General features: G+C 64.5%; 56 protein-coding genes, 1 tRNA gene, 1 pseudogene and 1 riboswitch (1 of these 59 cut by a window edge). Of the genes and pseudogenes, 25 read left to right on the top strand and 33 right to left on the bottom strand.

Annotated elements, in window-relative coordinates:
* The 19 genes from FJ424_RS17215 to FJ424_RS17125 all read right to left on the bottom strand — a co-directional run.
* Nucleotides 1-1,309, bottom strand: partial view of a ribonuclease J gene (locus FJ424_RS17215; protein WP_140653618.1) — the 5' portion only. Its footprint begins 362 nt before the window's first position; 1,309 of the gene's 1,671 nt are visible here — the first part of the coding sequence; its start codon is at nt 1,307-1,309; its stop codon lies beyond the left edge, outside the window.
* A gap of 96 nt (nt 1,310-1,405) precedes the next feature.
* Nucleotides 1,406-2,227: a biotin--[acetyl-CoA-carboxylase] ligase gene (locus tag FJ424_RS17210; protein ID WP_140653619.1), complete on the bottom strand. Its 822-nt coding sequence runs from the start codon at nt 2,225-2,227 to the stop codon at nt 1,406-1,408.
* Nucleotides 2,228-2,231: 4 nt separating this feature from the next.
* A complete protein-coding gene (nuoN, locus tag FJ424_RS17205) occupies nt 2,232-3,668 on the bottom strand; it encodes an NADH-quinone oxidoreductase subunit NuoN (protein WP_140653621.1) in 1,437 nt (478 codons plus the stop codon).
* Between the two features lie 14 nt (nt 3,669-3,682).
* A complete protein-coding gene (locus FJ424_RS17200) occupies nt 3,683-5,188 on the bottom strand; it encodes an NADH-quinone oxidoreductase subunit M (protein WP_140653623.1) in 1,506 nt (501 codons plus the stop codon).
* On the bottom strand, nt 5,188-7,161 hold the full coding sequence (nuoL, locus tag FJ424_RS17195) for an NADH-quinone oxidoreductase subunit L (protein WP_140653625.1): 1,974 nt from the start codon (nt 7,159-7,161) through the stop codon (nt 5,188-5,190). The genes FJ424_RS17200 and nuoL overlap by 1 nt, the downstream gene beginning before the upstream one ends.
* 11 nt (nt 7,162-7,172) lie before the next feature.
* Complete coding sequence (gene nuoK, locus FJ424_RS17190; protein WP_027168992.1) at nt 7,173-7,481, bottom strand: NADH-quinone oxidoreductase subunit NuoK; 309 nt, start codon at nt 7,479-7,481, stop codon at nt 7,173-7,175.
* A gap of 1 nt (nt 7,482) precedes the next feature.
* Nucleotides 7,483-8,103: an NADH-quinone oxidoreductase subunit J gene (locus tag FJ424_RS17185; protein ID WP_041007645.1), complete on the bottom strand. Its 621-nt coding sequence runs from the start codon at nt 8,101-8,103 to the stop codon at nt 7,483-7,485.
* A gap of 127 nt (nt 8,104-8,230) precedes the next feature.
* On the bottom strand, nt 8,231-8,722 hold the full coding sequence (gene nuoI / locus FJ424_RS17180; RefSeq protein WP_042643165.1) for an NADH-quinone oxidoreductase subunit NuoI: 492 nt from the start codon (nt 8,720-8,722) through the stop codon (nt 8,231-8,233).
* On the bottom strand, nt 8,719-8,976 hold the full coding sequence (locus FJ424_RS17175; RefSeq protein WP_140653627.1) for a hypothetical protein: 258 nt from the start codon (nt 8,974-8,976) through the stop codon (nt 8,719-8,721). Before FJ424_RS17175 ends, nuoI begins: the two co-directional genes overlap by 4 nt.
* Nucleotides 8,976-10,019: an NADH-quinone oxidoreductase subunit NuoH gene (nuoH, locus tag FJ424_RS17170; RefSeq protein WP_140653628.1), complete on the bottom strand. Its 1,044-nt coding sequence runs from the start codon at nt 10,017-10,019 to the stop codon at nt 8,976-8,978. Before nuoH ends, FJ424_RS17175 begins: the two co-directional genes overlap by 1 nt.
* Before the next feature lie 2 nt (nt 10,020-10,021).
* Nucleotides 10,022-12,103 carry an NADH-quinone oxidoreductase subunit NuoG gene (gene nuoG / locus FJ424_RS17165; protein WP_140653630.1) on the bottom strand — a complete coding sequence of 694 codons (2,082 nt, stop codon included), beginning with the start codon at nt 12,101-12,103 and terminating at the stop codon, nt 10,022-10,024.
* Between the two features lie 73 nt (nt 12,104-12,176).
* A complete protein-coding gene (locus FJ424_RS17160; RefSeq protein ID WP_140653632.1) occupies nt 12,177-12,857 on the bottom strand; it encodes an NADH-ubiquinone dehydrogenase in 681 nt (226 codons plus the stop codon).
* 75 nt (nt 12,858-12,932) lie between these two features.
* Nucleotides 12,933-14,237 (bottom strand): NADH-quinone oxidoreductase subunit NuoF, encoded by a 1,305-nt coding sequence (nuoF, locus tag FJ424_RS17155; protein WP_140653634.1) that lies wholly within the window; start codon nt 14,235-14,237, stop codon nt 12,933-12,935.
* 10 nt (nt 14,238-14,247) lie between these two features.
* Nucleotides 14,248-15,552, bottom strand: coding sequence for an NADH-quinone oxidoreductase subunit E (locus FJ424_RS17150; protein WP_140653636.1), 1,305 nt, complete (start codon nt 15,550-15,552; stop codon nt 14,248-14,250).
* Nucleotides 15,553-16,743 carry an NADH-quinone oxidoreductase subunit D gene (locus tag FJ424_RS17145; protein ID WP_140653638.1) on the bottom strand — a complete coding sequence of 397 codons (1,191 nt, stop codon included), beginning with the start codon at nt 16,741-16,743 and terminating at the stop codon, nt 15,553-15,555. It abuts the gene before it with no gap.
* A gap of 66 nt (nt 16,744-16,809) precedes the next feature.
* Nucleotides 16,810-17,187, bottom strand: coding sequence for a four helix bundle protein (locus tag FJ424_RS17140; RefSeq protein ID WP_140653640.1), 378 nt, complete (start codon nt 17,185-17,187; stop codon nt 16,810-16,812).
* A 34-nt stretch (nt 17,188-17,221) separates the two neighbouring features.
* Nucleotides 17,222-17,824 (bottom strand): NADH-quinone oxidoreductase subunit C, encoded by a 603-nt coding sequence (locus FJ424_RS17135; RefSeq protein WP_095764859.1) that lies wholly within the window; start codon nt 17,822-17,824, stop codon nt 17,222-17,224.
* A 4-nt stretch (nt 17,825-17,828) separates the two neighbouring features.
* Nucleotides 17,829-18,410, bottom strand: a complete 582-nt coding sequence (locus FJ424_RS17130; RefSeq protein ID WP_015317338.1) for an NADH-quinone oxidoreductase subunit B — start codon at nt 18,408-18,410, stop codon at nt 17,829-17,831.
* Entirely contained in the window at nt 18,401-18,766 is a 366-nt protein-coding gene (locus FJ424_RS17125) for an NADH-quinone oxidoreductase subunit A (RefSeq protein ID WP_040982049.1), read from the bottom strand. Before FJ424_RS17125 ends, FJ424_RS17130 begins: the two co-directional genes overlap by 10 nt.
* Nucleotides 18,767-19,097: 331 nt before the next feature.
* On the opposite strand from FJ424_RS17125, the gene FJ424_RS17120 reads away from it, so the two are divergent.
* From FJ424_RS17120 to FJ424_RS17085, 8 genes are all read left to right on the top strand, one after another.
* A complete protein-coding gene (locus tag FJ424_RS17120) occupies nt 19,098-20,297 on the top strand; it encodes a winged helix-turn-helix domain-containing protein (RefSeq protein WP_140786366.1) in 1,200 nt (399 codons plus the stop codon).
* 29 nt (nt 20,298-20,326) lie between these two features.
* Nucleotides 20,327-20,528: riboswitch (cobalamin riboswitch) on the top strand.
* A 39-nt stretch (nt 20,529-20,567) separates the two neighbouring features.
* A complete protein-coding gene (locus FJ424_RS17115; RefSeq protein WP_140655296.1) occupies nt 20,568-20,999 on the top strand; it encodes a DUF1636 family protein in 432 nt (143 codons plus the stop codon).
* Complete coding sequence (gene cobW / locus FJ424_RS17110) at nt 20,996-22,033, top strand: cobalamin biosynthesis protein CobW (protein WP_140655277.1); 1,038 nt, start codon at nt 20,996-20,998, stop codon at nt 22,031-22,033. The genes FJ424_RS17115 and cobW overlap by 4 nt, the downstream gene beginning before the upstream one ends.
* An 18-nt stretch (nt 22,034-22,051) precedes the next feature.
* Nucleotides 22,052-25,795, top strand: coding sequence for a cobaltochelatase subunit CobN (locus FJ424_RS17105; protein ID WP_140655274.1), 3,744 nt, complete (start codon nt 22,052-22,054; stop codon nt 25,793-25,795).
* Nucleotides 25,792-27,264 carry a precorrin-3B synthase gene (gene cobG, locus FJ424_RS17100; protein WP_140655273.1) on the top strand — a complete coding sequence of 491 codons (1,473 nt, stop codon included), beginning with the start codon at nt 25,792-25,794 and terminating at the stop codon, nt 27,262-27,264. The genes FJ424_RS17105 and cobG overlap by 4 nt, the downstream gene beginning before the upstream one ends.
* A gap of 2 nt (nt 27,265-27,266) precedes the next feature.
* The gene (locus FJ424_RS17095) at nt 27,267-27,899 is read left to right on the top strand and encodes a precorrin-8X methylmutase (protein WP_140655270.1); all 633 of its coding nucleotides are present in this window, start codon (nt 27,267-27,269) and stop codon (nt 27,897-27,899) included.
* Entirely contained in the window at nt 27,896-28,645 is a 750-nt protein-coding gene (locus tag FJ424_RS17090) for a precorrin-2 C(20)-methyltransferase (RefSeq protein ID WP_140655267.1), read from the top strand. Before FJ424_RS17095 ends, FJ424_RS17090 begins: the two co-directional genes overlap by 4 nt.
* Nucleotides 28,642-29,406, top strand: coding sequence for a precorrin-3B C(17)-methyltransferase (locus FJ424_RS17085; protein WP_140655263.1), 765 nt, complete (start codon nt 28,642-28,644; stop codon nt 29,404-29,406). The genes FJ424_RS17090 and FJ424_RS17085 overlap by 4 nt, the downstream gene beginning before the upstream one ends.
* Here the strand turns inward: FJ424_RS17085 and FJ424_RS17080 are convergent.
* Complete coding sequence (locus FJ424_RS17080) at nt 29,370-30,137, bottom strand: cobalt-precorrin-6A reductase (protein WP_140655293.1); 768 nt, start codon at nt 30,135-30,137, stop codon at nt 29,370-29,372. The two genes, FJ424_RS17085 and FJ424_RS17080, sit on opposite strands and share 37 nt — an antisense overlap.
* Nucleotide 30,138: 1 nt before the next feature.
* On the opposite strand from FJ424_RS17080, the gene cbiE reads away from it, so the two are divergent.
* Genes cbiE through cobT form a run of 7 tightly spaced genes read left to right on the top strand, consistent with a single transcriptional unit; the run spans nt 30,139 to nt 36,463 of the window.
* Nucleotides 30,139-31,380, top strand: coding sequence for a precorrin-6y C5,15-methyltransferase (decarboxylating) subunit CbiE (gene cbiE / locus FJ424_RS17075; RefSeq protein WP_140655260.1), 1,242 nt, complete (start codon nt 30,139-30,141; stop codon nt 31,378-31,380).
* The gene (locus FJ424_RS17070) at nt 31,377-31,763 is read left to right on the top strand and encodes a cobalamin biosynthesis protein (RefSeq protein ID WP_140644287.1); all 387 of its coding nucleotides are present in this window, start codon (nt 31,377-31,379) and stop codon (nt 31,761-31,763) included. Before cbiE ends, FJ424_RS17070 begins: the two co-directional genes overlap by 4 nt.
* Nucleotides 31,760-32,524: a precorrin-4 C(11)-methyltransferase gene (cobM, locus tag FJ424_RS17065; protein WP_140655258.1), complete on the top strand. Its 765-nt coding sequence runs from the start codon at nt 31,760-31,762 to the stop codon at nt 32,522-32,524. Before FJ424_RS17070 ends, cobM begins: the two co-directional genes overlap by 4 nt.
* On the top strand, nt 32,521-33,336 hold the full coding sequence (cobA, locus tag FJ424_RS17060; RefSeq protein WP_140655255.1) for a uroporphyrinogen-III C-methyltransferase: 816 nt from the start codon (nt 32,521-32,523) through the stop codon (nt 33,334-33,336). Before cobM ends, cobA begins: the two co-directional genes overlap by 4 nt.
* Nucleotides 33,333-34,649 carry a cobyrinate a,c-diamide synthase gene (locus tag FJ424_RS17055; RefSeq protein ID WP_140655252.1) on the top strand — a complete coding sequence of 439 codons (1,317 nt, stop codon included), beginning with the start codon at nt 33,333-33,335 and terminating at the stop codon, nt 34,647-34,649. The genes cobA and FJ424_RS17055 overlap by 4 nt, the downstream gene beginning before the upstream one ends.
* Nucleotides 34,646-35,413, top strand: coding sequence for an adenosylcobinamide-GDP ribazoletransferase (gene cobS / locus FJ424_RS17050; protein WP_140655250.1), 768 nt, complete (start codon nt 34,646-34,648; stop codon nt 35,411-35,413). The genes FJ424_RS17055 and cobS overlap by 4 nt, the downstream gene beginning before the upstream one ends.
* Nucleotides 35,414-35,437: 24 nt before the next feature.
* A complete protein-coding gene (gene cobT, locus FJ424_RS17045) occupies nt 35,438-36,463 on the top strand; it encodes a nicotinate-nucleotide--dimethylbenzimidazole phosphoribosyltransferase (RefSeq protein WP_140655247.1) in 1,026 nt (341 codons plus the stop codon).
* Nucleotides 36,464-36,667: 204 nt separating this feature from the next.
* On the opposite strand, the gene FJ424_RS17040 is transcribed toward cobT, so the two are convergent.
* From FJ424_RS17040 to FJ424_RS17030, 3 genes are all read right to left on the bottom strand, one after another.
* Complete coding sequence (locus FJ424_RS17040; RefSeq protein ID WP_140655244.1) at nt 36,668-37,504, bottom strand: hypothetical protein; 837 nt, start codon at nt 37,502-37,504, stop codon at nt 36,668-36,670.
* Nucleotides 37,505-37,895: 391 nt separating this feature from the next.
* Nucleotides 37,896-37,971, bottom strand: a tRNA-Lys gene (locus FJ424_RS17035).
* Nucleotides 37,972-38,131: 160 nt separating this feature from the next.
* Entirely contained in the window at nt 38,132-39,034 is a 903-nt protein-coding gene (locus FJ424_RS17030; protein ID WP_140655242.1) for a PhzF family phenazine biosynthesis protein, read from the bottom strand.
* Between the two features lie 132 nt (nt 39,035-39,166).
* On the opposite strand from FJ424_RS17030, the gene FJ424_RS17025 reads away from it, so the two are divergent.
* From FJ424_RS17025 to FJ424_RS17015, 3 genes are read left to right on the top strand one after another with little or no spacing between them, the layout of a single operon-like run.
* Nucleotides 39,167-40,453, top strand: coding sequence for an efflux RND transporter periplasmic adaptor subunit (locus tag FJ424_RS17025; RefSeq protein ID WP_140655239.1), 1,287 nt, complete (start codon nt 39,167-39,169; stop codon nt 40,451-40,453).
* Between the two features lie 4 nt (nt 40,454-40,457).
* Nucleotides 40,458-41,165, top strand: a complete 708-nt coding sequence (locus FJ424_RS17020) for an ABC transporter ATP-binding protein (RefSeq protein WP_140655236.1) — start codon at nt 40,458-40,460, stop codon at nt 41,163-41,165.
* A complete protein-coding gene (locus tag FJ424_RS17015) occupies nt 41,162-42,382 on the top strand; it encodes an ABC transporter permease (protein WP_140655232.1) in 1,221 nt (406 codons plus the stop codon). Before FJ424_RS17020 ends, FJ424_RS17015 begins: the two co-directional genes overlap by 4 nt.
* A 41-nt stretch (nt 42,383-42,423) precedes the next feature.
* Here FJ424_RS17015 and FJ424_RS17010 read toward each other — a convergent pair whose 3' ends face one another.
* Both FJ424_RS17010 and FJ424_RS17005 read right to left on the bottom strand, forming a co-directional pair.
* Complete coding sequence (locus FJ424_RS17010; RefSeq protein WP_140655291.1) at nt 42,424-43,140, bottom strand: hypothetical protein; 717 nt, start codon at nt 43,138-43,140, stop codon at nt 42,424-42,426.
* Nucleotides 43,141-43,145: 5 nt separating this feature from the next.
* Complete coding sequence (locus FJ424_RS17005; RefSeq protein ID WP_140655229.1) at nt 43,146-44,258, bottom strand: endonuclease/exonuclease/phosphatase family protein; 1,113 nt, start codon at nt 44,256-44,258, stop codon at nt 43,146-43,148.
* A gap of 166 nt (nt 44,259-44,424) precedes the next feature.
* Here FJ424_RS17005 and FJ424_RS17000 point away from each other — a divergent pair, with 166 nt between their 5' ends.
* The 3 genes from FJ424_RS17000 (at nt 44,425) to FJ424_RS16990 (ending at nt 46,206) form a co-directional block, all read left to right on the top strand.
* Nucleotides 44,425-45,009: a BA14K family protein gene (locus tag FJ424_RS17000; protein ID WP_140655225.1), complete on the top strand. Its 585-nt coding sequence runs from the start codon at nt 44,425-44,427 to the stop codon at nt 45,007-45,009.
* A gap of 171 nt (nt 45,010-45,180) precedes the next feature.
* Nucleotides 45,181-45,465, top strand: coding sequence for a PilZ domain-containing protein (locus FJ424_RS16995; protein WP_140655222.1), 285 nt, complete (start codon nt 45,181-45,183; stop codon nt 45,463-45,465).
* Between the two features lie 162 nt (nt 45,466-45,627).
* A complete protein-coding gene (locus FJ424_RS16990; protein WP_140655220.1) occupies nt 45,628-46,206 on the top strand; it encodes a hypothetical protein in 579 nt (192 codons plus the stop codon).
* Nucleotides 46,207-46,245: 39 nt separating this feature from the next.
* Here FJ424_RS16990 and ilvC read toward each other — a convergent pair whose 3' ends face one another.
* Together ilvC and FJ424_RS16980 are read right to left on the bottom strand one after the other, a co-directional pair.
* Nucleotides 46,246-47,265 carry a ketol-acid reductoisomerase gene (ilvC, locus tag FJ424_RS16985; protein WP_140644260.1) on the bottom strand — a complete coding sequence of 340 codons (1,020 nt, stop codon included), beginning with the start codon at nt 47,263-47,265 and terminating at the stop codon, nt 46,246-46,248.
* 25 nt (nt 47,266-47,290) lie between these two features.
* Nucleotides 47,291-47,944 carry a TetR/AcrR family transcriptional regulator gene (locus FJ424_RS16980; RefSeq protein ID WP_140655217.1) on the bottom strand — a complete coding sequence of 218 codons (654 nt, stop codon included), beginning with the start codon at nt 47,942-47,944 and terminating at the stop codon, nt 47,291-47,293.
* A gap of 122 nt (nt 47,945-48,066) precedes the next feature.
* On the opposite strand from FJ424_RS16980, the gene FJ424_RS16975 reads away from it, so the two are divergent.
* Entirely contained in the window at nt 48,067-48,498 is a 432-nt protein-coding gene (locus FJ424_RS16975) for a DUF1772 domain-containing protein (protein ID WP_181182084.1), read from the top strand.
* A gap of 21 nt (nt 48,499-48,519) precedes the next feature.
* On the opposite strand, the gene FJ424_RS16970 is transcribed toward FJ424_RS16975, so the two are convergent.
* Nucleotides 48,520-48,975 carry a MarR family winged helix-turn-helix transcriptional regulator gene (locus FJ424_RS16970; protein WP_140655211.1) on the bottom strand — a complete coding sequence of 152 codons (456 nt, stop codon included), beginning with the start codon at nt 48,973-48,975 and terminating at the stop codon, nt 48,520-48,522.
* Between the two features lie 96 nt (nt 48,976-49,071).
* On the opposite strand from FJ424_RS16970, the gene FJ424_RS16965 reads away from it, so the two are divergent.
* Together FJ424_RS16965 and FJ424_RS16960 are read left to right on the top strand one after the other, a co-directional pair.
* Complete coding sequence (locus FJ424_RS16965) at nt 49,072-49,377, top strand: Rieske (2Fe-2S) protein (RefSeq protein WP_140655208.1); 306 nt, start codon at nt 49,072-49,074, stop codon at nt 49,375-49,377.
* Between the two features lies 1 nt (nt 49,378).
* On the top strand, nt 49,379-50,098 hold the full coding sequence (locus FJ424_RS16960) for a glutathione S-transferase family protein (RefSeq protein ID WP_181182082.1): 720 nt from the start codon (nt 49,379-49,381) through the stop codon (nt 50,096-50,098).
* Here the strand turns inward: FJ424_RS16960 and FJ424_RS16955 are convergent.
* Nucleotides 50,052-51,281, bottom strand: coding sequence for an NAD(P)/FAD-dependent oxidoreductase (locus FJ424_RS16955; RefSeq protein ID WP_140655202.1), 1,230 nt, complete (start codon nt 51,279-51,281; stop codon nt 50,052-50,054). The genes FJ424_RS16960 and FJ424_RS16955 overlap by 47 nt on opposite strands.
* A gap of 73 nt (nt 51,282-51,354) precedes the next feature.
* A complete protein-coding gene (locus FJ424_RS16950; protein ID WP_140655198.1) occupies nt 51,355-51,762 on the bottom strand; it encodes a helix-turn-helix domain-containing protein in 408 nt (135 codons plus the stop codon).
* 168 nt (nt 51,763-51,930) lie between these two features.
* On the opposite strand from FJ424_RS16950, the gene FJ424_RS16945 reads away from it, so the two are divergent.
* A complete protein-coding gene (locus FJ424_RS16945; RefSeq protein ID WP_140655195.1) occupies nt 51,931-52,824 on the top strand; it encodes an SDR family oxidoreductase in 894 nt (297 codons plus the stop codon).
* Nucleotides 52,825-52,862: 38 nt separating this feature from the next.
* On the opposite strand, the gene FJ424_RS16940 is transcribed toward FJ424_RS16945, so the two are convergent.
* The 3 genes and pseudogenes from FJ424_RS16940 to trkD form a co-directional block, all read right to left on the bottom strand.
* Nucleotides 52,863-53,903 carry an aldehyde reductase gene (locus FJ424_RS16940; protein ID WP_140655192.1) on the bottom strand — a complete coding sequence of 347 codons (1,041 nt, stop codon included), beginning with the start codon at nt 53,901-53,903 and terminating at the stop codon, nt 52,863-52,865.
* A 74-nt stretch (nt 53,904-53,977) separates the two neighbouring features.
* Entirely contained in the window at nt 53,978-55,894 is a 1,917-nt protein-coding gene (locus FJ424_RS16935) for a potassium transporter Kup (protein ID WP_140644240.1), read from the bottom strand.
* 147 nt (nt 55,895-56,041) lie between these two features.
* A pseudogene (trkD, locus tag FJ424_RS16930) lies at nt 56,042-56,269 on the bottom strand (potassium transporter Kup); the annotation flags it as partial.

The raw sequence follows: 56,269 nt of genomic DNA, 5'->3' as shown, positions 1-56,269 counted from the left end.
CCTGGTCGATGATCGTCGCCGGGCCGGGCCAGAGTCTGAGCATGTCGCCGTCGCGCACTTGCGCCACCTGGCCGATGCCCGACATCGACATCAGCGAGCCCTGCGCCACCAGATGCGCCGCCTCGCCATGCACGGGAACGCCGATCTGCGGCCGGACCCATTCATACATCTTGCGCAACTCGCTGCGGCGCGGATGGCCGGAGACATGCACCAGCGCATCGCCGTCCTCGATGATCTTCATGCCGAGATCGATCAGCCGGTTCTTGATTTCGAGGATCGCCTTCTCGTTGCCGGGAATGGTGCGCGAGGAAAACACGACGGTATCGCCGGCCGTCAGCGCCACCGACTTCATCTCGTCGCGTGAAAGCTTGGCAAGCGCGGCCAGCGGCTCGCCCTGGCTGCCGGTGCAGATGATCACCAGGTTCTCGCGCGGGATATAGCCGTAGTCTTCCTCGGCGATGAACTCCGGCAGGCCATCCATGTAGCCGAGCTCGCCCGCCACATCGATGACGCGCTTCAGCGAGCGGCCGAGCACCAGGCACTGCCGGCCGGCATCGCGTGCCGCCTTGGCGATCGAGACGATGCGCCCGACATTGGAGGAGAAGGTGGTGACGGCAACGCGCCCCTTGGCTTTCTCGATGACGCCCTTGAGACCTTCGCCGACCGCGACTTCCGAGGGCGACTCCCCTTCCCTCAACGCGTTGGTGGAATCGCAGATCAGCGCCAGCACGCCCCTGTCGCCATAGGCGCGGAAACGCGCCTCGTCGGTCTTCGGGCCGATCGTCGGCGCCGGGTCGATCTTCCAGTCGCCGGTGTGGATGACGGTGCCGGCGGGCGTGGTGATCGCCAGCGACATCGGCTCGGGGATCGAATGCGCCACTGGAATGGCCTCGATCTCGAAAGGTCCGATGGTGAATGTCTCGCCGGCCCGGTAGATCGACGCCGGAATCTTCGGGGCATTCTGCTCGCCCTGCCGCTTGGCCTCGAGCAGGCCGGCGGTGAATGGCGTTATCCAGACCGGGACTTTAAGCTTCGGCCAGATATCGAGCAGCGCGCCGTAGTGGTCCTCATGCGCATGCGTGATGACGATGCCGCGCAAACCATCGAGATTCTCCTCGATGAAGCGCGTATCGGGCAGGATGAGATCGACGCCGGGATGTGCCGAGTCCGGAAAGGTGACGCCGACATCGACAATGATCCATTCGCGCGCGTCGGCAGGCCCATAGCCGTAAAGGGCGAAGTTCATGCCGATCTCGCCAACGCCGCCCAGCGGCGCGAAAACGAGCTCGGCGTTTTCTCTATTCGCCATGAATTCTTTCCTTCCTGGCCGCCTTGGCCAAGCCGTTGGCGCAATTCCGGGAAAAGCGTGTCACGGTTTTCCGTCCGGAATTGCGCAAAAACAAAATTATACCCGGGCCGAGGCGACAGCGCCGAAATGCACGTCGCCGGCCGCGATCGTCAAAACCGATCCCTCATCGTCGCGGATCACAAAACGGCAGTCCTCGTCAATGGTCTCGAAGAGGCCGCGCACCACATTGCCGTCAATTCTGACAGCAACCTCGCCGCCGAGGCCCGCTGCGCGGCCAAGCCAGCGCTTTCTGATGGCATCGAGCCCGCGCCCGTCATCCCACAGCCGGGCATTCTCGCTCCAGGCATCCGAAAGCGCCAGGAACAGGGTTTCGGCGTCGCACTCCGCACCCAATGCCTGCAGCGACGTCGCCGGATAAGGCAAATCTTCCGGGTAGGCCACGACATTGACGCCGATGCCGACCGCAACCGCGAAGCGGCCGCCTTCCAGCATCGTCGATTCCAGCAATATGCCGGCAAGCTTGGCACCCGAGGCCAGCACGTCGTTCGGCCATTTCAGCTCGAAGCGGTTGCGGCCCTGGCTCGCGCCGTCGACGGCGACGGCGATCCGGCCTTTCGGCACGACGGCGTCGAGCGCGTCGGCCAGCGCCAGCCCCGCGACGAAGCCGAGCGTCGCAGCAAGCCGCAGCTCGCCGCCCGGAACCAGGAGCAGCGTCGCCGCAAGATTGCCTTCGGGCGTGGCCCAGACACGGCCACGGCGTCCGCGGCCGCTTTCCTGCTTCTTCGAAACGACCCAGAGCTTGCCGGGATCGCCGGCGCGCGCGTGTTCCAGCGCCAGCGCGTTGGTCGAGCCGACGCTGTCATGCGCCTCGAGCCGGAACCCCTCCGACGCCGCGGTTGGAGCCAGTCGAAATGCCATACCGTCAGAAGAAGGTCTTGGCGGCGGCTTCGGCATAATTGCCGATCGGCCCGCCGATCAGCACATAGAACAGCACGAAGGCGCCGCTGACGCCGAGCACCAGGCGCAGCTCGCTGGCCATCGGCACAAAGCCGCCGACCGGCTCGTCGAACCACATGATCTTGATGATGCGCAGATAGTAGTAGGCGCCCACCACCGAGGCCAGCACGCCGATGATCGCCAGCGCGTAGAGATGCGCGTTGATGGCGGCCAGGAACACGTACCACTTCCCCCAGAAACCCGCGAGCGGCGGAATGCCGGCCAGCGAGAACATCAGGATGGTGAGGATGGTGGCCATGATCGGGTTGGTCGAGGACAGGCCGGCGAGATCGCTGATCTGCTCGACATTGCCCTCCTTGCGCCGCATGGCGAGGATGAAGGCGAAGGTGCCGAGCGTCATCACCAAATAGATCAGCATGTAGATGGCGACGCCGCGCACGCCGGCCTGGCTGTTGGCGGCAAGGCCGACCAGCGCATAGCCCATATGGCCGATCGAAGAATAGGCCATCAGGCGCTTGATGTTGGTCTGGCCGATGGCCGCGAAGGCGCCGAGCGCCATCGAGGCGATCGAGATGAAGACGACGATCTGCTGCCAGTCCGAAGCGATCGGCTTGAAGGCGCCCATGGTGACGCGCACGATCAGCGCCATCGCCGCCATTTTCGGCGCGGCGGCCAGGAAGGCGGTGATCGGCGTCGGCGCGCCTTCGTAGACGTCAGGCGTCCACATATGGAACGGCACGGCCGAGATCTTGAAGGCAAGGCCGGCGAGCACGAACACCAGGCCGAAGACGAGGCCAAGCTGGCGCTCGCCGCTGGAGAGCGCCGTCGCGATCTCCTGGAAGCCAGTGTTGCCGGTGTAGCCGTAGACGAGGCTGATGCCGTAGAGCAGCATGCCCGACGACAGCGCACCGAGGACGAAATACTTCAGGCCCGCCTCGGTCGAACGCAGATTGTCGCGGTTGATCGCCGCGAGCACATAGATCGCCAGCGACTGCAGCTCGAGCCCGAGATAGAGCCCAATCATGCCGTTGGCCGAGATCATCAGCATCATGCCGAGCGTGCAGAGCAGGATAAGAACCGGGAATTCGAACTTGTCGAAATGCTCCTGGCGCGCGAAGCGCATCGACATGACCAGCGTCACCGCCGAGCCGATCAGCGCCAGCATCTTCATGAAGGCGCTGAAGGAATCCTGCACGAAGGCGCCGCCATAGGCGGCTCCCCGTCCGCCGGAGAAAGCGAGCCACAGGCCGGCCACCACCAGCACGAGCACGGCCAGGCCGGTCACGGTCGTGGTGTTGTTGGAGCGCGAATAGGCTCCGATCATCAGGAGCACCAGCGCGCCGACGGCCAGGATCAGTTCCGGCGTCGAGAGCGAAAGGCTGGAGAGAAGGTCCGGCGTCATGGTCTATTCCCCAGTCAGTTCGCCGCCGCGGTCTGCGCGGAATTGATGGATGCGGTGACGTTGGTGACGAGCGTCTTGACCGAAGCGGCCGTCGCGTCGAACACCGGCGCCGGGTAGACGCCGAAGAAGATCACCAGCACCACCAGCGGATAGACGATCGCCTTCTCACGCGGCGACAGATCGAGCAGGTTCTTCAGGCTGTCCTTGGTCAGCGCGCCGAAGATCACCCGGCGATAGAGCCACAGCGCATAGGCCGCCGACAGGATGACGCCGGTGGCGGCGAAGAACGCCACCCAGGTGTTGACCTTGAACACGCCGAGCATGGTCAGGAATTCGCCGATGAAGCCGCTGGTGCCCGGCAGGCCGACATTGGCCATGGTGAAGATCATGAACACGGTCGCGTATTTCGGCATGTTGTTGACGAGGCCGCCATAGGCGTCGATCTCGCGCGTATGCATGCGGTCGTAGATGACGCCGACGCACAGGAACAGCGCGCCTGAGACGAGGCCGTGGCTGAGCATCTGGAAGATCGCGCCCTGCACGCCTTCCTGGTTCATCGCGAAGATGCCCATGGTGACGAAGCCCATGTGGGCTACCGACGAATAGGCGATCAGCTTCTTCATGTCCTCCTGCATCAGCGCCACCAGCGAGGTGTAGATGATGGCAACGACCGAGAGCGTGAACACCAGCGGCGCGAACATCGCCGATGCCTCCGGGAACATCGGCAGCGAGAAGCGCAGGAAGCCGTATCCTCCCATCTTCAGGAGGATGCCGGCCAGGATGACCGAACCGGCGGTCGGCGCCTCGACGTGGGCGTCGGGCAGCCAGGTGTGCACCGGCCACATCGGCATCTTCACCGCGAAGGAGGCGAAGAAGGCGAGCCACAGCCAGGTCTGCATGCTGGCCGGGAAATTATGCGTCAAAAGCGTCGGGATATCGGTGGTGCCCGACTGGAAGAACATCGCCATGATGGCGAGCAGCATCAGCACCGAGCCGGCGAGCGTATAGAGGAAGAACTTGAACGAGGCATAGACACGGCGCTTGCCGCCCCAGACGCCGATGATGATGAACATCGGGATCAGGCCGGCCTCGAAGAAGACGTAGAACAAGACGATGTCGAGCGCGCAGAACACGCCGATCATCAGCGTCTCGAGGATCAGGAAGGCGATCATATAGGCCTTGACCCGCTTCTCGATCGCTTCCCAGGAGGCCAGGATGCAGAACGGCATCAGGAAGGTGGTCAGAATGACGAACAGCATCGAAATGCCGTCGACGCCCATGTGGTAGGAGATGCCCGAATCCAGCCAGGCGTGCTTCTCGACGAACTGGAAGCCGGCCTGCGAATTGTCGAAGCCCGTCCAGATGAACAGCGAGATGACGAAGGTGAACGCCGTCGTGATGAAGGCGATGGCGCGGATGTTGCGGCGCGCGTTCTCATTGTCATCGTCGATGAACAGGATGAGCAGAACACCAACCAGCGGCAGGAAGGTGACCAGCGAGAGGATTGGCCAGTCGGTCATCAAAGCATCATCCAGGTGACGAGAGCGGCCACGCCGATCAGCATGGCGAAGGCGTAGTGATAGAGGTAGCCGGTCTGCAGCTTGACGACCCGGTTGGTGACGTCGACGACACGCGCCGAGATGCCGTCCGGGCCGAGACCGTCGATGATCGTGCCGTCACCGGTCTTCCACAGGAAGCGGCCGAGGCGCTTGGCCGGCTGCACGAACAGGAAGTCGTAGAGCTCGTCGAAATACCACTTGTTGAGCAGGAAGCCGTAAAGGCCGCGATGGTTAGCCGCCAGTTCCTTCGGCGCCTCCGGCTTGCGGATATAGAACTGCCAGGCGACCAGCAGGCCGATCACCATGGCGACGAACGGCGCCAATTCCACCCACAACGGCAATTCGTGGATCTCGTGCAGGATGTGGTTGTCCGGCAGCGTGAACAACGACACCTTCCAGAACTCGCCATAGCCTTCGCCGATGAAAGCGCCGTGGAAGATGATACCCGCGAACAGCGCGCCGGCGGCCAGCACATAGAGCGGCACCAGCATCACAGGCGGCGATTCATGGACATGTTGCATGACCTCGTGGCTGGCGCGCGGCTCGCCGTGGAAGGTCATGAAGATCAAGCGCCAGGAGTAGAAGCTGGTGAAGCAGGCGGCGACCACCAGCAGGATAAAGGCGAAGCCGGCGACCGCATTGTGGCTGGCGAAGGAGGTTTCGATGATGGCGTCCTTGGAGAAGAAGCCGGCGGTGCCGATCACCGTCGCCGGAATGCCGACGCCCGTCAGCGCCAGCGTGCCGATGACCATCATCCAGTAAGTCTTCGGGATCAGATTGCGAAGGCCGCCCATCTTGCGCATGTCCTGCTCGTCGGAGACAGCGTGGATGACCGAGCCGGAGCCGAGGAACAGCAGCGCCTTGAAGAACGCATGCGTGAACAGGTGGAAGATCGCCGCGCCATAAGCGCCGACGCCGAGCGCCACAAACATATAGCCGAGCTGCGAGCAGGTCGAATAGGCTATGACGCGCTTGATGTCGTTCTGGACCAGGCCGACCGTCGCCGCGAAGAAGGCGGTGAAGGCACCGATGAAGGTGACGACGGTCAGCGCCGTATGCGACAGCTCGAACAGCGGCGAGAGCCTTGCCAGCATGAACACGCCGGCGGTCACCATGGTCGCCGCGTGGATGAGCGCGGAGACCGGCGTCGGGCCTTCCATGGCGTCCGGCAGCCAGGTGTGCAGCGGTACCTGCGCCGACTTGCCCATGGCGCCCATGAAGAGCAACAGGCAGACCACGGTCAGCGCCGTCTGCTTGTCGAGCGCGTGGCCGAGGAAAGTGAGCACGGCAGCGCCCGCCGGCGCGCCTTCTGCGGGCAGGAAGGAGGCCGCGTTGGCGAAGATGGTGCCGAGATTGACCGAGCCGAACAGCACGAAGACGCCGAAGATGCCAAGCGCGAAGCCGAAGTCGCCGACGCGGTTGACGACGAAAGCCTTGATCGCCGCCGCATTGGCCGACGGCTTCTTGTACCAGAAGCCGATCAAGAGATAGGAGGCGAGACCGACGCCCTCCCAGCCGAAGAACATCTGGATGAGGTTGTCGGCCGTCACCAGCATCAGCATCGCGAAGGTGAACAGCGACAGATAGGCAAAGAAGCGCGGACGGTTCGGATCGTGGTGCATGTAGCCGATCGAATAGATGTGAACCAGCGCCGACACCGTGTTGACGACGACCAGCATCACCACCGTCAGCGTATCGATCCTGAGCGCCCAGGAAGCGTCGATGCCGCCCGACTGGATCCAGCGCAGCACCGGCACGGTGAACACCTCGCCATGGCCGAAGCCGACGCTGAAGAAGGCGATCCACGACAGCACAGCCGCGATCACCAGGAAGCCGGAGGTGATGTATTCGGAAGCCTTGGCGCCGAGCGAATTGCCGAACAGGCCGACAATCAGGAAGCCAAGCAGCGGAAGGAAGACGATAGCCTGATACATGGTGGTTCCCGTCAACCCTTCATCGCGCTCACGTCTTCGACCGCGATCGAGCCGCGGTTGCGGAAGAAGACGACAAGAATGGCAAGACCGATCGCGGCCTCGGCCGCCGCGACCGTCAGCACGAACAGGGCAAAGACCTGTCCGACGAGGTCATGCAGCGCCGCCGAGAAAGCGACGAAGTTGATGTTGACCGCAAGCAGGATGAGCTCGATCGACATCAGGATGACGATGATGTTGCGGCGGTTCAGGAAGATGCCGAACACTCCGAGCGTGAACAGGATCGCCGATACGGTCAGATAATGTGCAATGCCGACGACCATCTCAGATGCCCTCGCCCGATTTGACCTTGCGGATTTCCATGCCCGTCGCCGGCGTGCGGCCGACCTGCGCAGCGATCGACTGCCGCTTGACGCCTTCCTTGTGGCGCAGCGTCAAGACGATGGCACCGATCATGGCGACCAGCAGCACCAGGCCGGAAATCTGGAAATAATAGAGGTAGTCCGTATAGAGGATATCGCCGAGCGCCGCAGTGTTGGAGCGCGTGGCGAGATCCGGCGTTGCCTTGGCGACGGTCGAGGCAAGCTGTGGCGCGAATGTGTAGCCGCCGAGCACGATGATCAGTTCCGCCGCCAGGATCAGCCCGACCAGCGCGCCGATCGGCGCGTATTGCAGCGCGCCCTGCTTCATCTCGGCGAAGTCGACGTCGAGCATCATGACGACGAACAGGAACAGCACCATCACCGCGCCGACATAGACGACGAGCAGGATCATCGCCAGGAACTCGGCGCCGGTCAGCATGAACAGGCCGGCGGCGTTGAAGAAGGTGAGGATCAGGAACAGCACGGAATGCACGGGGTTGCGCGACGAAATGACCATGAAGGCCGACGCCACGGCGATAAAGGCGAAGAGGTAGAAAAAGGCCGCCTCTAGTCCACTCAGCATGGGTTCCCCCGGGTTCCTGTCGGATTGGACATTCGCCCTCTCCGTTGTCTCTGGCTTGGTTCCGCATCCGGTACCGAAGCCGCGTGTTCCTTAGACGAGGCCCCTCGCCCCGTCCATGCGTCAAATGTCAGCGATAAGGCGAGTCGAGCGCGATGTTGCGCGCCAGCTCCCGCTCCCAGCGATCGCCGTTCGCGAGCAGCTTTTCCTTGTTGTAGTAAAGCTCCTCGCGCGTCTCGGTCGCGAATTCGAAATTCGGCCCCTCGACGATGGCATCGACCGGGCAGGCTTCCTGGCAGAAGCCGCAATAGATGCACTTCACCATGTCGATGTCGTAGCGCACGGTGCGGCGCGTGCCGTCATTGCGGCGCGGCCCGGCTTCGATGGTGATGGCCTGCGCCGGGCAGATCGCTTCGCAGAGCTTGCAGGCGATGCAGCGTTCCTCGCCGTTCGGGTAACGGCGCAGCGCATGCTCGCCACGGAAGCGCGGGCTGGTCGGCCCCTTCTCATGCGGATAGTTGATCGTCTCCTTCGGCGCGAAGAACTGGCGCATCGAAAGGAAGAAGGCGCTGACGAAATCCTTCAGCAGCAGCGACTTTGCGGCCTGGGCCAGAGCACTCATTCAGCACCCCCAAATAATTGAATTGCGGCGACAGCGCCAACAAACCCGAACAGGATCGGCATCATAAAGCGATACGCAACTCGCGTGAGCGACGCCACTTTCCGCATGTCCCAACCAAATACGGGAACTTGATAATTTGCGGAGATCCTCTGTCCCTGCTGTCGCAACACGTAAGGCAGCACAACAACATTGCCGAGAAAGGCAACAAGTAAGCCAGCAACAGCTCCCACAAAACCTGCGGAGATATCGCCCATCACGCAAACCCCGTGATCTTGAGGAAGGCCGCAGTGGCCACGACCATGAACAGCGAGATCGGCAGGAAGACTTTCCAGCCCAGCCGCATCAGCTGGTCGTAGCGGTAGCGCGGCACAAAAGCCTTCACCATCGAGAACATGAAGAACATCAGGCAGATCTTCAGCACGAACCAGATAACGCCCGGCACCCAGGTGAAGGGCGCGAAGTTCAACGGTGGCAGCCAGCCGCCGAGGAACAGGATGGTCGCCAGCGCGCACATCAGGACGACGGCGACATACTCGCCGAGGAAGAAGAGCAGGAACGGCGTCGACGAATATTCGACCATATGGCCGGCGACGAGTTCCGATTCCGCCTCCACCAGATCGAAAGGCGGGCGGTTGGTCTCGGCCAGCGCCGAGATGAAGAACACCACGAACATCGGCAGCAGCGACAGCCAGTGCCAGTCGAGGAAGGTGTTGGGCAGGCCGAGCTTGGTGCCGAGACCGTCCTGCTGCGACATGACGATGTCGGAGAGGTTGAGCGAGCCGACACAGAGCAGCACGGTGACGATGACGAAGCCGATCGAGACTTCGTAGGACACCATCTGCGCGGCCGAGCGCAGCGCGCCGAGGAACGGGTATTTCGAGTTGGACGCCCAGCCGCCCATGATCACGCCATAGACCTCGAGCGAGGAGATGGCGAAGACATAGAGAATGCCGACATTGATGTTGGCGATCGCCCATCCCTCGTTGACCGGAATGACCGCCCAGGCCGAGATCGCCAGCACCGCCGACACCAGCGGCGCCAGGAGGAACACGCCCTTGTTGGCGCCCGACGGGATCACCGGCTCCTTGAAGACGAATTTCAGCAGGTCGGCAAAGGCCTGCAGCGTTCCCCACGGACCGACGACGTTCGGCCCACGACGCAATTGCACCGCCGCCCAGATCTTGCGGTCGGCATAGAGCAGGTAAGCGACGCCGATCAGAAGCACGACGATCAGCACGACCGACTTCAGAAGGATCAGCAGCGCCGGCAGCACATAGATTGAGAGGAAGGTGTCCATGCTTATTCCGCCGCCTGCTTGAAGCCGCTCTTGGCCAGCGCCGAGCATTCGGCCATCACGGCCGACGCCCGCGCGATCGGGTTGGTCAGATAAAAGTCCTTCACCGGCGAGGTGAAGGTTCCCTTGTTCAGCCGGCCGCCGAGCTTCGCCGCCTTGGCGACGTCATTGGCACTGCCCGGCTGCACCTGATCGATGCGGGCGAGATGCGGGAACTCGCCATAGAGCTTGGCGCGCAGCTGCGCCAGCGAATCGAAGGGCAGCTTCTTGCCGAGCACGTCTGAGAGCGCCCGCAGGATCGCCCAGTCCTCGCGCGCCTCGCCAGGGGCGAAGCCGGCGCGATTGGTCTGCTGCACGCGGCCTTCCGTGTTGACATAGGTGCCGGACTTCTCGGTGTAGGCGGCGGCCGGCAGGATGACATTGGCGCGGTGCGCGCCGGCATCGCCATGCGTGCCGATATAGACGACGAAGGCGCCGCCGGTCCTGGCCATGTCGATCTCGTCGGCGCCGAGCAGGAACAGCACATCGGTATCGCCCAGCATGCTGGCGACATCCTTGCCGCCCTCGCCCGGCACGAAGCCGACATCGAGGCCGCCGACTCTGGCCGCGGCGTTGTGCAGCACCGCAAAGCCGTTCCAGTCGGCGGTGACCGCGTTGACAGCGGCCGCGAGCTTTGCCGCCTGGCCGAGCACCGCGGCGCCGTCCGTGCGCGCCAGCGCGCCCTGGCCGACGATGATCAGCGGATGCGTGGCCTTGCTCAGCGCCTCGAAGAACTTGCCGTTGCCGTCGGCAAGGCCCTTCAGGGATTCGGGGCCGGCGCCGATGAGGTCGTAGTCGTAGCGGGTGTCGCCGATCTCGCCGATCACGCCGACCGGCAGGTTGCCGACGCGCCAGCGCTTGCGGATGCGGGCATTGAGCACCGAGGCCTCGAAGCGCGGATTGGCGCCGATGATCAGCACCGCGTCGGCCTGCTCGATGCCTTCTATGGTCGGATTGAAGATGTAGCTGGCGCGGCCGAGCGACGGATCGAGCGCGGCACCATCCTGGCGGCAGTCGATGTTCTTCGAGCCGAGCGCCGCCATCAAAAGCTTGAGCGCGTAGATTTCCTCGACCGCCGCGAGGTCGCCGGCGATCGCACCGACCCGCTCGGGCGCCGCCTTGCCCACTTCGTCCTTGATGGCGGCGAAGGCTTCCGCCCAGCTTGCCGGCGCCAGCTTGCCGTTCTTGCGCACATAGGGGCGGTCGAGGCGCTGCGTGCGCAGGCCGTCCCAGATGAAGCGGGTCTTGTCGGAAATCCACTCCTCGTTCACCGCCTCGTTGACGCGCGGCAGGATGCGCATCACCTCGCGCCCTCTGGAGTCGACGCGGATCGCCGAGCCGACGGCATCCATGACGTCAATCGATTCCGTCTTGGTCAGTTCCCACGGCCGCGCCTGGAACGCGAACGGCTTTGAGGTCAGCGCGCCGACCGGGCAAAGGTCGATGACATTGCCCTGCAGCTCGGAGGTCATCGCCTGTTCGAGATAGGTGGTGATCTCGGCATCCTCGCCGCGGCCGATCAGTCCGAGCTCGGAAATGCCGGCGACCTCGGTGGTGAAGCGGACGCAGCGCGTGCAATGGATGCAACGGTTCATCACCGTCTTGACCAGCGGGCCGATATACTTGTCTTCGACCGCGCGCTTGTTCTCGTGATAGCGCGAGGAATCGACGCCGAACGCCATCGCCTGGTCCTGCAGGTCGCACTCGCCGCCCTGGTCGCAGATCGGGCAATCGAGCGGATGGTTGATCAGCAGGAATTCCATCACGCCTTCGCGGGCCTTCTTGACCATCGGCGTGTTGGTGAAGATTTCCGGCGGCTCGCCATTCGGGCCGGGACGCAGGTCGCGCACGCCCATGGCGCAGGACGCCTGCGGCTTGGGCGGACCGCCCTTCACCTCGATCAGGCACATGCGGCAATTGCCGGCAATCGACAGCCGCTCGTGGAAGCAGAAGCGCGGCACTTCAGCGCCGGCGTCCTCGGCCGCCTGCAGCAGCGTGTAATGGTCGGGTACCGTGATCTCTTTCCCGTCGACCTTTAGCTTTGCCATTCGCCTCAAATCCCTGCGGATGTCCGCAATCTATCTTTCCGGGCGCGGCTTGAGCCGCGCCCGGTATTTCAATTCACTTGGCCGCGAGCGCCGCCGCTTGCGCAGTCCAGTCGTCGCGGCCGATGCGGCCGGCGAGCGACAGATAATCTTCCACCCAGGCGATCTCTTCCGACGTCCAGGCGGCGATCTGGCCATAGGTCCAGATGCCGAGACCGTTGAGCACCTTCTCCAGCTTCGGTCCGATGCCCGAAATCGCCTTCAGGTCCGAAGGCTTCGCCGGCTTGTCGACGGCCTTCGGCTGCCTGAAATCCTCGGGCATCAGCCCGGTCGCGGCCGGTTGGGCGACAATATCGGCCCCGGTCGCGTCGAGCGCCTTCTCGGTCGCGTTCGCCGCGATGTCGGTCACATCCTTGGCGAAGGTCTGCGCCTTGGCGATCAGCGTCTCGGTCGCCTTGCGCGCCTTGGACGCGTTGGCGGCCGCTTCGCTCTGCGCCTCGAGATCGTCGAGGAACGGCTGGAACATGCGCTGCGAAGCTTCCAGCGCGCCGGTGAAGGCGCCCATCCACATGCCGACGGCATGGTTGGCGAGACCGATGCTGAGAGCCGACATCGCCGCGGCACCCGCGACCGGATGCGCCAGAAGGTTGACGGCACTGGCCATCTCCTTCGGCATCATCTTGGTCAGATCCTGGTTCATCTTCTCGAGTTGGTCCAAATCAGGCATGAACGGGTAGGGTATCGAATACGGCGCCATAGAAATCTCCTGGTCGTTTCTTCGTGTGCCCGCCCCAGTTTTTCAGTCTTCGGGCCAAGCCCGTATTTCGAAGTCTTATTCCGCCGCGACCATCACCGGCTCGGCCCGGTGCGCGTTGCGCGAAAACTCGTCGATGCGGCGTTCCACCTCGCCGCGGAAATGCCGCATCAGGCCCTGGATCGGCCAGGCGGCCGCGTCGCCCAGCGCGCAGATCGTGTGACCCTCGACCTGCTTGGTGACGTCGAGCAGCATGTCGATCTCGCGCTTCTGCGCCTCGCCGCGCACCAGACGCTCCATCACCCGCCACATCCAGCCGGTGCCTTCGCGGCACGGCGTGCACTGGCCGCAGCTCTCATGCTTGTAGAAGTAGGAAAGCCTGGCGATCGCCTTCACGATATCCGTCGACTTGTCCATGACAATGACAGCCGCCGTGCCGAGGCCGGATTTGAGGTCGCGCAGCGCATCGAAATCCATCGGCGCGTCCATGATCTGCTCGGCCGGCACCAGCGGCACCGAAGCGCCGCCAGGGATGACCGCGAGCAGATTGTCCCAGCCGCCACGGATGCCACCGCAATGCTCCTCGATCAGCTCGCGGAACGGGATCGACATCGCCTCTTCGAAAGTGCACGGATTGTTGACATGGCCCGACACGCAGAACAGCTTGGTGCCGGCATTGTTCGGGCGGCCGAAGGACGAGAACCAGGCGGCGCCGCGGCGCAGGATGGTCGGCGCCACCGCGATCGACTCGACGTTGTTGACGGTGGTCGGGCAGCCATAGAGGCCGACATTGGCCGGGAATGGCGGCTTCAGCCTCGGCTGGCCCTTCTTGCCTTCCAGGCTTTCGAGCAGCGCGGTCTCCTCGCCGCAGATATAGGCGCCGGCGCCGTGATGCATGTAGACTTCGAAGTCGTAGCCGGACGTGTTGTTCTTGCCGATCAGCTTGGCCGCGTAAGCCTCGTCGATGGCGCGCTGCAGCGCCTCGCGCTCGCGGATGAACTCGCCGCGCACATAGATGTAGGCGGCGATCGCGCCCATGGCGAAGCCGGCGACCAGCGCGCCCTCGACCAGCGTGTGCGGATCGTTGCGCAGGATATCGCGGTCCTTGCAAGTGCCGGGCTCGGATTCATCGGCGTTGATGACGAGATAGCTTGGCCGGCCGTCGCTCTGCTTCGGCATGAACGACCATTTCAATCCGGTCGGGAAGCCGGCGCCGCCACGGCCGCGCAGGCCGGACGCCTTCATCTCGTTGACGATCCAGTCGCGCCCCTTGGCGATGAGGCCAGGTGTATCGTCCCAGATGCCGCGCGACTGCGCGCCGGCCAGCGACGTGTCGAAGAGGCCGTAGATATTGGTGAAGATGCGGTCTTTGTCCTGAAGCATTTTTCGTCCCTCAGACCGGCTTCTTGCCGAAGACGCGGATGTATTCGGCGACGCCGCCCTTGGCGAGCGCCTTGGCCTGCTTCACCCAGTCGTCGCGATCGATGCGGCCGTGGAAGCTGAGATAGCCGTCGACCCATTCGCGCTCGGCCTTCTTCCAGGAGGCGACCTGCGCGAAGGTGTAGATGCCCAACGAATGCAGGGTGCCTTCGATCTTCGGGCCGACGCCGGAGATCAGCTTGAGATCGTCGACCGTTGCCGGGCGCTCGATGCCGGCCGGCCGGTTCTTGTCGTCGAGCGAAGGTTTCGCCGTCTTGGCGACAGGCTGCTTGGTTTCCGGCGCCTTGAAAGCGCTGGCCGGCTCGGCCTTTGTCTTCGGCCCGCTGCGCGGCTTGGAAACGCCCTCGACTTCCGGAGCAGCCTGATTGGCGTTGGCCGCCGAATGGCGCGGCGCCCTGACACTGGCGCCGTTCTCGGTGGCCGGGGCGACCTTGACCGGCGACGGCGTGTTCAGCGCCGGGCTGGTTTCAGCCGCATGGGTCTTCGGCTTGCTGGATTTTGACGGTCCAACCGGGCCGGAGGCGGCCGGAGTCGGCGCCGAAGTTGCCGGTGCAGCGGGAGCTGCTGGCGGCGCCGACGCGAGAGCTTCCTTGGCCGCTTTCGCCGCCGCCTTGGCTTCCTTGTCGCGCGTCGACTTCAGGATCGCCTTTTCACTGGTCAGCGTCGTCAGCCCCGTAGCCGGCTCGGACCCGTGGCGGCCGTTCTGCGGACCAGGCTTCACCTCGGCGCCCTTGCCGGCGTCGTAGAGATCGATGATCTCGGCCAGCCGCTCAGGCGTCAGGTCCTCGAAAGTGTCCTTGAAGATCATGACCATCGGCGCGTTGACGCAGGCGCCAAGGCATTCGACCTCCTCCCACGACAGCGTGCCTTTGTCGTTGGTGTGGAACTGATCGTGATGGATCTTCGAGCGGCAGACATCCATCAGCGCTTCCGAACCGCGCAGCATGCAGGGCGTGGTGCCGCAGACCTGGATATGCGCGCGCGTGCCGACCGGATTGAGCTGGTACTGCGTGTAGAAGGTCGCGACTTCGAGGCCACGGATACGCGGCATGCCGAGCATGTCGGAGATCGTCTCGATAGCCGCCTTGGTGACCCAGCCTTCCTGCTCCTGCGCGATCATCAGCAGCGGGATGATGGCCGACTGCTCGCGCCCCTTCGGGTATTTGGCGATCCACTGCTGCGCCGCCGCCGCGTTCGCCTTGTTGAAGGCGAAGGTGGCTGGCTGGACGCTGGCATCTGCGAGACGGCGGACTGACATTTAGCGATCGACCTCACCAAACACGATGTCGAGGGAGCCAAGCACGGCCGTGACGTCGGCCAGCATGTGGCCGCGGCACAGGAAATCCATGGCTTGCAGATGCGCGAAACCGGGCGCGCGCAGCTTGCAGCGATAGGGCTTGTTGGTGCCGTCGGAGACCAGATAGACGCCGAATTCGCCTTTCGGCGCCTCGACGGCCGCATAGACCTCGCCGGCCGGCACACGATAGCCCTCGGTATAGAGCTTGAAGTGATGGATCAGCGCTTCCATCGAGCGCTTCATCGCCGCGCGCTTCGGCGGTACCACCTTGCCGTCGAGGTTCGATACCGGGCCGGCGCTTTCCTTGCCGAGCAGAAGATCGACGCACTGGCGCATGATCTTGGCCGACTGGCGCATCTCTTCCATGCGCACCAGGTAACGGTCGAAGCAGTCGCCGTTCTTGCCGATCGGAATGTCGAAATCCATCTCGGAATAGCATTCATAGGGCTGCGATTTGCGCAGGTCCCAGGCAGCGCCCGAGCCGCGCACCATCACGCCCGAAAAGCCCCAGGCCCAGGCATCGGCCAGCGACACAATGCCGATATCGACATTGCGCTGCTTGAAGATGCGGTTCCCGGTGAGCAGCGCGTCGAGATCGTCGATCGACTTCAGGAACGGATCGATCCACTTGCCGATGTCCTCGACCAGCTTCTGCGGCAGGTCCTGATGCACGCCGCCCGGCCGGAAATAGGCCGCATGCATGCGCGAGCCCGAGGCGCGCTCGTAAAACACCATCAGCTTTTCGCGTTCGACGAAGCCCCACAGCGGCGGGGTCAGCGCGCCGACATCCATCGCCTGCGTCGTCACATTGAGGATGTGCGACATGATGCGGCCCATCTCGGAATAGAGCACGCGGATCAGCTGGCCGCGCTTCGGCACCTCGATGCCGAGCAGGCGCTCAGCCGCCAAAGCGAAGGCATGCTCCTGGTTCATCGGCGCGCAATAGTCGAGCCTGTCGAGATAGGGCACGGCCTGCAGATAGGTCTTGGCCTCGATCAGCTTCTCGGTGCCACGATGCAGCAGGCCGATATGCGGATCGACGCGGTCGACCACCTCGCCGTCCAGTTCCAGCACCAGCCGCAAAACGCCATGCGCCGCAGGGTGCTGCGGACCGAAGTTGATGTTGAAGTTGCGGACGGAGGTTTCAGCCATTGTGGCGCCTCTGGCGAAGAGTCAGTAGTGAGTAGTGAGTAGTGACCATCAATCTCAATGCCTGCTTCATTCCGCCTGCTTGGCCTGCACGGTTCTGATCAGAGATCGCGTCATTTTTCCAATCTCTTCGCACCGCAGTAGCAGTTCAGTCTCGTTATCTCTTGCCAGCATACCGATCCGGCACGCCAGCAATATGTGCGTTTCCAGTTCCTTCAACGAACCCTGTGCCATGCGCAGAAATTGAACGAAAGAACCTCTATTCTCACGACCGTACCCTTCAGCGATATTCGCGGCGATAGATACCGCCGAGCGGCGCATCTGGGAGGTCATTCCATAGATCTCGTCTCTCGGAAAACCTTTGGTGACGCGGTAACAATCCTCGGCAAGGACCATCGCCGATTGCCACACCACCAAGTCGCGATAAGATTCGATCTTTTTTCCCAATTCCTTCCCTACTGACTACTCACTACTTCCCCACTCACTGTTTCGCCTTCTCATCCCCGGGAAGGACGTAATCCGTTCCTTCCCACGGGCTCAAGAAGTCGAAGTTTCTGAATTCCTGCTTCAATTCCACCGGCTCGTAGATAACCCGCTTGGCCTCGTCGTCGTAGCGAACCTCGACGAAACCGGTCAGCGGGAAATCCTTGCGCAGCGGATGGCCCTCGAAACCATAGTCGGTGAGTATGCGGCGCAGGTCCGGATGGCCTGAGAACAGCACGCCGTAAAGGTCATAGGTCTCGCGCTCGAACCAGTCGGCGCCTGGATAGACGCCGGTCAGCGACGGCACCAGCGTCTCCTCGTCGGCCTGGACCTTGAGCCTGATGCGGACATTCTGCTTCGGCGACAATAGGTGATAGACGACGTCGAAGCGCCTGGCGCGCGACGGGTAGTCCGCTCCGCAGACATCGATGATCGAGATGAACTGGCAGCGCGGATCATCGCGCAGGAAGGTCGCGACCTCGATCAGGTTGCCCGGTTCAACCGAAACCGTCAGCTCACCATAGGCAAGCACGGCTTCGCCGATGCGGCCGGAGAGCTTCTCGCCGAGATAGGTGGAGAGTTCGTTCAACGCCAGGGTCATCGGCTCACCGTTCGATCGTGCCGGTGCGGCGGATCTTCTTCTGCAGAAGGAGAATGCCGTAGAGCAGCGCTTCCGCGCTCGGCGGGCAGCCGGGCACATAAATGTCGACCGGCACGACGCGGTCGCAGCCGCGCACCACCGAATAGGAATAGTGGTAGTAGCCGCCGCCATTGGCGCAGGAGCCCATCGAGATGACGTAGCGCGGCTCCGGCATCTGGTCGTAGACCTTGCGCAGCGCCGGCGCCATCTTGTTGGTCAGCGTGCCGGCGACGATCATAATGTCGGACTGGCGTGGCGACGCGCGCGGCGCGACGCCGAAACGCTCCGAGTCATAGCGCGGCATCGAGGTGTGGATCATCTCGACCGCGCAGCAGGCGAGGCCGAAGGTCATGAACATCAGCGAGCCGCTGCGCGCCCAGGTGATCAGCGCCTCGGTCGAGGTGACGAGAAAACCCTTGTCGGCCAGCTCATTGTTGATTTCGAGGAAGAAGGGATCGTCCTCCCCCACCGGCCTGCCGGTGTTGGGGTCGATGATGCCCTTGGGCTTCGGCGCGACGAGGGTGCCTGAACTATCGTTCAATCCCATTCCAGCGCTCCTTTTTTCCATTCATAGGCAAAGCCGATGGTCAGCACCGCCAGGAACACCATCATCGACCAGAAGCCGAGCATGCCGAGCTTCGAGAAGGACACCGCCCACGGGAACAGGAAGGCGACCTCGAGATCGAAGATGATGAACAGGATCGACACCAGGTAGAAGCGGATGTCGAACTTCATGCGGGCATCGTCGAACGAATTGAACCCGCATTCATAGGCGGAAAGCTTTTCCGGATCGGGATTGCGGTAGGCCACAAGGAACGGAGCAACGATGAGCGCCAGACCGACGATCATCGCCACGGCGATGAACAGCACGATAGGCAGGTACGAACTTAGGAGTGCGCTCATGCGGCGACTTTCCTTCGGCGGGGGCAGTTCACTTTGATTACAGCAACGAACTCTAATGCGGAAGCGTGACAGATTAACCGCTGAACCGTTTAAGGGGCCCATGCTGCAACGCGGCGAGGGTTAGCGCAGCGGTTTCGGTGACGCAAGTCAAACCTTGTTCAAATCGCGGCCCTGGACGGCTTATCGGAAGAAACTGGTCCGATCCGCTCCTGTTTGATTTCCTTCACTTTTTACTCCACTTTTCTCTCCTGACATATCTCCCGCCATTTGCCTGCTAGCATGGCCGGAATCACGGCTGAAGATCCAACGACGATCGGGGCAAGTACACCTGATGAAGGACAAGATTTCGCTGGCCATGGCGAGGCGCATCGCGCTGGGCGCGCAAGGGTTCAACGACCCTCGCCCTGCAGGAGTTCCGGATCGCCGGCACCTCGCCCGGGTGCTTTCGCGAACCGGCCTTCTGCAGATCGATTCCGTGAGCGCGGTGGTGCGCGCGCACTATATGCCGCTCTATTCGCGCCTCGGCCCCTACCCGCTTACGCTGCTCGATAATGCCGCGGTCACTCGCAAGCGCGCCGTGTTCGAATACTGGGCGCATGAGGCGTCGTTCCTGCCCGTCGAGACCTATCCTTTGATGCGCTGGCGCATGCAGCGCGCCGAGCAGGGCGACGAGATATATCTCGGCCTGGCGAAATGGGGCCGTGAACGCAAGGAAACGATCGACGAGATATATAGAGAGGTCGCCGATCGCGGTCCGATCGCCGCCTCCGATATCGAAGGCCACAAGGGCAATGGCGGCTGGTGGGGCTGGAGCGAGGCCAAACACGCGTTCGAATGGCTGTTCTGGGCCGGACGCATCACCACCGCTTACCGCCGCGGCTTCGAACGCTATTATGACCTGCCCGAGCGCGTTTTGCCGCAGGCGGTGCTCGACCTTCCCGAACCCTCGGTCGAGGACGCGCATCGCGAATTGCTGCGCATTTCCGCCCGTGCCCACGGCATCGCCACCTATGGCGACCTGCGCGACTATTTTCGTCTCGCGCCGGGCGACACGAAGGATCGCATCGAGGACCTGGTCGATGCCGGCGAGTTGCTGCCGGTGAAGGTCGAAGGCTGGGACAAGACTGCCTATCTCCACAAGGACGCCCGTTTCCCGCGCCGGATAGAGGCGCGCGCCCTGCTCGCCCCCTTCGATCCCGTCGTCTTCGAACGCACCAGGACGGAAAAACTCTTCGATTTCCGCTACCGCATCGAGATCTACACGCCGGCGGAAAAGCGCCAATACGGCTATTACGTGCTGCCCTTCCTGCTCGGCGACCGGATCGTTGCTCGCGTCGATCTCCGGGCCGACCGCCCGGCCAGCGTCTTGCGCGTCCATGCCGCTTACGCCGAAGCAGGCGCTCCCGCCGAAACCGCCGCCCGGCTCTTCGACGAGCTGAAGCAGATGCAGGGCTGGCTCGGCCTGGAGGCGATCGAAGTCATGCCGGCCGGCGACCTCGGCCCGGCGCTGGCCGACATCGCGGTGTCGTAGCTGCGCGTTGACAGGGACCTAGCCGTAAGCCTAAATCCTGACCAGACGGTCTTCTCCCGGCAAGGGAGGAGCCAAGAGGGAATGCGGTGCGGGCCAACACCCAAATCCGCGGCTGTCCCCGCAACTGTAAGCGACGAGCCTCTGCCGAAAACCACTGGGATTTCCCGGGAAGGCGGCATTCAGGGCGACGACCCGCGAGCCAGGAGACCTGCCGTCTGAGACTTTAAGTATCCGAATGCCCGGCGGGTTTTCCGGGCAAGGAGCATGGTTTTGGATCGCAACGGCAGTTTCCCGGCAAACAGTGCGGACGTTCCGTCCGAGCCCGATGCTTTGGCCGGCGTGACCGTCATCGTCTGCTCATCCTGCCGCGACGAGACCGGCTCGGACGCCCATCCGCGCGCCGGTGCGCTGCTTGCCGAAGACACGCGCCGGGCTGCTTCCGGCGAAAAGATCAAGATCCGTACCGTCGAATGCCTCGGCAACTGCAAGCGCCGGCTGAGCGCCGCGCTGCTGCGCGACGGCTGCTGGAGCTACGTTTTCGGCGATCTGGACACGACCAGCGGCGCCGACCTCGTCGCCGGCGCAAAGATCTTCGCCACCTCGACCGACGGCCTCATCCCCTGGCGCGGCCGGCCCGATTCCCTCAAGCGCGGCCTCGTTGCCCGCATCCCTCCCCTCGACATGTTGAAGGACCGACCATGAACGCATCCGTTTCCCGCGTGCCCTGCACCGTCGTCACCGGCTTCCTCGGCGCCGGCAAGACGACGCTGATCCGCAACCTGCTCGAGAACGCCAAGGGCAAGCGGCTGGCGATCATCGTCAACGAGTTCGGCGATGTCGGCATCGACGGCGAGATCCTGAAGGGTTGCGGCGTCGACGCCTGCCCGGAAGAAAACATCGTCGAGTTGGCCAATGGCTGCATCTGCTGCACCGTCGCCGACGATTTCGTGCCGGCGCTCGATCAGATCCTGTCGCTCAATCCCAAGGTCGACCACATCCTGATCGAGACCTCGGGCCTCGCTCTGCCGAAGCCGCTGGTGCAGGCATTCCAGTGGCCGAGCGTGAAGAGCCGCGTGACGGTCGACGGCGTCATCGCCGTGGTCGACGGCCCGGCGCTGGCCGATGGCCGCGTCGCTTCCGATATGGATGCCCTGCAGGCGCAGCGCGCGGCTGACGATTCCCTCGACCATGACGATCCGGTCGAAGAGGTATTCGAGGACCAGATCGCCTGCGCCGACCTGATCATCCTGTCGAAGAGCGACCTGATGGATGCAGCGGGCTCCGCCCGCGCCAACGCCGTCATCGGCGAGCATGTCGCGCGTGCCGTCAAGATCGTGCCGACAGCGCAGGGCAAGGTCGATCCGTCCGTGCTGCTCGGCCTCGGCCTTGCGGTGGAGGACGACATCGAGAACCGCAAGACCCATCACGACGACGAGCTCGACCACGAGCATGACGATTTCGATTCCTTCGTCATCGACATCCCGTCGATCGCCAATCCCGACGAGTTGGCCAAGCGCGTCGCCGTTGCCGCCGAGCAGGAAAACGTGCTGCGCGTCAAGGGTTTCGTCGAAGTCGGCGGCAAGCCGATGCGGCTTCTGCTGCAGGCTGTCGGCCCGCGCGTTAACCACTATTACGACCGCGCCTGGACGGCCGAGGACGACCGCCGCTCGCGGCTCGTCGTCATCGGCCTCAAGGGGCTGAACCGTCCGGCGATCGAGCGTATCCTCGCCGGCTGAGGCTAAGACCAAAAAGCGATGCATATCCTCACCACGACATCCGCTTCGCTCGACGATCTCGCCGAGCCGATCGACCTCAGGCAGACGCCTGCGGATGTGGTGGCCCTGTCCTTCACCGACAGCGACCTCGCCGGTCTGGCCGCCGCCTGGAAGGCCGATGCCGCGCGGCTGCCCGCGATGCGGCTGGCGGCGCTGCGCGACCTTCGCCACCCGATGTCGGTGGATCTTTGGATCGACAGCGTCGCCCGCCACGCCAAGGTCGTCCTGGTGCGCATCCTCGGCGGCTATGAGTGGTGGCGTTACGGCTGCGACCAGCTCGCTGCGGTCGCGCGCGAGCGCGGCATCAAGCTGGCGCTGCTGCCCGGTGAAAGCCATGACGAGGACCAGCGGCTGATCGAAGGCTCGACCCTGCCGCGCGCCGAGCTCGACGCCCTGCTCGGCTATTTCCGCGAAGGCGGGCCGGCCAATATGGCGGCGCTGGTGCAAAGGCTGGCAAGGCTTGCTGGGGCTGAGGCGGCCGTGGTTGATGCGGTCAGTGTGCCGAAGGCGGGGTACTATCGGCCGGGAGTTGGTGTCGTCGAGAAGTCGAACGTTTCAAGGGTCGGCATTCCTTCGCACCCCCCTCTGTCCTGCCGGACATCTCCCCCGCAAGGGGGGAGATCAGCCGTCACCCAAGCCGGCTCTATCTCTGCTTCGTCAAATATCGAGCTAGCTGAAACATCTACAGTTGGCGAAACCGTCGACCACAGAGCAATCTCCCCCCTTGCGGGGGAGATGTCCGGCAGGACAGAGGGGGGTGTGACGGAACTCGGCGTCGACAATTTCGCAGTCGTCCCCATCCTCTTCTACCGTTCCATGCTGCTTGCCGCAGACATCGCGCCGATCGACGCGTTGGCCGAGGCGTTACATTCGCAAGGCATGGCCCCTGTGCCGATCTTCGTTTCCAGCCTCAAGGACCCGGCGTCTCTCGCCTTCGTCGAAAACGCGATCGCCTCGCTGAATCCCGCCGCCATCGTCACCGCCACCGCCTTCGCCTCCGGCGCCGAACCCGGCGCCGAGACCCTGTTCGACCGCGCCGGCGTGCCGGTGTTCCAGGTCATCGTCGCCACAACGAGACGCGAGGTCTGGGAAAAGAATCAGCGCGGCCTTGCGCCCGCCGATCTCGCCATGCATGTCGTGCTGCCCGAGCTCGACGGCCGTATCCTTGCCGGCGCCATCTCGTTCAAGGGCGAGGTCGAAACCGACCCGGCGCTCGCCTTCCGCGCCTTCGCCAACCGGCCCGAAGCGGACCGTGTCGCGCAGGTCGCCAAGCGGATCGCTGCCTTTATCCGCCTGCAGCGGACCGAGCGGGCCGAGCGCAAGCTGGCGATCCTGATCCCCGATTATCCGAGCGCGCCTGGGCGGACCGGCTATGCCGTCGGGCTTGATGTGCCGTCAAGCGTGCTCGCCATGCTGCGTGACCTGAAGGAACAGGGCTATGCGGTTGACGGGATTCCGCAATCGCCGCGGGAGCTGCTGGATGCGCTGGAGGTGGGTGGGCGCGGCCTTGCCTTGACGGATTACATTGCCTTTTCAGCCGAATTGCCGGAGGCAGCACGAGCTCTGGTTGAGGCGGCGTGGGGCATGGCACAGGACCAGATAGGTTCGCGCGAGGCACCCCCCTCTGTCCTGCCGGACATCTCCCCCGCAAGGGGGGAGATCGGCAGTTCCGCCGAAGGCGCCATTCCTGCAACTCCGACAATTGGCGAAAGCGGTGGCGACAGATCAATCTCCCCCCCTGCGGGGGAGATGTCCGGCAGGACAGAGGGGGGTGTTCAAGCGCCGACCTCGGCAACCTTCCCCTTCCGCGCCGCCACCTTCGGCAACGTCACCGTGGCGCTGGCCCCCGACCGCGGCCGCTCGGCCGACCGCCGCGCCGATTACCACGACCCGACGCTTCCCCCGCGCCACGAGTTGATCGCCTTCGGCCTCTGGCTGCAAAAATCGCTCGGCGCGCATGCCATCATCCATGTCGGCGCGCATGGCACGCTGGAATGGCTGCCAGGCAAGACGGTGGCGCTATCCGACACCTGCTTCCCCGAGATCGTCACTGGATCGTTGCCGGTCATCTATCCCTTCATCGTCTCCAATCCCGGCGAGGCCGCGCAGGCCAAGCGCCGCATTTCGGCCGTCACGCTTGGCCATCTGCCGCCGCCGCTGACCGGCGCAGGCCTCGACGAGGTCCAACAGAAGCTGGAGCGCTTGGTCGATGAATATGCCCAGGCCGATGGCCTCGACCGCCGCCGCCGCGACCGTCTGGCTAGGCTGATTGTCGCGACGGCGCAAAGGACCGGTCTGGCCTCCGAAGCCGGCGTTGCCGGCACAGACGCTCCGGACGAAGCACTGCGCCGCATCGATGCCTGGCTCTGCGACCTCAAGGATTTCGCCGTCAAGGACGGGCTGCATGTCTATGGCCGCGCGCCGGAAGACGAGGTCGATCCACTGCGCCGGCAAAGCGCCGAGGCTGAGAAGTCTGCCCTGCTCGCCGCGTTCGATGGCCGCCACATCAAGGCAGGTCCCGCCGGCGCGCCGGCGCGTGGTCGCTCCGATGTCCTGCCCACCGGTCGCAATCTCTTCACCGCCGATCCGCGCACCATGCCGACGCCGACTGCTTACGATCTCGGCCAGGCGGCAGCGGAAGAAGTGGTGCGCAGTTATATGCAAAGCCACGGCGACTGGCCGCGCTCGCTGGTCATCGATCTTTGGGGCTCGGCCTCCTTGCGCACGGGCGGCGAGGAGATCGCGCAAGGGTTGGCGCTGATGGGCTGCCGGCCGCAATGGGATGCCGCCACCGGCCGCGTCACCGGCATCGAGGTGCTGCCGCCGGCGGCGCTCGGCCGCCCGCGCGTCGACGTCACCTGGCGCATCTCCGGCCTGTTCCGCGACATGTTTCCGACCCAGATCGCGCTGATCGACGCCGCCGCCAACGCGGTCGCCAGCCGCGACGAGGACGATTCGGAAAATCCCCTCGCCGCGGCGACACGCGCTGAGGGCAAGATCGGCCCGCGCATTTTCGGCACCTCTCCCGGCTCCTATGGCGCCGGCGTCGAGGACCTGCTGTCGCGCGGCGAATGGGGCGCGCGCGAAGAGATCGGCCGCGCCTATCTCGACGCCACCTCGCATGCCTATGGCGGCGCCGACGGCGAAGCGATCTCCGCGCCCGGCGCTTTCGAGGGACGGATCGCGGAAGCCGATCTCCTCGTCCACACCGGCGACGATCCCGGCCGCGACATCCTCGAAGGCTCGGCCGACGTCGCTTTCATCGGCGGCTTTTCGGCCGCCCTTGCAGCACTTGGCAGGAATGCCGACGTCATCGTGCTCGACACGACCGATCCGAAGAAGCCAAAACCGCGCTCGGTCGGCGATGCAGTATCACGCGTCGTGCGGGCCCGCGCCGTCAACCCGCGCTTCATCGCCGGCCAGATGCGCCATGGCCCGCGCGGCGCCTCCGAATTCGCCGAGACCGTCGATCGGCTGGTCGGTTTCGCCGAAACCACGCATGCCATATCAGGCGCGCTGATCGAGGCGGTGCACGACGCCTATGTCGGCGACCCGAACGTGCGCGCCTTCCTGCTGCGCGAGAACCCGGCCGCCGCCAAGGTCATCGCCGAGCGCTTTCTCGCTGCGCGGCGGCGCGGCCTCTGGCATCCGCTCAGGAATTCCATCGACGACGATCTCGCGGCCCTGATCGCCGAGGCCCAGGCAAGCGGGGTGGCGGCATGAACGCCTTCTCACGCCGCGGCGCCTGCCCTGCTCTCAGTGCGCCGATGCAGACCGGTGATGGGCTTCTCGTCCGGCTCAACCCGGTCGCTGGAGGAATTTCTCCGAAGTCGCTGATCGGACTCGGCGAATCCGCCTTACGCCACGGCAACGGCATCATGGAAGTGACCGCGCGCGGCAGCCTGCAGATCCGTGGTTTGACGGCGGACAGCGCGCGGCTGCTGGCGGCGGAGGTGGATGCGCTTGGCATTGCCGTGCGCAGCGGCGTGCCGGTCGAAGTCGGGCCGCTGGCGGGAATCGATCCGCAGGAGATTGCCGACCCGCGCCCTCTGGCCGAGCGGATCAGGGTCGCGATCGAAGAGGCCGGGCTGACGGCAAGGCTGGGACCGAAAGTGTCGGTGGTTGTCGACGGTGGCGGGCAGCTGAACTTGGACGCTGTGACGGCCGATGTTCGGCTGAAGGCGGCGCGGACCAGCACTAGCATCCAGTGGAGCGTATCGATTGCCGGCGACGGGCGCAGTGCGAAGCCACTCGCGACAGTCGATGAAGATGCGGCGCGCGACATTGCCGTCGCGGCTCTTAGGATGGTCGCTGAAAAAGGGCGCGAGGCGCATACGCGGGATTTGTCGGAGAGACAGCTTATTTCACTCGCAAGTTGGCACTCCGTCACCCCCCTCTCTGTCCTGCCGGACATCTCCCCCTCTAGGGGGGAGATTGGCAGTTCCCGCGCAGGCTCTCCACTTTCGGCGTTGGAGATTGGCGAAAGCCGCGGCGACAAGGCAATCTCCCCCCTTGAGGGGGAGATGTCTGGCAGGACAGAGAGGGGGGCGCAGGAACGCCGGCCCGCGGGACGTCCCATTGGCCTATTCAGTCTAGGCAGCAACACCGCCCTCGGTATCGCCCTGCCCTACGGCAGCATGCCCGCCCAGTCCCTCATCGATCTCGCCGTACAAGCCGCGAACCTCCGCGCCATCGAAATCCGCCTCGCCCCAGGCCGCGCCTTGCTCTTCCTCGGCCTCTCCGCACCCTCCTCCCTGCAAACCTCCGCCGCCACCCTCGGCTTCGTCACCGACCCCACGGACCCACGCATCCGCATAGCTGCCTGCCCCGGCACGCCGGCCTGCGCTTCCGGCCGTATCGCCACGCGCGCCATCGCCGAAACCATTGCAAAACAAAGCTCCGGCCTCATCGACGCCTCGCTGACGCTCCACGTTTCCGGCTGCGCCAAGGGCTGCGCGCATCCCGGCGCGGCGGCACTGACCCTGGTCGGCGACGAAAACGGAGCCGGACTTGTCGTGGACGGGACGGCAAAGGCCCTTCCTGCCGCGTACAGGCCGGGCTATGACGCCGCGCGTGGGGTCGCCGGCATTGCGGCGGCGATCCACGACGCACGACATCAAGGCGAGACTGCCGCCGCCTGCCTGGCAAGGCTTGGCGCGGCCGGCATCGCCGAACTCTATCGACGGAACTGAAAATGGCCGCCTACGACTATATCCATGACGGGATGGCGATCTACGAGCGCTCTTTCGCCATCATCCGCGCCGAGGCGGACCTGTCGCGCTTCTCCGAGGCCGAAGCGGATGTCGCGATTCGCATGATCCATGCCTGCGGCCAGGTCGAAGCCGCCAGCCATTTTGTTTTCTCCAATGGCTTCGTCGATGCGGCCCGCACCGCATTCGCCGCCGGCGCGGCGATCTTCTGCGATGCCGAGATGGTGGCCCACGGCATCACCCGCTCCCGGCTGCCGGCCGGCAACGACGTGATCTGCACCCTGCGCGACCCGCGCACGCACGACATCGCCAGGGAAATCGGCAACACCCGCTCGGCCGCCGCGATCGACCTTTGGGGCGAGCGCATGGCCGGTTCGGTCGTCGCCATCGGCAATGCGCCGACCGCGCTCTTCTATCTGCTCGAAAAACTGCGCGACGGCGCGCCGAAGCCCGCCGTGATCATCGGCATGCCGGTCGGCTTCGTCGGCGCCGCCGAATCCAAGGATGCGCTGGCCGAGAACTCTTACGGCGTGCCCTATGCCATCGTGCGCGGCAGGCTGGGCGGCAGCGCCATGACCGCCGCCGCGCTCAATTCGTTGGCGAGGCCGGGCCTGTGAACGCGATTGTAAAAGGCCGTCTTGTCGGCGTCGGCACCGGCCCCGGCGACCCGGAGCTTCTGACGCTGAAAGCGGCGCGCGCGCTGGCCGAGGCCGACGTCGTCGCCTATTTCGCCAAGCGCGGCAACAACAGCAATGCGCGCGCCATTGTCGAGGCGCGCTTCCGGGCGGACATGATCGAGCTGCCGCTGCTTTATCCGGTGACCACCGAAATCGACAAGGACCATGACGACTACCGCTCGCAGATCGCCGATTTCTACGAGCAGTCGGCCGAACAGGTCGCCGAGCATCTCGGCGCCGGCAGGATGGTGGCGGTGCTGTCGGAAGGCGATCCGCTCTTCTACGGCTCCTACATGCACCTGCATGTGCGGCTTGCACACCGGTTCCCGACGGAAGTCATCCCCGGAATCACCGCCATGTCCGGCTGCTGGTCGACCACTGGCCTGCCGATCGTCCAGGGCGACGATGTGCTGACCGTGCTGCCGGGCACGATGAGTGAGTTCGAGCTGACCCGCCGCCTCGCCGACACCGATGCCGCGGTGATCATGAAGGTCGGCCGCAACCTGCCAAAAATCCGCCGCGCGCTGGAAGCGGCCGGCAAGCTGGCGAAAGCCGTCTATGTCGAGCGCGGCACGATGCCGGGCAGCATCTCGATGCGGCTTGCCGAAAAACCGGACGACAAGGCGCCCTATTTCGCCATCGTGCTGGTCGCGGGCTGGTCGGCCCGCTCCGGAGCCAAAGCATGAGCGGCCGCCTCACCGTCATCGGTCTCGGTCCGGGCAATGCCGACCAGGTCACGCCGCAGGCCAGCCATGCGGTGGCCGAGGCTTCGTTCTTTTATGGCTACAAGCCCTATCTCGACCGGCTTGAGCTGCGGCCGGACCAGACCCGCATTGCCTCCGACAATCGGGAGGAACTTGCCCGCTCCAGCGAGGCGCTGGCCAAGGCGGCCGAAGGCCATAGCGTCGCCGTCGTTTCAGGCGGCGATCCCGGCGTCTTTGCCATGGCCGCGGCTGTCTGCGAGGCGATCGAAGCCGGGCCCGACGAATGGCGTTCGATCGACCTGTCGGTCGTACCCGGCGTCACCGCCATGCTTGCGGTCGCCGCCCGCATCGGCGCGCCGCTCGGCCACGATTTCTGCGCCATTTCGCTCTCTGACAATCTGAAGCCATGGGATCTGATCGAGCTGCGCCTGCTGGCGGCGGCTGGAGCCGGCTTCGTCATCGCGCTCTACAACCCCATCAGCAAGGCCCGCCCTTGGCAGCTTGGCCGCGCCTTCGAATGCCTGAAGGCGATCCTGCCCGGCACCACGCCGGTGATCTTCGGCCGCGCCGCCGGGCGCCCCGACGAGCGCATCGAGGTTTTTCTGCTGGCAGACGCCGACGCCGAAAAGGCCGACATGTCGACCTGCATCATCATCGGCTCGCCCGAGACCCGGATCATCAAGCGCGGCGAACGGCCGGCGCTGGTCTACACGCCGCGTTCGGCAACGGGCTCGAAAAGATGATCGACTTTTCCCGCCAGCGCATCGACGGTTTCGGCCGAGGGCACGTCAGGCAGCGCCGGCCGGCGGATCATGACCACTTCGATGCCGAGTGCCCGCGCAGCGGTGATCTTGCCATAGGTCGCCTCGCCGCCGCTGTTCTTGGACACGACGGCGTCGATACCGTATCTTTCGAGCAAAGCCCGTTCGTCCGCCTCCGGAAACGGCCCGCGCGCCAGCATGTAGAGCGCATCGGGCACCGCGAGCTTCGGCTCGACCGGATCGACGCTGCGGATCAGGTAGCGATGCTGGGGCGCGGTCTCGAAGGCCCCGGCCTCCTGCCGGCCGATCGCCAGGAAAACGCGGCGCGGCGCCGTGCCGAGGGCGCTTGCCGCCTCAGTAACGTCATCGACCAGCGTCCAGTGGTCGCCTGCGACAGGCTCCCAGCCGGGACGACGCAGCGCAAGGATCGGCACGCCGGACCGCTTGGCCGCCTCGGCGGCATTGGCCGAGATACGGGCGGCGTATGGATGCGTGGCGTCGATCAGCAGATCGACATGCTCTTCGCGAAGATAGGCAGCCAATCCCTCCGCGCCGCCAAAACCGCCGACACGCACCGGCACGCCTTGTGCGGCCGGGCTTTCGGTGCGGCCGGCAAGCGACAGCGTGACCGAAAAATCCTCGCGGCGGACGAGCTTCCCGGCCAATTGCCGAGCTTCCGTCGTTCCGCCGAGGATCAGGATATGGTGGGTCATCATGCCTGCTAAGGGTCCGCGCGCTGCCAAGCCCGCATCGAGGTGGCTCACCATCGTCGGCATCGGCGAGGACGGTGTAGCGGGTCTCGGCGACGAGGCCAAGCAGCGGATTGCCGAGGCCGAGATCGTCTTCGGCGGGAAGCGGCATCTCGGCCTTGTCGCGTCGCTGGCCAAGGGCGAAGCGCGCCCGTGGCCGACGCCCTTCGATGACGAAATGCGCGACGTGCTGGCGGTCGCGGGCAAAAAAATCTGCGTGCTCGCGTCCGGCGACCCGTTTTTCCATGGTGTCGGCGCCACGCTGGCGCGCAAGGTCAAGCCGGATGAGATGCTCGCCCTCCCGGCTCCATCGTCGCTGTCGCTGGCCGCCTCCCGTCTCGGCTGGGCGCTGCAGGACGTCGAGACCATCTCGCTGCACGGCCATCCGATCGACCTGATCCGGCCCTTGCTCCACCCCGGTGCGCGCGTCCTTGCCCTGACATCGGACGCCGACGCGCCGGCGGCCATCGCCGCACTGCTCGACGAACTCGGCTTCGGCCCGTCGCGGCTGACGGTTCTGGAAGCGCTCGGCGGTGCCGATGAGGCGCATCGAACCTCCCGCGCCGATGCCTTCAATCTCAAAGACATCAACCCGCTCAACGTGCTGGCGCTCGAAATTGAATCGACGCCGGATGCGCGCGTCCTGCCCTTGACCGCCGGCCTTGCCGACCATCTGTTCGAGCATGACGGCCAGATCACCAAGCGCGAGATCCGCGCCATCACGCTGTCGGCGCTGGCGCCACGCCGTGGCGAGCTGTTGTGGGATATCGGCGCCGGTTCCGGCTCGATCGGCATCGAATGGATGCTGGCGCATTCCTCGCTGCGCGCCATCGCCATCGAGGCCGACGGCGAACGCGCCGCCCGCATCCACCGCAATGCCGCGCATTGCGGCGTGCCGGGCCTTGCCGTGGTCGAAAGCGCCGCGCCCAAGGCGTTCGCCAAGCTCGAAACGCCGGATGCGATCTTCATCGGCGGCGGCGGCAGCGATACCGGCGTGCTGGAGAAGGCGATCAAGGCGTTACGCTCCGGCGGCCGATTGGTCGCCAACGCGGTGACGCTGGAGATGGAGACGCTGCTGCTCGACCAATACAACAGCCGCGGCGGCGATCTTACCCGCATAGCGCTGTCGCGCGCGGCAGCTGTCGGATCCATGCAGGCGTGGCGGCCGGCCATGCCGGTGACGCAGTGGAGCTGGGTGAAACCATGATGGTCGCGGGCATCGGCAGCCGCAAAGGCGTGACGGCGGGCGACGTTCGCGCAGCGGTCGAGACCGCGCTCGAAGCGCATGGGCTGGCGATGACGGCGCTTTCCGCGCTGGCGACGGGCGAAATCAAGCGTGACGAGCCGGCGATCTTCCTTGCCGGCCGAGACCTCGACCTCCCCGTGCTCATCATGTCCGACGCTGCGCTGCAATCCGTCTCGTCCGGCACGGTCAGTCGGTCCGAAGCGTCGCAGGCCCAGGCTGGCACGCCTTCGGTTTCGGAAGCCTCGGCTCTGGCCGCGGCCGGAAAAGGTGCGAAACTGCTTGGACCGCGCATCGTGCTCGGTCCTGTGACCTGCGCTATCGCTCTTGGCGGAGGTACCGCATGACCGTCCATTTCATCGGCGCCGGTCCAGGTGCGGCCGATCTCATCACGCTGCGCGGCGCCCGGCTCCTGGCCAGTTGTCCGGTCTGCCTCCATGCCGGCTCGATCGTCGCGCCGGAATTGCTCGAGCATTGCGCGCCTGGCACCAAATTGATCGATACCGCGCCGATGTCGCTCGACGAGATCGAGGCCGAATATGTCGCCGCGCATAAGGCCGGCCAGGATGTAGCGCGGCTGCATTCCGGCGACCTCTCCGTTTGGAGCGCGGTGGCCGAACAGATCAGGCGGCTGGAAAAACACGGCATCCCTTATACGCTGACCCCGGGCGTGCCTTCCTTCGCGGCAGCCGCGGCCGCGCTGCGCCGCGAGCTCACCATTCCAGAACTGGCGCAGAGCCTGGTGCTGACCCGCGTTTCCGGTCGCGCCTCGAAAATGCCGCCGGGCGAGACGCTGGCCGGCTTCGGCCGCACCGGCGCCACGCTCGCCATCCATCTTGCCATTCATGCCATCGATCGCATCGTCGCAGATCTCACGCCGCTTTACGGCGCCGAATGTCCGGTCGCGGTCGTCTTCCGCGCTTCCTGGCCGGATGAGCGCATATTGACCGGCACGCTTGGCACCATCGAGGAGCAGCTGGCGCAAAACCCGATGGAACGCACGGCAATCATCTTTGTCGGCAACGCGCTTGCAGCGCAGGATTTCGGCGAAAGCTCATTGTACGACGCCCATTACCAGCGGCGTTTTCGCGGACGGGACGGATTGTGAACGGCAGCGCCAATACGAACGGACGGGCAACGGTGGAACAGGCGCTTGCGCGCCTGAACTTCAAGCCGCGCGAGCTTGAGCCCGGCCATGTCTGGCTGGCCGGCGCCGGCCCCGGCGATCCCGGCTGCCTGACGCTGGAGGTGCTGGCGGCGCTCGGGCAATGCGACGCGCTGGTCTATGACGCGCTGGTCTCGCCCGATGTCGTGGCGGTCGCTCAAGGCGCCGAGCTTTTCTACGCTGGAAAACGCGGTGGCCAGCCCTCGATGAAGCAGGACGACATCAACGCCCTGCTGGTACGGTTGGCGCGCGAAGGCCGCCGTGTCGTGCGGCTCAAAGGCGGCGACCCTTATATTTTCGGCCGCGGTGGCGAAGAGGCCTTGGCGCTCGCGGGCGAAACCATTCCGTTCCGGGTGCTTTCCGGCCTGACCTCCGGTCTCAGCGCATTGGCAGCCACCGGCATTCCGACCACCATGCGCGGCATCAACAAGGCCGTTATCCTGGCTACAGGCCATGCGGCCGGCACCGATGACGACATCGATTGGGCGGCAATCGCCCGCACCGGACAGCCGGTCGTCGTCTATATGGGCATGGCCAACCTGCCGGTCATCGCGGCAAAGCTGCTGAGCGGCGGCCTCGCGCCATCGACACCCGCGGCTGTGATCGTCGCCGCGACCACCCCGCAGGAACGCATCGTCGTCGCCACGCTCGCCACCATCGCGGACGAAGCCGCGGCCGCCGGGCTCGCTTCCCCGGCGCTGATCGTGGTCGGCGGCATCGTCGCCATGCGCGCAGCACTGACGGGCGGCACATGACGGCGCGCGCGATCATCATCGGCGCGCCGCGCTCCGGCTCGGGCAAGACCAGCGTCACCATCGGCCTGCTGCGCGCGCTCGCCCGGCGCGGCCTGAAAGTTCGCGGCGCGAAGTCCGGACCGGACTATATTGACCCGGGCTTCCACGCCGCCGCCACCGGCCTGTCCGGCGTCAACCTCGACAGTTGGGCAATGCCGCCTTCCCTGCTCAACGCGCTGGCTGGCCAAGCCGCCGAGGATGCCGAATACGTTATCCTCGAAAGCGCGATGGGCCTGTTCGACGGCATCCCCGCGCCGGAGGGCCGCTCCGGCTCGGCCGCCGATCTCGCCCGGCTCTACGGCTTGCCTGTGCTTTTGGTGCTCGACGTTTCCGGGCAATCGACCACGGCGGCGGCGGTGGCCAAGGGTTTTGCCACCTACGATCCCGATGTGCGCATGGCCGGCGTCGTGCTCAACCGGCTCGGCAGCGAACGCCACCGGCGGCTGTCGGGCGACGCCATCGAGGCGATCGGCCTGCCCGTGGTCGGCGCCATCCTGCGCGATCCGACGCTCAACCTGCCGGAGCGGCATCTCGGCCTCGTCCAGGCCGGCGAATACGAGAACCTGATGGCGCATCTCGACCGGCTGGCCGACATGGTCGAAAAATCGCTCGACATCGACGCCATTCTGGCGCTGGCGACCCCGCTGGAGCCGGCAGCCGGCGACTTCGCCGATGCCTTGCAACCGCCAGCGCAGCGCATCGCGCTGGCCGAGGACGCCGCCTTCACCTTCCTCTATCCGCATGTCGCCGCGCATTGGCGCAAGGCCGGCGCCGAGATCGCCCCCTTCTCGCCTCTCGCCGACGAGAAGCCGAGGGAAGATTGCGAGGTCTGCTGGCTGCCCGGCGGTTATCCCGAACTGCATGCCGGCAAGCTCGCGGCCGCGACGAACTTCCGGGCGGGAATGGTGCGCTTCGCGGCGACGAAGCCTGTTCACGGCGAGTGCGGCGGCTTCATGGTGCTGGGCGAAGTGCTGGAAGATGCGGACGGCGAGGGCCACAAAATGCTCGGCCTGCTTGGCCATTCGACCAGCTTCGCCAGGCGCAAGATGAACCTTGGCTATCGCGAGGCGCGGCTGCGCGCCGCCTGCCCGTTGGGGCCGGAGGGCACGCTGATCCGCGGCCATGAATTCCACTATGCGCAGATGACCGCCACGGGCAATGACGAGCCGCTGGCTGACCTTGCCGATGGCCAGGGCAATCCGCTCGGCGCCTCCGGTTACCGGCGCGGCCACGTCAGCGGCACCTTCTTCCATGCCATCGCGAGGGGCGCATGAGCGGTCCTTCCGCACCGAAGCAATTGCTCGACGATATCGGTCTCAGCCTCGTCTTCTTCACCCGGCTGAGATTGCCATCGAGCGATTTCGGCGGCCGCAGCCTTGCCGACGCGATTTGGGCGGCGCCCTTTGCCGGTCTCGCGGTGGCGATCATCGGCGCGCTCGTCTACGCCATCGCCGCAGTTCTCGACCTCGCCACCGGGCCGTCCGCCGCGCTCACGCTCGCCGCGACGATGCTCGTCACCGGCTGCCTGCATGAGGACGGGCTTTCCGACATCGCCGACGGCTTCGGCGGTGGCCGAACACGCGACAGGAAACTGGAGATCATGCGCGACAGCCGCATCGGCGCCTATGGCGCGGCGGCGCTCGGTGTCTCGCTGCTCATCCGCTGGAGCGCGCTGTCCGAGCTGACCGGTCCCGGCCACGTCGTCCTGGCGCTGCTTGCCGCGCATGCGGCCTCGCGCGGCCTGTTCGGCGCCTTCATGCATCTTCTGCCGCCGGCCCGAGCCGACGGTCTGTCCGCCAATGCGGGCTCTGTCACGACCGAGACCGCCATCGTCGGCGCGGCGCTCGGCGCGGTGGCGCTGCTGGCGCTCGGCCTTGGCGGCGCGATAGCAGCACTCATCCTGCTCGGCCTGATCTTCATGGGCTTCCGCGCGCTTTGCCTCAGCCAGATCGGCGGCCAGACCGGCGACACGATCGGCGCGCTGCAGCAGCTCGGCGAGATCGCCGTGCTGCTCGTCGCATCCGTTTGCCTTTCCTGATTCTCTTTCGGAGACCTTGCCCCCATGTCCCCCCAAACAACGTCCTTCAAATCGCTCGAAGACCTTCGCGCCGCTTGCCTCGATCTTCCCGCCGGCAGCGACGCGGCCGCCGGCGCCGTTGCCCGCCGCCAGGACACGCTGACCAAGCCGCCGGGCAGCCTCGGCCGGCTGGAAACCATCGCCGCCTGGCTCGGCCGCTGGCAGCGCCGCGACATGCCCAAACTCGATGCTGTGAAAGTCTTCGTCTTCGCCGGCAATCACGGCGTCACCGCGCAAGGCGTCTCTGCCTATCCTTCGGAAGTCACGGTGCAAATGGTTGCGAATTTCGCCGGCGATGGTGCGGCCATCAACCAGCTTGCCCGCATTGCCGGCGCCAAGCTGGACGTCATCCCGCTCGATCTCGAGCATCCGACCGGCGACTTCACGCAGATTCCGGCGATGGACGAGCAGACGTTCCTCGCCGCCGTCTCGGCCGGCTATGACGCCGTGACCAAGGACCTCGATCTCGTCTGTTTCGGCGAGATGGGCATCGGCAACACGACGCCGGCGGCGGCGATCTCCACCGCCCTCTTCGGCGGCGGCGCCGAGAAATGGACGGGTCGCGGCACCGGCGTCGACGACGCCGGCCTGCAGCGCAAGGTCGTGGCCATCGAGGCTGGCCTCAAGCGCCATGCCGATTCGCTCTCCGACCCGCTGAAGATCGCTGCCGCCCTTGGCGGGCGCGAGTTGGCGGCGATCTTCGGCGCCACGCTCGCCGCGCGCAAGAACAACGTGCCGGTGCTGCTCGACGGCTTTGTGTGCACTGCCGCGGTCGCGCCATTGGCAAGGCTGCACCCGACCGGCCTCGCCCACACCGTCGCCGCCCACGTCTCGGCCGAAGCCGGCCACCGCCGCCTGCTCGAAGCGCTGGGCCTGCCGCCGCTGCTCGATCTCGGCATGCGGCTCGGCGAAGGCTCCGGCGCCTGTCTTGCCGTCAACATCGTCCGTTCCGCTTTGGAATGCCATGCGAAGATGGCGAGCTTCGCCGAGGCCGGCGTTTCGGAGAAGTAGACGACACCCCCGGATTGCGTGCGATGCACCCGAAGCGCCGGTGAAGCATTGTTTCTTCCGATCGCTGACGGCCTACCGGTCAGAGCGATCCCAGCAAAAGTGTGAGCGGAACTGCTCCAGCTAAGCCGGAGAGATAGGGCGTTTCGCCGTTTCCGTGAAACGGTGAAACGCCCCAGTCCGTCTTCGAGGCGATCGCGGGCAGGTTCACTGCGAGGCGGCGAACCCGCATTGCTTCTGTTCCATCTCGATCTGCTTCGTGATGCGGATGGCGTTCTGCGCATAGGCCTCCGTCACGGAGCCGCTGTTCACGGTCTTGTCCTTCAACGGACTCACCGCGGCGCAGAGATGGAAAACATGCGGTTCGGAGGACTTCGCGGCTCCGTTTTCCGGTGCGATCCAGTACACGACATCCTGACCGGCAGGGTGACTCGCGTCCTTCGTCGCCGCCGTCACCGCAGAGGTGTCCGTGGCGATCTCCTGAGCCTGGGCGGCGACTTCGGGCGAACAGGCCGTGGTCGGCTGTCCCGCCCTGATCTGGGCCGCGCAGGTGTTCATGTCCTGGGTGTACTGCTCGACCGACGGGGGCTTGAAGCTGACGCCCATTACAGTCGCAAGCACGGCCAGCGCGGCACCTACTCCGCCGGCTACCTTCTTGGTCTGCGGATCCATGTTCTTGTCGGTGAGGATAAGGAAGATCAACGGGAGGAAGGCAATCAGCGTGATGATCGCGCCGAGCTGGTTTTGGAAGAAGAACCTGGCCGTGTCGGATGCCCGGGCCGGGTCGTGCCGGTTGGCTGCCTTCCACAGCAAGTTACCGGCGATTGCGAAAATCGCGATTCCGACCAGAATGCCGATCAACAGCGGCAGATTCCCTTGGTCGAACTTGCGCTGGTAAAACAAGACGATCCCGGCAATCTCGCCGCCAATGGCGATAATCCACGAGAGCGCGGCGAAAAGGCGGAGGCGCGTCGCGGCGGACTTTTGGCCCTGCGTTGCTTGCCAATCCTTGGTGACGTCTGCGCCCGGCTTGTTGTCGGTCATGACCAGTTCCCCTGAAATCGACACTTTGCAGGGCGGCTTCAATCGAAAGGCCAACTCGCCCGGCGCAGCATCATTGAACGAACGTCTCGTCGTCTGCCTTCGCGACGCAGCGAAAAATGTGAGCGCCGCGACAGGCCACGTCCCCATCCATATTGCGCACGAGCGGAAGCGTCCATACCCACGGCGCAGACTCCAGTGTGGCGGTGCCTTTGCTCTTCTTTATCTCCGGCTCGAGCCTGACGCTGCCTTCGCCGGCGATTTTGCGGGAGCGGCCGTGATCACAGGACTGGCCGAAGCAACCCCACCCATGCCTCCGAGCAGCGACCAGCTAAGACCCGGAAAAGAGGAGTTTTCCGCAGGCGTAAAATACTAGCAAAAACAAGAGACTAGATGGTGGGTGTGCACAGGATCGAACTGTGGACCCGCTGATTAAGAGTCAGCTGCTCTACCAACTGAGCTACACACCCACACCGCTGGAAAACCAGCGTCGGCGGCGCATATAGCCGCCGCTTTCGGTGATGTCTAGCCCTGCCGGATCATTTCCCGACAAATCGACATGGCATGAACCCGAAAAGTGGATTCCGGTTTTCGGAAAAGATCATACCAGCTCAAAAAAGGCCGCAGGCGTCAGACGAACAGCTTGCCTTCAGCCATCTTGATCGCATGGCCGCCGATGCGCGCGGAGGCCAGTTTCCCGCCATCGACATTGAGCTCGAGGCGGATGCGCGACGGCCGGCCCATTTCCAGCCCCTGCTCGATCCAGAGCTGCGAGATGCCGTCGGTCGGGGCGTCGAAATGCATGATGGCGCCGGCAAAGGCCGCCGCGGCCGAACCCGTGGCCGGATCCTCGTAGGAAGGCGTGCCGGGCACGATCATGCGCACATGGAAGGCGCTGTCGTGATGGACCCGCTCGCGGCAGTAGACATAGGGGCTGGCGAAGGCCCAGTCGCTCTTGCGCGGCGCAAGTTCCGACCACGCCTGGTTATCGAGCCTGATCTTGGCTGCCGCTTCAAGGTCCGCGACCGGAATGGTCACGTAAGGCACGCCGGCAGACCAGAAGGCGACGCGGTGATTCTCAAAGCCGATCTCGTGCGGAGCAAGGCCGAGCGCAGCGCCGATTGCTTCCGGGTCGGCCTTGAGCTCCAGCGGTTCCGGCAGTTTCGCCAGGTCGAACTCGGCGAAGGTCGAGCCGTCATGCTTGCTCACCGCGCAGCGCACCGGTCCGATATTCTCCTCCAGCACGAAGATGCCGGCCGCTTCCCCGGCCAGTTCCGCCAGCGCGATCGCCGAGCCGACCGTCGGATGCCCGGCGAAAGGCATTTCGTAGTCGGGCGTGAAGATGCGGATACGGTTGCGGTGCTTTGGATTGTCGGCAGGCAGCACGAACACCGTCTCGGAAAGATTGAATTCGCGCGCGATCGCCTGCATGCCGGCAGTGTCGAGCCCATCGCTGTCGAGCACCACGGCAAGCGGATTTCCGACCAGCCTTTCGGTGGTAAACACATCGTAAAGCAAGTAATTGCGCGCCATGGAGAAAACCTTTCACCTCGCCTCGAATTTCTGCCTCAATCCCAACATGAGGGAAATTTAATTTGAAATTCGAACCTTAAGGCCTGATCTGTGCACGGATAGGGACATCGATTTTCAGCATAGGGGTCCGGGGTGGACCAGATTGTCAATCCGCCAAACGCGGAATCCGGTACTTCCATAGAGGCCGCGCTCGGGCTCGACCGCAAGGGCGTAAGCCGCAAGCGACGCCGCTTCTGGCTCTACGCGCTGCTGGCGATGGCGATCGTCGCGGCCGGCATTGCCCTCTATCGATGGTATGCCGCCGCACCCCCCAGGATTGAATACACCGCCGTGCCTGCGGCGATCGCCGACCTCACCGTCGAGGTATCGGCCACCGGCACCCTGCAGCCGCTGACCCAGGTCGACATCTCCAGCGAGCTTTCCGGCATCGTCCGCTCGGTCGCGGCCGATGAAAACCAGCAGGTCAAGAAGGGCGACGTGCTGGCGACGCTCGACACCGCCAAGCTGGAGGTCCAGATCGAGCGCGCCACTGCCTCCGCCAAGGCTGCGGCCGCCGCCGTCGAGGACGCCAAGGTCACCTTGCGGGAGAACGAGAACGCGGTGGTGCGCGCAAGCGCGCTGACCAAGCGCGGCATGGCGACGGACCAGTCGCTCGAGGCGGCGACCGCGACGCGCGATCGTTCCAAGGCGGCGCTCGACAGCGCCGAAGCCAATCTCGCCATTGCCCAGGCCGACCTCAAGGCGCAGCAGACCGATCTCGCCAAGAGCACCATCTATGCGCCGATCGACGGCATCGTGCTGACGCGCTCGGTCGATCCCGGCCAGACGGTCGCGTCCTCGCTGCAGGCGCCGGTGCTCTTCGTCATCGCCGCCGACCTTCGCAACATGGAATTGCAGGCCGCGGTCGACGAGGCCGATATCGGCCAGGTTAAGCCCGGCCAGCATGCCCGTTTTACCGTCGACGCTTTCCCGGACCGGCCCTTCGATGCCGAGATCCGCGATATCTCCTACGCCTCGGTCACCACCGACGGCGTCGTGACCTACAATGCGCGCCTCGAAGTCGACAATGGCGAGCTTCTCTTGCGGCCCGGCATGACGGCCACGGTATCGGTCGTGACCCGGCAGGCCAAGGGCGTGCTTACCGTCCCCTCGACCGCCTTCCGCTATCGTCCGCTGCAACAGCAGGCCCGCGGCTGGAGCTTCAGCGACCTGTTCACCGGCCGCATGGGCCGTCCCAACCGGCAGCGCGAAGCAACGAAAGCACCGACCGACGGGTCGCGCACGCTTTACGTGCTGGAGAACGGCCGGCCGCACCCCGTCAACGTCAAGATCGGCTCGAGCGACGGCGAGTTGACCGAGATCACGTCCGGCCTCGACGAGGGCGCGCAAGTCATCACCGGCGTGCAGCAGCGGAGCTGACGACATGTCGGCTCCCCTGCTCATCACTTTCGACAAGGTCTGGAAAAGCTATGGCGAGGGCGAAGCCCGCGTGCATGCGCTGGCCGGCGTCGATCTCGCCATCCGCAGAGGTGAATTCGTCGCCATCATGGGCCCCTCCGGCTCGGGCAAATCGACGGCGATGAACATCATCGGCTGCCTCGACACGCCGACGGCCGGAACTTACTCCTTCATGGGCGTCGACGCGGGCCGCCTCGACCGCAACCGTCGCGCGCTTTTGCGCAACCTCTATGTCGGCTTCGTCTTCCAGGGCTACAATCTGCTGCCGCGCACGACCGCCGCGGAAAATGTCGAGCTGCCGCTGATCTATCGCGGCGTCGCCGCGCGCGAGCGCCGCGACCTTGCAATGCAGGCGCTGGCCGAGGTCGGGCTTGTCGGGCGCGAGCACCACACCCCGGCCGAGCTTTCGGGCGGCCAGCAGCAGCGCGTGGCGATCGCCCGCGCCATCGTCACCAGGCCGACGCTGCTCGTCGCCGACGAGCCCACCGGCAATCTCGACACCGCGCGCACGCACGAGATCATGGAGTTGCTGACCAGGCTCAACGCCGAGCTCGGGCTCTCGATCGTCATGGTCACGCATGAGGCCGACGTCGCGGACTATGCCGGCCGCACCATCCGCTTCCTCGACGGCCATGTCGCCTCCGATACCTTGAAAGCGGAGGAAGCGGCATGATCTGGGAGACCGTCCGCCTCTCGCTGCGCTCGATCCGCCGCAACGTATTGCGCTCGTTCCTGACGCTGCTTGGTATCGTCATCGGCGTCGCGGCCGTCATCGCCATGCTCACCATTGGCTCCGGCACCACCGAGAAGGTCAAGGCCGACATTTCCAAGCTTGGCAGCAACCTTCTCGTCGTTCGCGCCGGCCGGCCCGCGGGACCAGGCGGACCGGGAGGTCTCGACCAGGCGGTGCGGCCGCTGGCCGAAAAGGATGTCATCGCGCTCGTTGCGCATCTGAGCGGCGCGCGCGCGATTTCGCCTGCTTCGCAAAAGCAGGTCCGCGTCATCTTCGGCACCGAAAGCTTGACCTCGGGCGTCACCGGCACCGACAGCGCCTATCTCGACGCCCGCGACTGGAAACTGGTGTCGGGACGGCCGTTCAGCGATTCCGAGACGCGCGCCGGCGCCGGCGTTTGCCTGATCGGCGAAACCGTGCGCCAGCAATTCTTCGGCGCCGGCGATCCGGAGGGCGAGATCATCCGCGTCAACCGCACCTCCTGCAAGATCATCGGCCTGCTCGAGCCCAAGGGCTATACCGGCTTCGGCCAGGACCAGGACAATGTCGTGCTGATGCCGCTGCACGCCTATCAGCGGCGCATCGCCGGCAACCGCGACGACATCGACAACATCTATATCGCCGCCGACGACCGCACGCCGACCACCGAGCTGCAGCCGCGCGTCGAGGACATCTTGCGCGACACGCGCCGCATCACGCCGGACCGCGATTCCGATTTCGCCATCCGCGACATGACCCAGATCGCCGATGCGATGACCAGCGCCACCACCACCATGACCGGCATGCTGGGCGCCGTCGCCGGCGTCAGCCTGCTGGTCGGCGGCATCGGCATCATGAACATCATGCTGGTCTCGGTCACCGAACGCACGCGCGAGATCGGCATCAGGCTGGCGATCGGCGCGCATGAGAAGCACATCCTCATCCAGTTCCTGGTCGAGGCGACGGTGCTGTCGCTCTTTGGCGGCATCATCGGCATCCTGATCGGGCTGTCGCTGGCCGGCCTCGCCTCGATGGCGTTGACGATACCTTTCGCGCCGAGCCCCGCCGTCATCCTGCTCGCCGTCGGCTTTTCGGCGCTGATCGGCATGGTGTTCGGCTTCTTCCCGGCGCTGCGCGGCGCCCGCCTCGATCCGATCGACGCGCTGCGGCACGAATAGCCAGATCACAGCGACTGCTGACGTCCGGACGTCCAGCGTGGTTAGTCGTGGCCGGCGAAATGCCACTCGATCAGCGGCTTCATATGCGGCATCAACCCGTCGGGCAGATCGCCGGCGTGGCGGATGATCACCGGCCCCTCGATCTCCGGGTCCGTCTCGGTGGCGACGAAGGCCGTAATGCGCCGTGCCAGCTCGTCGGCGGGCTCGGCGACCCGGTAACGGCGAAAGATCACCGTGCCGCTCGGCGTCGAGAGCGCGTGATAGTGCCGTCCACGCTCGGCCTCCGACAGGTCGAGCCCGGTCTCTTCCCGCACCTCGCGGATCATGTTGAAGTCGACATCGACCAGCCCGTCGCGGAAATCGATCGGCTCGAAGGAGCCGGCGGCGAAATAGACGCGGCCGGCATTGACGGTGTGCGGCCCCATGCGGATCGCCACCAGCGCGTTGTCGCCGGCGACCAGCATGGCATGCGCATAGGCATGCTCGGCGCCGGAAATTTCGCGCCGCTTGCGCCACAGCAGGAAGGTCGAGTAGTTGACCGCATGGCAGCGGCCGACGAGGCGCCCGCCTCGGTAAGCAAGTTCGGAAAGCAGCACCACGGTGCCGTCGAACAGCGCCGGATTGGCCGCTGTTTCCTGCCGCCAGTTCTCGGCGATCGCCGCCGCATTACTCAGCGCGAAGGGATGCGGGCCGGTATCGAGACGGACGTCGACCGCATCGACGGGCAAGATGACATTGCGCGGCAGGTCGAAACTCAAGACGGTCACGCCATGTCCAGTGTGATCGCCACCGGGCAGTGGTCCGACGCTTTCGGCCTGTCCCAGCCGGCGCGCGGGAAACGCTCGACCTCCTGTCCCGGCGGAAAGATGGTGCGCCAGGGCTGGCCGTTGCGGATGATGTCGGGAACGGCGGTGGCGTTCTTCGCGGCAAGCGCCTTCGACAGCAGGATATAATCGAGCTGGCAGAGATGCCGCTCCTCCGGGCCGCGCGTGTGGTAGAAGCTCCAGCGGTCCATCTCCGGCCGCCGTTCGACGACGTTCTCGCAAAAGCCGCCGGCGGTAAGCACGTCGATCGAGGACCGGGCTTCGTCGACAACCTCGAAACGGTAGCCATCGATGGCATCGCCGTCGACCTTCACGCGTTGCCGGTAGTCGTTCAGGTCGCCGCAGACCACCCAGCGCTTGTCGGCGGCATGGTCCTTGCCGAAACGCTCCTCGATGATACGGCGCACCGCCTGCGCCTCGGCGATGCGCAGCGGCATCGACGCCTCGCGGCCGTCCAGCCCGTTGCGCGGCGGGCCCATCGATTTGAAATGCACGAGATAGAGCGTCAACGGCGCGCCGCCGACCCGCAGGTCGATCTCCAGGCAGTCGCGGCGAAAGATACGCTCATTGGCGAGATAGCCGAGCCCGGCGAGCTCCGGCGTGAACAGCCCGAACTGCTCGAAAGTGACATAGGCGTGGCTGGTCATGCGCGAGAATTCGATCGGCTGCCCCTGCGCGGTTTCGTTGCGCATCATCACGGCGACATCGATGCCGCGCGTATCGTTGCCGGCGGCGGTGTATTTCTGCCGGTACCCCCGCCCGACCATCTTGAACAGATAGCGGTATTCGAAGGCCTTCAGCGCCTCGATATTGTCGACCTCCTGCATGCAGATGACGTCCGCGCGGGTGGCCGCGATGGCGAGCGCCGTCAACTGGCGGGTGTCGTCGGACTGGGCGATCGCGCGGGCCTGCTCGAGGATGCGGTATTCGGCCTCGCTCCTGATGTCGAAGAGCGCCAGCGTGCGGTCTTCATTGAGCTGGTTGCGGTAGCCCGAGAAATCGAACCTGTTCATCAGGTTCTCGACATTGAAGGTGGCGAGGCGCAGCGACATGGCCGCGACCTTTGCCTGCAAGCGAGGGCGAAAACAAGGGCCAGGCCGATACTCGTCATGGTTGATGGAACCTTTCCGTTCATCCTCCGTTCAGACGGAAAGTTCCAACAATAGGCCTTTCCCCGGGGTGTGCTGGGCGTGGGGCCTTTACTCCTTGGAGAGTGAAATGAAACCGCTTTTTTCTTCCCTGAGATCCGGGCTTCTGGTCCTGGGCCTCGTTACCGGCGTGACGGCGCCATCGGTCGCCGGGCCGATCCTACAACCCGATCTTGGCGTCGCGACGAATACCGCCGCGCCGAAGATCATTCCGGTCCGGGACAGCTGGGCCGGCGGCAACAACAACAGGGGCGGCTTCCAGGATTGGCGTTGGCGTAATCGCGGCGGCGACTTCAGGTGGCGCGGCGGCAATCGACACTTCTCGCGCAACTGGGACGGCGGCAGGTGGAATGGCGATGGCGATTGGCGCTGGCGGCACCACCACCGCCGGCATTTCCGAGGCGGCGACGCGGCGATCCTGGGGCTGGGCCTCGGCCTGGGCTTGGGCAGCATGGCCTACGGCAACTACTACGATCCCTACTATTACGATCCCTATCCGCGTTACGCTCAGCCGCGGCGCATCTACCGGACCGGGCGGCTGTCCAGCGCGCATGTCCGCTGGTGCTACGACCGCTACCGGTCCTATCGGGCCTGGGACAATACGTTCCGGCCCAACTACGGTCCGCGCCGGCAGTGCATCTCGCCCTATATCTGAGCTCGTCGGCAGGAATGATGAAACGGCGCCCATCGCGGGCGCCGTTTTATTTTGCCGCAACCTGTGGCTACGACGGGCGATAACGCTAAATTCATTGGCGGCTTCTATCCATTCATGCCGATCTCCCCCAACACGACGACTCGCAGGACCAGGTTGCAGGACGTGCCCGCCATGGCCGAAAACGAACACAGAAACCAACACAGGCACCGCGTGCTGAAAGGCGCGGCGATCCTCACTGGCATCAACAATTCCGAGGTGAGATGCACGGTGCGCAACATGCATGCGAACGGCGCCGAGCTGAAAGTGCCCATCGATGCGCGCGTGCCGGACGAATTCCTGCTTTATGTGCCGGTCAACGGCATCGGCTACAAGGCAGTGGTGCGCTGGCGCCGCGAGGATCGCATCGGCGTCGAGTTCACCGACACCGAGCCCAAGCCGCACTGGCACTACCGCTAGGCGCTTGACTGATTCATCCTTGCTTCTTTAGCCGATAAACCTAGCGGCCGCTGTCCTTGCAGAAACTTTCTGCAACCGATTATGCTAAAAGACCTGGGGAAGCTCATTGTAGCAAACATGCCCTAACGCTCCAAGCAGAGATTCCGGCTGAGGAACTCAGAATTGAATAAAGACCTTTGTACACAGGCATATTCAGACATCTTGGATTTTTCCGCTCGACTTGCGGCATATTCGACGTCCTCATTTCCTGAAGTCATAGGTCATGGTCACTACGAATCGAGAGCCAAGCAATTGGCAATTCGCGATTTGATACTGCTATGCATCTCGGTTAGGCGCCTTGCGGAGCTAACGAAACAGCATACTCTTTTGAAGAACAAGAGCGTACCGGGATTTAATTCATTCGAGAAAGATGGCCTTCTCGAAATCAAAGATTCAGAAAAATCTTTCAACGCTTGGGAAATAGTTGGAAACATAATACACGCAAAAACAATCGACGTTATCAACAGCGACGCCGAGTTCTCAATTTATTTTAGAGGACATCCAAGTGATATATTAGATCACTACAATTTAATGTCATCAAGGAAATCGATAAATGGAATAATTATAATAGTTTCAGATCGCGGATACGTTAAGTATTTTGAAATATATAAGTTCGTTAAGATAATTGTCGATTTTACGGATCAGATGGACGACTTTTTGGCAGAAAATAAGATTTTTGTCGGCCAGCTCTATGAATGGTAAGGAGGGCGGCGGTCAAAAAGCCGCCCTCTCTGGTAATTCCTAATTCTTAGCCTTGTCGACCAGCTTGTTCTTGGAAATCCACGGCATCATCGCGCGCAGTTTGGCGCCGACTTCCTCGATCTGGTGGCTGTCGTTGTTGCGGCGGATGCCCTTGAAGCGCGACATGCCCGCGCGGTATTCCTGCATCCATTCCGAGGTGAACTTGCCGGTCTGGATGTCCTTCAGCACGCGCTTCATCTCGGCCTTGGTCTCGGCGGTGATGATGCGCGGACCCGAGACATATTCACCCCATTCGGCGGTGTTCGAGATCGAGTAGTTCATGTTGGCGATGCCGCCTTCATAGATCAGGTCGACGATCAGCTTCACCTCGTGCAGGCACTCGAAATAGGCCATTTCCGGCGCGTAGCCGGCTTCCACCAGCGTCTCGAAACCGGCACGGATCAGTTCGACCAGACCGCCGCACAGCACGACCTGCTCGCCGAACAGGTCGGTCTCGCATTCCTCGCGGAAATTGGTCTCGATGATGCCCGAACGGCCGCCGCCGACGCCGCAGGCGTAGGAGAGCGCGAGATCGAGCGCGTTGCCCGAAGCGTCCTGGTTGACGGCGACAAGGCACGGCACGCCGCCGCCCTTCTGGTATTCGCCGCGCACGGTGTGGCCCGGGCCCTTCGGCGCGATCATGACGACGTCGACCGAGGCCTTCGGCTCGATCAGGCCGAAATGCACGTTGAGGCCGTGCGCGAAGGCGATCGCCGCACCGTCGCGGATGTTCGGAGCGATCTCCGATTTGTAGATGTCGGCCTGCAATTCATCGGGCGTCGCCATCATCATCAGGTCGGCCCATTTGGCGGCGTCCGCCACGCTCATCACCTTGAGCCCGTCGGCCTCGACCTTCTTGGCGGTCGCCGAGCCGGCCTTGAGACCGATGGCGATTTCCTTGACGCCGGAATCCTTGAGGTTGAGCGCATGCGCCCGGCCCTGGCTGCCATAGCCGATAATGGCGACCTTCTTGCCCTTGATCAGATTGAGATCGGCGTCACGATCGTAATAGACACGCATTTGGTGTTCCTTCCCGTTTTGAAGATCAGAGGGCCAGTGACCCGGTTTTTGCTCCGAAGAGAGCGAGAAACTGTTGCGTCGCGCGCGCGGCATCGCCGCCGATCGTCGCCCCAGTCAATTCCACCCGGTCGCCGAGCAGCAGACGTATCTGCACGTCGCGGCCGACCAGACCGAAAAAGGTTCTGAACGCCGTCTCGGCGTCCTCGAAATCGAGCAGCCCGGCCTGCAGACCGGCTTCAAGCACCGGCTTCAGGCGCTTGGCAAGAGCGAAGCGGCCATTCTGCAGCACGATCGCGCCGAGATCATCCTTGCCGGAACCGGCATGGCTGACTGCCACACGGTTCAGCGCGATCGAAGTGTCGCTGGAGATAACCTTCAGCCAATCTGAAGCGAAGCGCTCCAGGCTCGCCGTGAGCGAACCGATATCCAGTCTCTCACGGTCGACGGCCGCGACACGCACCTTGGACGCCTGCCATTGCACCGTGGCGTTGAGCAGTCCATCGCGATCGCCGAACCATTTGTAGAGCGTTTCCTTGGAACAGCTTGCCCGCCGCGCCACCGCCGTCATGGTCAGGTTGTCGCCCTCTTCGACCAAAAGGCGAAGTGCCGCCTCCAGAACGGCCTGCTGGCGCTCGGTGAGCGCTTCGCTGTTGTCGATATCCTGCACGCTGTGCAACACGTTTGCCCTCGAATACGTCGACAAGACCGATGCGTACCGTACGTTACGGTTCGGCTTCTATGCCGTATTGCCCGAAGTCATGCAAGCCCTATTTTCCATTTCCTTGCCGGAGGGATAAGATGCTGGTCGGCCTGCTCGCCCTGGCCGTAGCCGCCGCCTTCACCGGCGCCGCTGTCTATGTCAGCGTCGCGGAGCAGCCGGCACGGCTTGGCCTCGATGACCAGGCGCTGCTGCGCGAATGGCAGCCCTCTTATAAGCGCGGGGCCGCCATGCAAGCCTCAATTGCCATGGTCGCCTGCATTCTCGGCCTGATCGCCTGGTGGCTGACCGGCGCGTCAGCCTATCTTGCCGGTGCGCTGTTCATCATTCTGCCTTGGCCATGGACGCTGCTGGTGATGATGCCGACGAACCGGATGCTGGAGGCGATGGATGTCGAGGCCCCCAATTCTCAGGCGAGGTCATTGATCGTCAGGTGGGGCAAGATGCATCTGGTCCGTGTCGCGCTGGGCGCGCTGGCGACGATCGCATTTCTATGGGCCTTGCGCCTGCCGTGAAAGCTCGTCAGCTCATGGATTTCAGTCCGCGACCGGCGGATCGCGCAGCCGCCCGAGCAACCCGGCAAGCATCCCTAGCTCCTTGGCGGAAAGCCTGTCGCCCATCAGTTCCGCGATCGAAGCGCCATAGACGGTCCAGATGCGGCGGCGCATGTCGCGACCGCTTGGCGTGATGCGCACGGTCTGACCCCGGCCGTCGTCTGAGACGGGCAGCTTTTCGACCAGACCATCCGCCTCGAGCCGGGCCAGCAGCCTTGAAACGCCGTACTGCGCCAACAGCACGCGATCCATCAGCTCGAACGGCCTGAGCCCCCCCTCGCCCGCTTCGGCAAGCTCGTGCAGCACGTCGTACCAGGCGAGCGGCGGCAGCCCGCCGGCTTTCAGTGCACCCTCGGTCCTTTCGACCAGTTGGCGCGAGACGCGCATGAGGCGCGCCCAGGCGATGACGGCTTCGGGTGATGGTGATGTTTTCGTCATCGGGCCAGCCTAAGCGATAGATGCAATTGCATCAAGCTTGACGATCGATGCAAACGCATCCATATAGATGCAAATGCATTTATATGGAGAGAACCGATGAGACATGAAATCTGCAAGATCGCCGACATTCCGCAAAACGGCAGCCTGATTTCGCCTTTCTTCGGCCGCGAGGTCCATGTCTGGCGCAGCGGCGAGCGCATCCGCGCCGCGGCCAATATCTGCCTGCATTTCGGCGGACCGCTGGACTGCAAGGACGGCGCTTTCGTCTGCCAGTGGCATGGCGCGAAATTCGACATGGAAAACGGCGAGCGCCTGAAAGGCCCGGCGCCGAAGGGCTCGCGCCTGATGTTCCTATCGACCCGCGTCGAGGATGGCGCGCTGAACTATGTCTGGGGAGAGTGAGATGACCGCAAGGCTCACCCTCGTCAGCCATCACTTGTGCCCCTACGTCCAGCGCGCGGCGATTGCGCTTGCCGAAAAAGGCGTGCCGTTCGAGCGGATCGATGTCGACCTCTCCAACAAACCCGACTGGTTCAAGGCGATCTCGCCGCTTGGCAAGGTGCCGCTGCTGCGCGTCCGGCACGGCAATGCGCAGGATGTGATTTTCGAATCCGCCGTCATCCTCGAACTCCTCGAGGAGACAGAGGCCAATCCCTTGCATCCGGCCGATCCGCTGGCGCGGGCCAGGCATCGCGCCTGGATCGAATTCGGCTCGGCCATCCTCAACGCCATAGGCCGTTTCTATTCAGCTGCCGACGAAGCTGCTTTCCTCGATGAAAGCAGAGGCTTGTCCGGGATGTTTGCACGTCTGGAAGCAGAACTGTCGGCAAGGCCAAGCGGTCCGTGGTTCGCCGGCGAGCGCTTTTCTCTGGTCGATGCCGTCTACGGGCCGATCTTCCGTTATTTCGACACGTTCGACCGCATCGTCTATTTCGGCATTCTTGACGGCAAGCCGCTCGTCCAGGCCTGGCGCGAGGCCTTGAGCGAACGCCGGTCGGTGACCGAAGCCGTCGGTCCGGACTATCCGCGGCGGCTGCACGCCTTCCTTCTGGCAAAGCAATCTTATCTGTCTGGGATCATCCAGCGGCAGGCCACTGCAACTCCGCAAGCCCGATCCGCCTGAACGGGTCGATCACCGTACCGGCGACCATGGCGGCGAGGAATTGCGGTCCCGGCGGAATCCTCGCCAGCGCCGCCACCATGCGGTCGCGGACAAAGGGCAAGGCCGCGGAATCCGATTGGTAGAACGGCGTCAGCGACAGCGACAGCGCCTGGAATACGCGCACGTGCCAACGGCGCGCGCTCGCATAGGCCTCCAGCGCGCCGTCGATGCCGTTCGTCCGCGCCAGCCCATGGCTGAGCGCGGCGGCGTCGAGCAGCGCCATGTTCGCGCCTTGCCCGAGTTGCGGGCTGGTCGAATGCGCGGCGTCGCCGATGACGGCAAGCCGTCGGCCGGCCGGCAGCGTCATCGTGTGGTGGCCATAGCGGGCGAGCGAGAACTGCTCGAAACTGTCGATCTGACTGGTGAAAGCCTCGCACTCGGGCCATACCGAAACCACCCTCGCCTTCCAGGCGTCGAGCCCCTTCGCCTTCACCTGTTCGGCGTCGGCCGGCTTGAGGCTCCAGAAGAACGCCGCCATGTCTTCCGCGCCGGGCTCCGGCCGGCCGATCGGCAGCACGCCGACCATGACGCTTGCCTTGTCGTAGCGCTGCAGCAGCGCGCGTTCGTCGAAGCCGTCGCGCCAGCCGAGCGACGCCCAGAATGCCCCATAGGTGAGCGGCCGCGGCATCGCGGCATCGCCAAGATAGTGCCGCAGCTTCGAGCGCGCGCCGCTGGCATCGACGATGAGGTCGAATGGGCCGAGCCGCCTGCCGTTACCGCAGACGAGCGTCGCGCGCTCGGCCGCCTCCAGCGTCCCGACCTCGACATTGGTTTCGATGGTGATCGCTTCGCGCAAGGCAGCGCGGTAGAGCACGCCGAACAGCGCCGCCCGGTGCACCGCGAGGCCGAAGCGGCGGCCGCGCCGCGCGTCGTAGCGGACTTCGAGCACGGTGCGGCCGCTGCCGGCGTCGGTGCCGTGCAGCCGCTCGATCCGGCTGCCAAGCGAAAGAATCTCGGCGAGCAGGCCGAGATCGGCGAGCACGGTCAACCCGGTCGGCTGCAGGATGAGGCCGGAGCCGAGGGGCTTCGGCGCGTCGAAACGCTCGAAAATGGTGACCTTGTGCCCTGCCCGGTTGAGATAGAGCCCTGCCGCCAGTCCGGCCGGCCCGGCGCCGGCAATCGCTATGTCGTAAGATCTGCTCATCGCCCGCCCAAGCCAAGCCGGCGCGACAATCTCCCACCGGTATCGTCAAATCAAGCTGGCGCTTTGACGCCCATCAAGTTTGGGCATCGAAAGCTGCGCGGGCCGCGCGCACGGCGTCATGGTTGAGCTCGGCCCACTGGATCAGCATCTGCAGGGGTGCGAACATCGAGCGCCCAAGATCGGTCAAGCTGTATTCCACGCTCGGCGGCTTGGTCGGAAACACTTCGCGATGAACATAGCCATCGCGCTGCAGGTCGTGGAGCGTTTGTGTCAGCATGCGCTGTGAGATGTCGGGAACCAGCCGTCGCAATTCGCCAAACCGATAGGGCTTCTCGGCCAGCGCCATCACCAGCAGCGAGCTCCATTTGCCATTGATGCCCTGGATCACGTCGCGGACCGGACAGTCGGCGAAATTGGCGCCGTTCGTCATGGCCTTATAGATCTCGAGCTTGGCTTTGAGATTGAAGATCTTGCTGTCCATCGCGACATCCACTGATCGAAATTTCGACCGGCCGGGGTGGTTCCCTCGCCGTGCCTACCTCCCGAAAAACTGCCTTCTTTACGGCTTGAGGTCAATTCCTATTTTAGTGCTGCTCTCTTTTTGAGACTACCTCAGCACCCGCCAATCGGCGCAATTCAGGAACCTCCCATGACCGAAACACTCCTCGTCACCGGTGCCTCCGGCCAGCTTGGCCGCGCCGTCATCGATCACTTGCTGGAAGCGCAGAAAATTGCGCCGGAAAGCATCATCGCCGCCACGCGCAATCCCGAAAACCTCGCGGATCTCGCGGCGCGCGGCGTTACCGTCAGGGCCGCCGATTTCAATGACAAGGCCTCGCTCGAGAAGGCATTCAGCGGCGCCGACAAGGTGCTGATAATCTCGACCGGCGACCTTGACCTCAAAACCGGCCGGCGCCTGAAGCAGCATGAGACCGCGGTCACGGCGGCCAAGGCGGCAGGCGTTTCGCATCTGCTCTACACCTCGATGCCCAATCCGGAGCCCGGCTCGCCAGTGCTGTTCGCCGGCGACCACTACGGCACCGAGCAGGCGATCAAGGCGAGCGGCATCCCCTACACCATCTTCCGCAACGGCTGGTACCAGGAGAACCTGTTCATGTCGCTTCCGCATGCCATTTCGTCGGGCAAGTGGTACACGTCGGCCGCCGACGGACGCATCGCCCACGGCGCGCGCGACGACATGGCGGCCGCCATTGCCGCCGGCCTCGCTTCCGGCACGAAAGAGAGCAGGATCTACACGCTGACCGGTCCGCAGGCCCATACCGTGGGCGAGATCGCCGCTCTGGTGAGCGAAGTCACCGGCAAGCCGCTGGAAGTCATCCAACTGCCGGACGAGGCGCTGACCGAAGGGGTGAAAGCGGCCGGCGTTCCCGAAGATTTCGCCCGCATCATCGTCTCCTTCGACGCCAACACCCGCGCCAGCCGCATTGCAGAGGTGACCGATGCCGTCGAAAAACTATCTGGCCGCAAGCCGCGGACGCTGAAGCAGTTCCTCGAGACGAACAAGGCTGCCCTGCTCGGCTGAAGTCTGGCGCGCCTGGGGAAGCCGTCCCCCGGCGCGCCTCACTTCGTTTTCTTGAGCAATCCGAGCCGGATCAGGCTCTCGCTGGTCGCCACAAGCGCGTCTTCGCGTGATCGCGGCGTCCAGCCGAGCAGGTGCACGGCCTTGGCGCTCGTGGCGTTTCTCGGCTTGCCCAGTTCCGTCACGATCTGGGCCGCTTGCCCATCGAACAGGCCGACGATCCGGACCAGCCAGTCCGGCAGCTCCCTCGTCGTAATACGCGATCCTGCGTTGCCAAGCCGCGCCTTCAGCGTCCGCGCGAGCTCGAGCATCGTCATGAAGTCGCCGCTGATGGCCAGGAACCGCTCGCCCCTGGCGGCGGGGTTGGTCATGGCGCGCAGATGCAGGTCGGCGACGTCGCGCACGTCGACCACGCCGAACGCCATGCGCGGCAAGCCGGGCATCTCGCCATCCATCAAACGCCTGATGAAGTCCGTAGAGGTCGAATGATCCGGCCCCAGGACCGGCCCGAAGATGCCGACCGGATTGACGACCGCCAATTCCAAGGCGCCGCTTTCGCGATCGATGAAATCCCAGGCCGCACGCTCGGCCAGCGTCTTCGATTTCACGTAGGCGCTCACCTTCTGCGACAGATCGGTCCAGTTCTCTTCCGTGAACGGACGGCCGGGAACCGGTACCTGGCCATAGCCGATGGCGGCAAAGGACGAGGTGAGCACGACCCGTTCGACGCCGGCATCGTGGGCGGCGCGCAGCACGCGCAACGCCCCTTCCCTGGCCGGAACGATCAGGTCGTCCTCGTGTTTCGGCACGCCGGGCGGAAAGGGCGAAGCGACGTGCAGGACATATCGGCATCCGGCAACCGCTTCGGGCCAGCCCTTGTCGCTCATGAGATCGGCATAAGCGAAGGAAAGCGCGTCGCCCGGCTCGGCGCCGCCGACCTTCAGCATGGCAAGAACATCGGCTTCGCGCTTGGCCGAGCGCACCGTCGTGCGCACGCGGTAGCCGGCGTTCAAAAGCGACAGGATGCAATGAGCGCCAAGGAAGCCGGACCCGCCGGTCACAAGCACCAACCCGTCGCTCATGCCCCCGCCTCTTTCGAAAGCAACCGCGTCTTCCATCCGCAATTGCGGGACGTCAGCCTATGCGGCGCAGTCTGTCAGATCGCGACCTGCGTGCCAATCTCCACCACGCGCCCGGTGGGAATCTGGAAATACTCCGTCGCGTCCGCCGCCGTTTTCGCCAGGCCGATGAACAGCCGGTCCTGCCAGATCGGCATGCCGGAATTGGGCGACGCCTTCAGCGAGCGCCGCGACAGGAAGAACGACGTCGTCATGATGTCGAACTTCCAGCCCTGCTTGCGGCAGATCGCCAGCGCGCGCGGGATGTTCGGCTGCTCCATGTAACCGAAGGTCAAGGTCACGCGCATGAACAGCTCGTTGACCGTCTCCAGCTTCACGCGCTCGCTGTCGGGCACCACCGGTTGCGGCGCCGTCACCACCGACAGGATGACATTCTTTTCATGCAGCACCTTGTAGTGCTTGAGGCTGTGCATCAGCGCGGTCGGCGCGCTCAGCGGATCGCTGGTCAGGAACACCGCGGTGCCGGACACCAGTTGCGGTTTCTTCTTCAGAAGGTTCCCCGCCAGAAAATCGAGCGGGATCTCGTTGCGGCGCGTCTTGTCGAACAGATAGCGGCTGCCGCGCACCCAGGTCCACATGCCAAGGATGATGGCGAAGGCGACCGCGAGCGACGCCCAGCCGCCCTCGAACACCTTGACGATGTTGGAGGCGAAGAAGCCGATATCGATCAGGGCAAACACCGCGGTGAGTGCTATGGCCGGCCAGATGTTCCATTTCCAGATGCGCGTCATGACGATGAACAGCAGCGTCGTCGTCACCAGCATGTTGCCGGTCACCGAGATGCCATAGGCCGAGGCGAGCTTGCTGGATTCGCCGAAGCCGACCACGAGCATCATGACGACGAGCGCGATCAGCATGTTGACGCGCGGCATGTAGACCTGGCCGGACTGCTTTTCCGACGTATGCAGGATTTCCAGCCGCGGCAGCATGTTGAGCTGCACGGCCTGCCGGGTGAGCGAATAGGCGCCGGAGATCACCGCCTGGCTGGCGATGACCGTCGCCGCCGCCGCCAGCACCACCATCGGGATCAGCGCCCAGCCCTCGTTCATCTCGAAGAACGGATGGCCGACCGTGCCGCCCTTGGCAAGCACGAAGGCGCCCTGCCCGGCATAGTTCAAAAGCAGGCAGGGGAACACGATCGCCAGCCACGCCAGCACGATCGGCTTGCGGCCGAAATGGCCGAGGTCCGCGTAGAGCGCCTCGGCGCCGGTGACCGCCAGGAAGACGGCGCCGACCGTGACGAAAGACACATCCGGTGAATTGATGAAGAAGGCCACGATGTAATGCGGGCTTATGGCCCACAGGATTTCCGGGTCGTCGATGATGTGATTGAGACCGGACAGGCCGATCGCGAGAAACCAGACGGCGGTAACCGGGCCGAACACCAGGCCCACGCCGCCGGTGCCGAAGCGTTGCACAGCAAACAGCATCGCAAGGATCAAAAGGGTCAGCGGCACGACATAGGGCTGGAAGGCAGGTGTGACGACATTCATGCCCTCGACCGCCGACAGCACCGAGATGGCGGGCGTGATAACCGCGTCGCCGAAGAACAGCGATGCGCCCACGATACCGATGCCCAGCACGATCGCCGAGCGTGTCGGGAAGGTACCGCGCGCCAGCGCCATCAATGACAGCACGCCGCCCTCGCCGCGGTTGTCGGCGCGCAACACGAACATGATGTACTTGATCGTCACTGTAATCGTGAGCGACCAGATGATCAGCGACAGCACGCCCAGAATGTCGGCGCGGTTGGCGACGTCGCCGCCCGAGGAAGCATGCAACGCTTCGCGAAACGCGTAGATCGGGCTGGTGCCGATGTCGCCATAGACCACGCCGAGCGCGCCCAGCATCAGCACCTTGGTGCTGTGCTGCTCTATTTCGGGATGGCTCGATTGGTCGACGGGTTCTGCCTCAGCACCATTGGCAAGGGCCATGGACGACACTCCGATAAAACGCGCGGTGCTCTACGCTTGCTGCGGTGCAATATCAAGTGCCCCGACGTAAGGGCTCCCATGCCGCCGACGCAGGGCTTTCAATATACGGTACGCGCGGGCTTCTTCATCCGGCGTAGATCGAGGCTGTCAAATCGCTACCTGCGTGCCGATCTCCACCACGCGCCCCGTCGGAATCTGGAAATACTCGGTCGCATCCGCGGCCGAGCGCGCCAGGCTTATGAACAGCCGGTCCTGCCAGACCGGCATGCCGGAATTGGGCGACGCCTTCAGTGAGCGACGCGACAGGAAGAACGACGTCGTCATGATGTCGAACTTCCAGCCCTGCTTGCGGCAGATCGCCAGCGCGCGCGGGAT

The sequence above is a fragment of the Mesorhizobium sp. B3-1-8 genome, from assembly GCF_006439495.1.
In the GTDB taxonomy this organism is placed as follows: Bacteria; Pseudomonadota; Alphaproteobacteria; order Rhizobiales; family Rhizobiaceae; genus Mesorhizobium.
The sequence above is the reverse complement of the archived record's forward strand: the minus strand, read 5'-3'. Positions and strand labels throughout refer to the sequence as shown.

Coding starts and splice junctions, on each gene's coding strand:
- FJ424_RS17005 (WP_140655229.1), bottom strand. CDS start 44,258: ATGTCGCTGCGCCTCGCCACCTTCAATGTCGAGAACCTGATGAACAGG.
- nuoL (WP_140653625.1), bottom strand. CDS start 7,161: ATGTATCAGGCTATCGTCTTCCTTCCGCTGCTTGGCTTCCTGATTGTC.
- FJ424_RS16940 (WP_140655192.1), bottom strand. CDS start 53,903: ATGAGCGACGGGTTGGTGCTTGTGACCGGCGGGTCCGGCTTCCTTGGC.
- FJ424_RS17210 (WP_140653619.1), bottom strand. CDS start 2,227: ATGGCATTTCGACTGGCTCCAACCGCGGCGTCGGAGGGGTTCCGGCTC.
- cobS (WP_140655250.1), top strand. CDS start 34,646: ATGAGCGGTCCTTCCGCACCGAAGCAATTGCTCGACGATATCGGTCTC.
- FJ424_RS16950 (WP_140655198.1), bottom strand. CDS start 51,762: ATGGACAGCAAGATCTTCAATCTCAAAGCCAAGCTCGAGATCTATAAG.
- cobW (WP_140655277.1), top strand. CDS start 20,996: ATGAACGCATCCGTTTCCCGCGTGCCCTGCACCGTCGTCACCGGCTTC.
- FJ424_RS17125 (WP_040982049.1), bottom strand. CDS start 18,766: ATGAGCGCACTCCTAAGTTCGTACCTGCCTATCGTGCTGTTCATCGCC.
- FJ424_RS16960 (WP_181182082.1), top strand. CDS start 49,379: ATGACCGCAAGGCTCACCCTCGTCAGCCATCACTTGTGCCCCTACGTC.
- nuoK (WP_027168992.1), bottom strand. CDS start 7,481: ATGGTCGTCGGCATTGCACATTATCTGACCGTATCGGCGATCCTGTTC.
- FJ424_RS17000 (WP_140655225.1), top strand. CDS start 44,425: ATGAAACCGCTTTTTTCTTCCCTGAGATCCGGGCTTCTGGTCCTGGGC.
- FJ424_RS17200 (WP_140653623.1), bottom strand. CDS start 5,188: ATGACCGACTGGCCAATCCTCTCGCTGGTCACCTTCCTGCCGCTGGTT.
- FJ424_RS17015 (WP_140655232.1), top strand. CDS start 41,162: ATGATCTGGGAGACCGTCCGCCTCTCGCTGCGCTCGATCCGCCGCAAC.
- cobT (WP_140655247.1), top strand. CDS start 35,438: ATGTCCCCCCAAACAACGTCCTTCAAATCGCTCGAAGACCTTCGCGCC.
- FJ424_RS17020 (WP_140655236.1), top strand. CDS start 40,458: ATGTCGGCTCCCCTGCTCATCACTTTCGACAAGGTCTGGAAAAGCTAT.
- FJ424_RS17185 (WP_041007645.1), bottom strand. CDS start 8,103: ATGCTGAGTGGACTAGAGGCGGCCTTTTTCTACCTCTTCGCCTTTATC.
- FJ424_RS17130 (WP_015317338.1), bottom strand. CDS start 18,410: ATGGGATTGAACGATAGTTCAGGCACCCTCGTCGCGCCGAAGCCCAAG.
- cbiE (WP_140655260.1), top strand. CDS start 30,139: ATGCCTGCTAAGGGTCCGCGCGCTGCCAAGCCCGCATCGAGGTGGCTC.
- FJ424_RS17175 (WP_140653627.1), bottom strand. CDS start 8,976: ATGGGCGATATCTCCGCAGGTTTTGTGGGAGCTGTTGCTGGCTTACTT.
- FJ424_RS17040 (WP_140655244.1), bottom strand. CDS start 37,504: ATGACCGACAACAAGCCGGGCGCAGACGTCACCAAGGATTGGCAAGCA.
- nuoF (WP_140653634.1), bottom strand. CDS start 14,237: ATGCTTCAGGACAAAGACCGCATCTTCACCAATATCTACGGCCTCTTC.
- FJ424_RS17120 (WP_140786366.1), top strand. CDS start 19,098: ATGAAGGACAAGATTTCGCTGGCCATGGCGAGGCGCATCGCGCTGGGC.
- cobG (WP_140655273.1), top strand. CDS start 25,792: ATGAACGCCTTCTCACGCCGCGGCGCCTGCCCTGCTCTCAGTGCGCCG.
- FJ424_RS16935 (WP_140644240.1), bottom strand. CDS start 55,894: ATGGCCCTTGCCAATGGTGCTGAGGCAGAACCCGTCGACCAATCGAGC.
- FJ424_RS17145 (WP_140653638.1), bottom strand. CDS start 16,743: ATGGCTGAAACCTCCGTCCGCAACTTCAACATCAACTTCGGTCCGCAG.
- nuoH (WP_140653628.1), bottom strand. CDS start 10,019: ATGGACACCTTCCTCTCAATCTATGTGCTGCCGGCGCTGCTGATCCTT.
- ilvC (WP_140644260.1), bottom strand. CDS start 47,265: ATGCGTGTCTATTACGATCGTGACGCCGATCTCAATCTGATCAAGGGC.
- nuoN (WP_140653621.1), bottom strand. CDS start 3,668: ATGACGCCGGACCTTCTCTCCAGCCTTTCGCTCTCGACGCCGGAACTG.
- FJ424_RS17085 (WP_140655263.1), top strand. CDS start 28,642: ATGAGCGGCCGCCTCACCGTCATCGGTCTCGGTCCGGGCAATGCCGAC.
- FJ424_RS16965 (WP_140655208.1), top strand. CDS start 49,072: ATGAGACATGAAATCTGCAAGATCGCCGACATTCCGCAAAACGGCAGC.
- FJ424_RS17160 (WP_140653632.1), bottom strand. CDS start 12,857: ATGGCGCCGTATTCGATACCCTACCCGTTCATGCCTGATTTGGACCAA.
- nuoG (WP_140653630.1), bottom strand. CDS start 12,103: ATGGCAAAGCTAAAGGTCGACGGGAAAGAGATCACGGTACCCGACCAT.
- FJ424_RS17070 (WP_140644287.1), top strand. CDS start 31,377: ATGATGGTCGCGGGCATCGGCAGCCGCAAAGGCGTGACGGCGGGCGAC.
- FJ424_RS17105 (WP_140655274.1), top strand. CDS start 22,052: ATGCATATCCTCACCACGACATCCGCTTCGCTCGACGATCTCGCCGAG.
- FJ424_RS17080 (WP_140655293.1), bottom strand. CDS start 30,137: ATGACCCACCATATCCTGATCCTCGGCGGAACGACGGAAGCTCGGCAA.
- FJ424_RS16945 (WP_140655195.1), top strand. CDS start 51,931: ATGACCGAAACACTCCTCGTCACCGGTGCCTCCGGCCAGCTTGGCCGC.
- FJ424_RS17150 (WP_140653636.1), bottom strand. CDS start 15,552: ATGTCAGTCCGCCGTCTCGCAGATGCCAGCGTCCAGCCAGCCACCTTC.
- FJ424_RS17055 (WP_140655252.1), top strand. CDS start 33,333: ATGACGGCGCGCGCGATCATCATCGGCGCGCCGCGCTCCGGCTCGGGC.
- cobM (WP_140655258.1), top strand. CDS start 31,760: ATGACCGTCCATTTCATCGGCGCCGGTCCAGGTGCGGCCGATCTCATC.
- FJ424_RS16970 (WP_140655211.1), bottom strand. CDS start 48,975: ATGACGAAAACATCACCATCACCCGAAGCCGTCATCGCCTGGGCGCGC.
- FJ424_RS16955 (WP_140655202.1), bottom strand. CDS start 51,281: ATGAGCAGATCTTACGACATAGCGATTGCCGGCGCCGGGCCGGCCGGA.
- FJ424_RS17135 (WP_095764859.1), bottom strand. CDS start 17,824: ATGACCCTGGCGTTGAACGAACTCTCCACCTATCTCGGCGAGAAGCTC.
- nuoI (WP_042643165.1), bottom strand. CDS start 8,722: ATGAGTGCTCTGGCCCAGGCCGCAAAGTCGCTGCTGCTGAAGGATTTC.
- FJ424_RS17030 (WP_140655242.1), bottom strand. CDS start 39,034: ATGGCGCGCAATTACTTGCTTTACGATGTGTTTACCACCGAAAGGCTG.
- FJ424_RS17095 (WP_140655270.1), top strand. CDS start 27,267: ATGGCCGCCTACGACTATATCCATGACGGGATGGCGATCTACGAGCGC.
- FJ424_RS16995 (WP_140655222.1), top strand. CDS start 45,181: ATGGCCGAAAACGAACACAGAAACCAACACAGGCACCGCGTGCTGAAA.